General features: G+C 54.5%; 53 protein-coding genes. 42 read left to right on the top strand and 11 right to left on the bottom strand.

The features are described 5' to 3' along the window. The 3 genes from AC3Y2E_RS06130 to AC3Y2E_RS06140 form a co-directional block, all read left to right on the top strand. Positions 1–1809: putative phage tail protein (locus AC3Y2E_RS06130; protein ID WP_379208225.1), on the top strand; the 1809-nt coding region annotated here is incomplete at its 5' end. 78 nt (positions 1810–1887) lie between these two features. Then, complete coding sequence (locus tag AC3Y2E_RS06135; protein WP_379208227.1) at positions 1888–3168, top strand: ABC transporter substrate-binding protein; 1281 nt, start codon at positions 1888–1890, stop codon at positions 3166–3168. A 141-nt stretch (positions 3169–3309) separates the two neighbouring features. Then, positions 3310–5172, top strand: a complete 1863-nt coding sequence (locus tag AC3Y2E_RS06140; protein ID WP_379208229.1) for a DUF4838 domain-containing protein — start codon at positions 3310–3312, stop codon at positions 5170–5172. A gap of 154 nt (positions 5173–5326) precedes the next feature. Here the strand turns inward: AC3Y2E_RS06140 and AC3Y2E_RS06145 are convergent, their stop codons facing one another. Continuing rightward, complete coding sequence (locus AC3Y2E_RS06145; protein WP_379208232.1) at positions 5327–6373, bottom strand: LacI family DNA-binding transcriptional regulator; 1047 nt, start codon at positions 6371–6373, stop codon at positions 5327–5329. A 145-nt stretch (positions 6374–6518) separates the two neighbouring features. Between AC3Y2E_RS06145 and AC3Y2E_RS06150 the strand changes: the two genes are divergently transcribed. The 7 genes from AC3Y2E_RS06150 (at position 6519) to AC3Y2E_RS06180 (ending at position 14978) form a co-directional block, all read left to right on the top strand. Then, positions 6519–8072 (top strand): FAD-dependent oxidoreductase, encoded by a 1554-nt coding sequence (locus AC3Y2E_RS06150; RefSeq protein ID WP_379208234.1) that lies wholly within the window; start codon positions 6519–6521, stop codon positions 8070–8072. A 47-nt stretch (positions 8073–8119) separates the two neighbouring features. After that, positions 8120–9004, top strand: coding sequence for a helix-turn-helix domain-containing protein (locus AC3Y2E_RS06155; protein ID WP_379208236.1), 885 nt, complete (start codon positions 8120–8122; stop codon positions 9002–9004). A 384-nt stretch (positions 9005–9388) separates the two neighbouring features. Further along, entirely contained in the window at positions 9389–11398 is a 2010-nt protein-coding gene (gene metG, locus AC3Y2E_RS06160) for a methionine--tRNA ligase (protein ID WP_379208239.1), read from the top strand. Between the two features lie 208 nt (positions 11399–11606). Next, entirely contained in the window at positions 11607–12581 is a 975-nt protein-coding gene (locus AC3Y2E_RS06165; RefSeq protein WP_379208241.1) for a metal ABC transporter substrate-binding protein, read from the top strand. Positions 12582–12616: 35 nt separating this feature from the next. Continuing rightward, complete coding sequence (locus tag AC3Y2E_RS06170) at positions 12617–13426, top strand: metal ABC transporter ATP-binding protein (protein WP_379208243.1); 810 nt, start codon at positions 12617–12619, stop codon at positions 13424–13426. Positions 13427–13429: 3 nt separating this feature from the next. Further along, positions 13430–14236: a metal ABC transporter permease gene (locus AC3Y2E_RS06175; RefSeq protein WP_190930069.1), complete on the top strand. Its 807-nt coding sequence runs from the start codon at positions 13430–13432 to the stop codon at positions 14234–14236. Between the two features lie 28 nt (positions 14237–14264). After that, positions 14265–14978: a cytochrome c biogenesis CcdA family protein gene (locus tag AC3Y2E_RS06180; protein ID WP_190930070.1), complete on the top strand. Its 714-nt coding sequence runs from the start codon at positions 14265–14267 to the stop codon at positions 14976–14978. A gap of 89 nt (positions 14979–15067) precedes the next feature. Here the strand turns inward: AC3Y2E_RS06180 and AC3Y2E_RS06185 are convergent, their stop codons facing one another. From AC3Y2E_RS06185 to splB, 4 genes are all read right to left on the bottom strand, one after another. Beyond that, positions 15068–15679 carry a DedA family protein gene (locus tag AC3Y2E_RS06185; protein ID WP_379208246.1) on the bottom strand — a complete coding sequence of 204 codons (612 nt, stop codon included), beginning with the start codon at positions 15677–15679 and terminating at the stop codon, positions 15068–15070. Beyond that, positions 15676–16257, bottom strand: coding sequence for a class I SAM-dependent methyltransferase (locus tag AC3Y2E_RS06190; protein ID WP_379208248.1), 582 nt, complete (start codon positions 16255–16257; stop codon positions 15676–15678). The genes AC3Y2E_RS06185 and AC3Y2E_RS06190 overlap by 4 nt, the downstream gene beginning before the upstream one ends. Positions 16258–16285: 28 nt before the next feature. Beyond that, on the bottom strand, positions 16286–16939 hold the full coding sequence (locus AC3Y2E_RS06195) for a phosphatase PAP2 family protein (RefSeq protein WP_379208250.1): 654 nt from the start codon (positions 16937–16939) through the stop codon (positions 16286–16288). A 1363-nt stretch (positions 16940–18302) separates the two neighbouring features. After that, on the bottom strand, positions 18303–19370 hold the full coding sequence (gene splB / locus AC3Y2E_RS06200; protein WP_379208252.1) for a spore photoproduct lyase: 1068 nt from the start codon (positions 19368–19370) through the stop codon (positions 18303–18305). Positions 19371–19548: 178 nt separating this feature from the next. On the opposite strand from splB, the gene mntR reads away from it, so the two are divergent. Continuing rightward, the gene (gene mntR, locus AC3Y2E_RS06205) at positions 19549–19971 is read left to right on the top strand and encodes a transcriptional regulator MntR (protein WP_190930074.1); all 423 of its coding nucleotides are present in this window, start codon (positions 19549–19551) and stop codon (positions 19969–19971) included. 206 nt (positions 19972–20177) lie between these two features. After that, entirely contained in the window at positions 20178–21167 is a 990-nt protein-coding gene (locus AC3Y2E_RS06210) for a patatin-like phospholipase family protein (RefSeq protein WP_379208255.1), read from the top strand. 99 nt (positions 21168–21266) lie between these two features. On the opposite strand, the gene AC3Y2E_RS06215 is transcribed toward AC3Y2E_RS06210, so the two are convergent. Together AC3Y2E_RS06215 and AC3Y2E_RS06220 are read right to left on the bottom strand one after the other, a co-directional pair. Beyond that, the gene (locus AC3Y2E_RS06215; RefSeq protein WP_379208257.1) at positions 21267–21566 is read right to left on the bottom strand and encodes a hypothetical protein; all 300 of its coding nucleotides are present in this window, start codon (positions 21564–21566) and stop codon (positions 21267–21269) included. 31 nt (positions 21567–21597) lie between these two features. Then, positions 21598–22560 carry a DUF1385 domain-containing protein gene (locus AC3Y2E_RS06220; protein ID WP_379208259.1) on the bottom strand — a complete coding sequence of 321 codons (963 nt, stop codon included), beginning with the start codon at positions 22558–22560 and terminating at the stop codon, positions 21598–21600. A 223-nt stretch (positions 22561–22783) separates the two neighbouring features. On the opposite strand from AC3Y2E_RS06220, the gene AC3Y2E_RS06225 reads away from it, so the two are divergent. The 4 genes from AC3Y2E_RS06225 to efp all read left to right on the top strand — a co-directional run bounded on the left by AC3Y2E_RS06225 (position 22784) and on the right by efp (position 25517). Continuing rightward, positions 22784–23284, top strand: a complete 501-nt coding sequence (locus AC3Y2E_RS06225; RefSeq protein ID WP_379208261.1) for a YqhR family membrane protein — start codon at positions 22784–22786, stop codon at positions 23282–23284. Positions 23285–23377: 93 nt separating this feature from the next. After that, on the top strand, positions 23378–23827 hold the full coding sequence (aroQ, locus tag AC3Y2E_RS06230; protein ID WP_379208322.1) for a type II 3-dehydroquinate dehydratase: 450 nt from the start codon (positions 23378–23380) through the stop codon (positions 23825–23827). After that, positions 23821–24894, top strand: a complete 1074-nt coding sequence (locus tag AC3Y2E_RS06235) for a M24 family metallopeptidase (protein ID WP_379208324.1) — start codon at positions 23821–23823, stop codon at positions 24892–24894. The genes aroQ and AC3Y2E_RS06235 overlap by 7 nt, the downstream gene beginning before the upstream one ends. A 65-nt stretch (positions 24895–24959) precedes the next feature. Next, entirely contained in the window at positions 24960–25517 is a 558-nt protein-coding gene (gene efp / locus AC3Y2E_RS06240) for an elongation factor P (protein ID WP_190930080.1), read from the top strand. A 122-nt stretch (positions 25518–25639) separates the two neighbouring features. On the opposite strand, the gene AC3Y2E_RS06245 is transcribed toward efp, so the two are convergent. The 4 genes from AC3Y2E_RS06245 to comA form a co-directional block, all read right to left on the bottom strand. Beyond that, entirely contained in the window at positions 25640–26998 is a 1359-nt protein-coding gene (locus AC3Y2E_RS06245; protein WP_379208264.1) for an aspartate kinase, read from the bottom strand. A gap of 77 nt (positions 26999–27075) precedes the next feature. Further along, positions 27076–27540, bottom strand: a complete 465-nt coding sequence (locus AC3Y2E_RS06250) for a DUF441 domain-containing protein (protein WP_379208266.1) — start codon at positions 27538–27540, stop codon at positions 27076–27078. A gap of 56 nt (positions 27541–27596) precedes the next feature. Beyond that, entirely contained in the window at positions 27597–28304 is a 708-nt protein-coding gene (locus AC3Y2E_RS06255) for a 2-phosphosulfolactate phosphatase (RefSeq protein WP_379208268.1), read from the bottom strand. A 28-nt stretch (positions 28305–28332) separates the two neighbouring features. Further along, the gene (gene comA / locus AC3Y2E_RS06260; protein ID WP_379208270.1) at positions 28333–29139 is read right to left on the bottom strand and encodes a phosphosulfolactate synthase; all 807 of its coding nucleotides are present in this window, start codon (positions 29137–29139) and stop codon (positions 28333–28335) included. 231 nt (positions 29140–29370) lie between these two features. Here comA and AC3Y2E_RS06265 point away from each other — a divergent pair, with 231 nt between their 5' ends. From AC3Y2E_RS06265 to spo0A, 26 genes are all read left to right on the top strand, one after another. Further along, positions 29371–29637 carry a YqhV family protein gene (locus AC3Y2E_RS06265; protein WP_190930085.1) on the top strand — a complete coding sequence of 89 codons (267 nt, stop codon included), beginning with the start codon at positions 29371–29373 and terminating at the stop codon, positions 29635–29637. A 67-nt stretch (positions 29638–29704) separates the two neighbouring features. Further along, a complete protein-coding gene (spoIIIAA, locus tag AC3Y2E_RS06270) occupies positions 29705–30709 on the top strand; it encodes a stage III sporulation protein AA (protein WP_379208272.1) in 1005 nt (334 codons plus the stop codon). After that, positions 30703–31221 (top strand): stage III sporulation protein SpoIIIAB, encoded by a 519-nt coding sequence (spoIIIAB, locus tag AC3Y2E_RS06275; protein WP_379208274.1) that lies wholly within the window; start codon positions 30703–30705, stop codon positions 31219–31221. The genes spoIIIAA and spoIIIAB overlap by 7 nt, the downstream gene beginning before the upstream one ends. 14 nt (positions 31222–31235) lie before the next feature. After that, positions 31236–31439 (top strand): stage III sporulation protein AC, encoded by a 204-nt coding sequence (gene spoIIIAC, locus AC3Y2E_RS06280; RefSeq protein WP_110840056.1) that lies wholly within the window; start codon positions 31236–31238, stop codon positions 31437–31439. Between the two features lie 8 nt (positions 31440–31447). Beyond that, positions 31448–31837 (top strand): stage III sporulation protein AD, encoded by a 390-nt coding sequence (gene spoIIIAD, locus AC3Y2E_RS06285; protein WP_190930088.1) that lies wholly within the window; start codon positions 31448–31450, stop codon positions 31835–31837. 34 nt (positions 31838–31871) lie between these two features. After that, positions 31872–33053: a stage III sporulation protein AE gene (gene spoIIIAE, locus AC3Y2E_RS06290; RefSeq protein ID WP_379208277.1), complete on the top strand. Its 1182-nt coding sequence runs from the start codon at positions 31872–31874 to the stop codon at positions 33051–33053. Between the two features lie 36 nt (positions 33054–33089). Next, positions 33090–33803 (top strand): stage III sporulation protein AF, encoded by a 714-nt coding sequence (gene spoIIIAF, locus AC3Y2E_RS06295; protein WP_379208279.1) that lies wholly within the window; start codon positions 33090–33092, stop codon positions 33801–33803. A 4-nt stretch (positions 33804–33807) separates the two neighbouring features. Beyond that, positions 33808–34446 (top strand): stage III sporulation protein AG, encoded by a 639-nt coding sequence (gene spoIIIAG, locus AC3Y2E_RS06300; protein ID WP_379208281.1) that lies wholly within the window; start codon positions 33808–33810, stop codon positions 34444–34446. A 55-nt stretch (positions 34447–34501) separates the two neighbouring features. After that, complete coding sequence (locus AC3Y2E_RS06305) at positions 34502–35185, top strand: SpoIIIAH-like family protein (RefSeq protein WP_379208283.1); 684 nt, start codon at positions 34502–34504, stop codon at positions 35183–35185. Between the two features lie 202 nt (positions 35186–35387). Further along, a complete protein-coding gene (gene accB / locus AC3Y2E_RS06310; protein ID WP_332075645.1) occupies positions 35388–35885 on the top strand; it encodes an acetyl-CoA carboxylase biotin carboxyl carrier protein in 498 nt (165 codons plus the stop codon). A gap of 55 nt (positions 35886–35940) precedes the next feature. Then, positions 35941–37299 carry an acetyl-CoA carboxylase biotin carboxylase subunit gene (gene accC, locus AC3Y2E_RS06315; protein ID WP_190930093.1) on the top strand — a complete coding sequence of 453 codons (1359 nt, stop codon included), beginning with the start codon at positions 35941–35943 and terminating at the stop codon, positions 37297–37299. An 87-nt stretch (positions 37300–37386) separates the two neighbouring features. Next, the gene (locus tag AC3Y2E_RS06320; protein WP_190930108.1) at positions 37387–37803 is read left to right on the top strand and encodes an Asp23/Gls24 family envelope stress response protein; all 417 of its coding nucleotides are present in this window, start codon (positions 37387–37389) and stop codon (positions 37801–37803) included. A 94-nt stretch (positions 37804–37897) separates the two neighbouring features. Continuing rightward, positions 37898–38455, top strand: a complete 558-nt coding sequence (amaP, locus tag AC3Y2E_RS06325) for an alkaline shock response membrane anchor protein AmaP (RefSeq protein WP_379208287.1) — start codon at positions 37898–37900, stop codon at positions 38453–38455. A 14-nt stretch (positions 38456–38469) separates the two neighbouring features. Next, complete coding sequence (locus tag AC3Y2E_RS06330; protein WP_190930095.1) at positions 38470–38706, top strand: DUF2273 domain-containing protein; 237 nt, start codon at positions 38470–38472, stop codon at positions 38704–38706. Between the two features lie 112 nt (positions 38707–38818). After that, positions 38819–39292, top strand: a complete 474-nt coding sequence (nusB, locus tag AC3Y2E_RS06335) for a transcription antitermination factor NusB (protein ID WP_190930096.1) — start codon at positions 38819–38821, stop codon at positions 39290–39292. 29 nt (positions 39293–39321) lie between these two features. Continuing rightward, positions 39322–40173: a bifunctional methylenetetrahydrofolate dehydrogenase/methenyltetrahydrofolate cyclohydrolase FolD gene (folD, locus tag AC3Y2E_RS06340; protein WP_379208290.1), complete on the top strand. Its 852-nt coding sequence runs from the start codon at positions 39322–39324 to the stop codon at positions 40171–40173. A 22-nt stretch (positions 40174–40195) separates the two neighbouring features. Continuing rightward, a complete protein-coding gene (xseA, locus tag AC3Y2E_RS06345) occupies positions 40196–41566 on the top strand; it encodes an exodeoxyribonuclease VII large subunit (protein WP_379208293.1) in 1371 nt (456 codons plus the stop codon). After that, positions 41547–41801, top strand: coding sequence for an exodeoxyribonuclease VII small subunit (xseB, locus tag AC3Y2E_RS06350; RefSeq protein ID WP_332075649.1), 255 nt, complete (start codon positions 41547–41549; stop codon positions 41799–41801). The genes xseA and xseB overlap by 20 nt, the downstream gene beginning before the upstream one ends. 3 nt (positions 41802–41804) lie before the next feature. Further along, positions 41805–42707 carry a polyprenyl synthetase family protein gene (locus tag AC3Y2E_RS06355; RefSeq protein WP_379208296.1) on the top strand — a complete coding sequence of 301 codons (903 nt, stop codon included), beginning with the start codon at positions 41805–41807 and terminating at the stop codon, positions 42705–42707. A 157-nt stretch (positions 42708–42864) separates the two neighbouring features. Then, the gene (dxs, locus tag AC3Y2E_RS06360) at positions 42865–44787 is read left to right on the top strand and encodes a 1-deoxy-D-xylulose-5-phosphate synthase (RefSeq protein ID WP_379208327.1); all 1923 of its coding nucleotides are present in this window, start codon (positions 42865–42867) and stop codon (positions 44785–44787) included. An 86-nt stretch (positions 44788–44873) separates the two neighbouring features. Next, positions 44874–45698 carry a TlyA family RNA methyltransferase gene (locus AC3Y2E_RS06365; protein WP_379208299.1) on the top strand — a complete coding sequence of 275 codons (825 nt, stop codon included), beginning with the start codon at positions 44874–44876 and terminating at the stop codon, positions 45696–45698. Positions 45699–45842: 144 nt separating this feature from the next. After that, on the top strand, positions 45843–46301 hold the full coding sequence (locus tag AC3Y2E_RS06370; RefSeq protein ID WP_379208301.1) for a hypothetical protein: 459 nt from the start codon (positions 45843–45845) through the stop codon (positions 46299–46301). Between the two features lie 19 nt (positions 46302–46320). After that, the gene (ahrC, locus tag AC3Y2E_RS06375) at positions 46321–46770 is read left to right on the top strand and encodes a transcriptional regulator AhrC/ArgR (RefSeq protein WP_190925392.1); all 450 of its coding nucleotides are present in this window, start codon (positions 46321–46323) and stop codon (positions 46768–46770) included. A 28-nt stretch (positions 46771–46798) separates the two neighbouring features. After that, the gene (recN, locus tag AC3Y2E_RS06380; protein ID WP_379208304.1) at positions 46799–48517 is read left to right on the top strand and encodes a DNA repair protein RecN; all 1719 of its coding nucleotides are present in this window, start codon (positions 46799–46801) and stop codon (positions 48515–48517) included. A 144-nt stretch (positions 48518–48661) separates the two neighbouring features. After that, positions 48662–49963, top strand: a complete 1302-nt coding sequence (gene spoIVB / locus AC3Y2E_RS06385; RefSeq protein ID WP_379208329.1) for a SpoIVB peptidase — start codon at positions 48662–48664, stop codon at positions 49961–49963. 196 nt (positions 49964–50159) lie between these two features. After that, positions 50160–50954 (top strand): sporulation transcription factor Spo0A, encoded by a 795-nt coding sequence (spo0A, locus tag AC3Y2E_RS06390; protein ID WP_379208306.1) that lies wholly within the window; start codon positions 50160–50162, stop codon positions 50952–50954. Positions 50955–51766 lie beyond the last annotated feature (812 nt).

The following is a 51766-nucleotide window of genomic DNA, read 5'->3' on the forward strand; positions in this document are numbered from 1 at the left end:
AACCAGGTACACGATGACGAAGGTGGAGGGAACAAACTGGCGAAGTCGAAGGCGAAGGCGGAGACCGAAACCAAACCCGGTTGGAGCCGCAGAAGGCTGCTCGCCTCGATCGGGGCGGCGGGTGCAACTTTCGCTGCGGCGGGACTGCTTGGAAGGAGCGGTGTCGCATACGGCAATAGCCACAGCGTAACCGAAAGCGTATACGAAAATAGCGGCAGGCGGCGTGTACCCGACTTGTTGAGTATGAATCTCCTAGTTGCCGTCACGATAGCCGAGTTAAGAGCGATGACCTCCCCCGAACCGGACGTTGTGTACTACGTGAGCGATTCCGGGAAAGAGGGACACTTTCATTACGACCCAGCCGATTCCGCAACCCCGGATAATACGGGAACCGTGATCGTCTCCTCTAGCGGGGCAAGGTTGAAACGAATCCTGGAAGCAGGGACGGTGAATGTCGCCTGGTTCGGTGCCGCAGGGGACGGGATTACAGACGATGCGCCGGCGATTCAGGCCGCCCTCGATGCGATCCCGCCGGGAGGAGGCACGCTGCTGCTTCCTACAACCGGGTCGTTTTACGCGCTCGCAAGCCAAGGGCTGTCGATCGAAAACCGGAATCATCTGGCCATCTGCTCATCCGGAGCAACGCTCAAATTCAAGGACGGCACACCCGACATCAAAAACAGGGATATGAAGCAAAGCAACATTTTATTAAAAAATTGCCGCCATATTCGCTTGGAGGGGCTTACTCTGCACGGCAATGTATCCGGTAGGGTGGCCAATTCCGGATCGGAAAGCTTCCATTCCTGCTTAAGTATCATCAAGTGCGAAGATGTCCGAATCAGCCACTGCACCTTTACGGAAGGGATGACGGACGGGATCTACATCGGCGGCATTTATTCTGGCCCGGCATCTACTGGCACCGCTGCCGTCAGCAAACACATCTCCATCGATTTCTGCATCGTCAGCCTGTGCCGGAGAAACAACATCTCGATTGTGGCAGCGGACGGCGTAACGGTGTCGAACTGCCTGATCAGCGAAGCCGGGAAAATTCAAGGAACCGCTCCCCGAGCCGGCATCGACGTGGAGCCGAATAAAGGGTGGTACGGGACCAGCAAAAACATCGTGCTGCAAAATAATACGGTGGAGTACAGCGAAGGCACCTACGGCGTAACCGTCGGAGGAAGCGGCAACGAAAACGTAGTTATCGACGGCAACCGGATTACAGGCAACAAAACGGGATTGAATTTCAACAATAATGCCGATGCTCCAGACAATCGAAATGTGCAGGTCATCAACAATACGTTTACCCGGAATATGACGGGAATGCGGATGGTGAGCAAAAACGTGGATACGATTTGCGGCAACCTGTTTGCAGATAATGAAAGCGTCGGTCTGGTCTTGTTCCATAAAACCGACGGACTAAAAATCATCTCGAACAAATTTACCCGCAACGCCAGCTACGGAATTAGCGGAGGGTATCCTTCCGCCAACACCGAAAACAACGTGATTTCCGTTATTATTTCTGAGAACGAGTTCCAGGACAATACGTCCGAGGCGACAGCGGCGTCCGGCGGCGCATCGGTCAGGCTTTATATGCGCGATGCATCTTCCAAAGTAATCTTCAATAACAACGTTCAATTCAATTCCGAGGATGCCCTGTACAAAATGAAAGGGGTTTGGGTCGACCAGGATTGCATCGCCCGGGCGAACGGCAATACGGCCTGGAACTTGTACGATAATAATAAACCGCACGAACGCTTTGCCGGCGCCGGAAACTATTCTGCAGATGCCGCCATACCCGAGTTATAGGTAATCGATTGCTCATTGCCACGGTTCAAAATGAAACGTCTGAAAGGCAACATCAAAAAGGGGAGCTGAATTCTAAAGATGAGAAAAAAATGGATAGCGTCAACCGCCGCGCTTATACTGCTGTCGGCTTGCTCGGGCCCTCATGAGAGCGCTGTCAAAGATCCGGACACCCGACCTGCAGCCGAACCGCCTAAGCCGGTAACGCTAAACGTGTTCACCGACGCTTCGGCGGCCATCGATATCGAACAGGAGCTGGTGCAGAAAAAATTTCCTCATATTACGCTTAATGTGATCAAAAACGGCAAGGACTCGCGGATCGAAAACGTTGTCGGAAGTGGACGGCGTCTCGATCTGATCAACCACAGCATGGGTTCGATCTGGAAGCTGCTCGATCTTCAGCTGCTGTCCGACTTGACCCCATATATCGAGAAGTCCAAATTTGATCTGGGCCGGTACGTCCCCGGTGTCGTTGAATCGATGAGAAGTTACTCGACCAAAGGGGAGCTGATCGCGCTTCCATACGAGCTGAACAGCAGCGTGCTGTTTTACAACAAATCGATATTTAACAAGTTCGGCGTTCCGTATCCGAAAGACGGCATAACGTGGGACGAAGTGTACGATCTGGCCAAAAGGTTGACGAAACAGGACGGCGGGGTACAGTATAAAGGTTTTCAGTTCCAGCATCAGAACCTGACTTGGAAAAATCAGCTCGGCCTTCCGGTCGTTGATGCGGCGACGAACAAGGCGCTCGTCAACACCGACGGGTGGAAACGTTTTTTGGAGACGATGGGCCGGTTTTATATGATCCCCGGCAACGAATATACGGACTCGGACACCAACAATTTTTTAGTTAAACAAGTATTGGCGATGCGGGTAGGTCCGAACATTTTGTCCTCGATACCGGAAGCCGTTAAGACAGGACTGGACTGGGATGTCGCGGCGGTACCGTTGTTCGCGGGGAATACGAGCGGCGGTTCGCAGCTGATCGCGCCGTTTTATTCCATCCCGGTCGGCGGCGCGAACAGAGAAACGGCGTTTCAGGTGATGGAGTTTCTGCTGTCGCCTGAGGTGCAGCTCCTGAAATCCAGAAGCGGCAAAATGCCGATCGTCAACGATCCGGCCGCCATAGAGGCGTTCGCTGCGGACATCGACGGAATTCAAGGGAAAAACATGGGGGCGTTTTTCAAGGAAACGATCGGCAAGCCGATTAAAGCGACGAGGTTCGACGCGATCGCCAAGGACGAGATTTGGGGCAAAGCGCTAAAAGCTTATTATGAGCAAAGCAAAGACCTGAATACGGTGCTTCGCGAAGCGGAGGAATCGGTTAACAAAAAAATTGCGGAGCAGCTGCAAATGTAAGCTGGTCTCCCTATGATCCGCAAACGGGGCGTGAAGAAACGAGTGTTCGGAGTGCGGAGTAAAACGAGCAAACGGATGTCAACTAAAGGTTGGGGGATCGCGCTTGCGGTTTTTCTGGCTGCTGCGGCAGGAGTGGGTTGGATGGTAACAGAGCATTTGTCTGGAAAGGACAGCGATCTGTATTATTTGGTGAAGGAAGGGCAGGCCCAGGCAGTCGTCGTTCGGCCCGTCGACGGTTATGGGCAGGAGGCGCTCAAGGAATTTCAATCCGCTGTGCTTCGGGCGACAGGCATATCCTTGCCGATTGTCGGCGAGGAGGAGCTCCGGAATGTGCCCGAAGAGGTTGTACGCGTACAGATCGGTCCCGGGCCGCTACCAGATAATACCGGCAAGGAAGCGGAGATAACGGACCTGGAGACGTATCGGGTCATGGCGGAAGGGAATCGCCTATTGTTTACGGGCGGTTCCAATCATGCGATTTTGTGGGCGGTCGTTTATTACCTCGACCGGTACATGGGCGTCCGTTGGCTGTGGCCGGGCGACACGGGCACGTATGTGCCCCGCGTGGCTACCATCGCTCTCCCGAAGCTCGACATAACGGCTCGTCCGAGTCTGGAAATGCGCGAGCTGCGCGTCCGCAAATCGGCCCCCGCGGAAGGCCGGCTTTGGCTCCGCATTCATGGGATGGGGAGCCGGACGACGTACAAGTTCGGCCATGCGTTTACGAAATGGTGGGACAAATACGGGAAGGCGCATCCCGATTATTTCGCCGTTCCGCCCGAAGGGCAGCAGCAGGTCCGGCCGGACCGGATCAAGCTCGATATTTCCAACGAAGCGGTCGACGAAGCGATTATCCGGGAATGGATCGAAGCGGGCAAGCCCGCCAACTGGAATGTAGGGCCGAACGACGGAAGCGGCTTCTGCGTCAGCGAAGGCTGTCTCGCTATGGACGAACCGGCCGGTCAGCCGATCATGTCCATATGGAGAGCGGAAGGCAAACTGACGGCGCGTTACGTCAAGTTTTGGAACCGGCTGCTTCATAAAATGCGGGAGATTCGTCCCGACGTCACGTTGTCGACTTACGCGTACAGCTCCTACAAAGAGCCCCCTCCACCCGGCATCGCGCTTAAGGACGGCGTCATTTTGCAAATCGTCGGCTTCTACAATGACTTCGCACAGTGGCAAGGCTGGTACGACGCGGGGGCGAAGCTGTTTTTGCGGCCCAATTGGTGGCATTCCGGGGCGATCGCTCCGAATTTGCCGCTGCGCGCGCAGGGCGAGTTTTTCAAATTTGTACAGCAAAACGGCATGATGGGATTCGATTTCGATACGTTGTTCGGCTATTGGGCTACGCAGGGTCCGAACTATTACTTGATCGCGCGTCTTTCGGCGCGTCCGGATTTGTCCGTGGAGGACGTGCTCGCAGAATATACGTCTGCCTTCGGCAAAGCGGCGCCGGCCATTCGCGATTACCTCGATTATTGGGAAAGGTTCGCCGAAAAAACGGGCTACAACATTCAGCTGTATCGGAACGGCCGTTACGAAGAACTTGCTTCCCGCTACGACCTGCCTCGCTCGACGCTGAACGGAGGCTGGTATATTTTGCCCTACCTGATGACGGACGAGGTGATCGGAGAAGCGGAATCGATCCTGGATCGGGCCGAACGGCTCTTGGGCGGCGACGAGGAGGAGGTTCGTGTACGTATCGAATTTTTGCGCGACGGGCTCCGTCATATCGTACTGACCCGGGAAGTGGTGAGGCTCGGCTATGAGAAAAGCAGGCCGCCCGGTACGACGAAGGAAGCGTATATCCGTCTGCGTGAACAGCTGGATGCGATCCGGAAAGAGCTGTCCGCCCGTCATGTCATCTGGATCGGCACTTTAAACGAGATGGAGGAACTGCGAGGGATTCCGACCCATGAAGGCCGCACGACCGGCTGGGAAGCGGTCGGGGGGAAGGGACTGGGCGGCAAAGCGATGGACGAACAAGTGCTTGGCATGTAACGCACACACTCTGAATGCTAGTCGGCTCCAGATAAAAAAAGAGATTGCAAGCCGGATTGCCCGGATGCAGTCTCTTTTTTGTTGCGCCAGGCAACATATGCAGCTTTTTCCCGGTCGATAACATGACCTGTCGTCACTTACGGAGCATGGGACGCTAAGCTTTCAACGGCTTTACCGTATCTCCTTCGAAAAACGTCCCCTGCAGCATGATGTGTTCATACGGCAAATTCGGATTGGCCAAACGCCACAGCATTCGTTCCGCTCCGCGTACGCCGGTTTCCCGGATGGCCAGAGAGGGCCGCGAAAGCTGTGGCAAAAATTCATCGCGCTCGTGCTGCAAGCTGATCAGGGAGTAATCCTCAGGAATCCGTTTGCCGAGCGTGCTGCACGCATGGTAAATCCAGGCGAGGTTGTTATGTACCCCGTTCAGGATCGCTGTGGCGCGAAGCGAGACCAGACTGTCCTGCACGCTAGCGATCCAAGCCTCTTTTTCGGAGATAGCCTTTGTAATATGAAGTTCCGGATTCGCGTCCAGTCCCGCCTCCCGCATCGAGTCCACGAAAGACTGCCAGCGCAGCCGGAACCCCCGTTGATTGTGGATATTGCCTATATACAAAATGCTGCGGTGCCCGTTCGCGATCAGATGACGCACCGATAGGCGGACGGCGGTGCCGACATCCCAGATGATGCTGTCCACTTCGGCCGCAGGCGGCGGGAAGTTAAACAGAATGCGCGGAAGGGGCAGCTTCAGGAGCAGCTCCTCCTTGATCGGATCGGTCATCGGAGGAATGAAGATGCCGTCGGAGTACATCAGGCTGTTCTGGTCCGCCCAGCTGTCGAACGATTCACCCTTGTCGAAGGAGGAGGGGATCATCAACATGTCGATCGTGTGGCCGTATTCGGCCAGCTTGTCCTGCAGCCCTTCCAGCAAGATTTGATTCAAACGCGAATAAACCGAGTTTCCCGTAAACATCAGCTTGAATCGGCGCTTGCGGTTCGGAAACAGCGGGATATGCTCGACGGCGAGACTGTGCTCCTGGTCTTTAGTCCGGTACCCGAGCCTTCTTGCGGCCGACAGCACTTCGTGGCGGGTTTCCTCGGACATGCCCGGCATTCCCCGCAGCGCCTTGGACACCGTATGGATGGACAGGCCGAGCTCCGAGGCGAGGGTTTGCAGCGTCACACTTTTTCTTCTGGGCATTGGCGCCTCCGGTTATTAAGGTGAAAGTTACAATTACCTTATTTTAGCTGAAACAAAAATGCAACTAAATTTAAATTTAAAGTGGAAGTATAATGGAGTTGGTTGGAGCTGAAAGTTCACATCCAAATAAAGGAGATACGCATTTATGACCAAGTTTCATACCATAAGCTATTACAAACCGGCAGCGGTATCCGGCAACCCGCAAAACGTCCGGGCGGACGTATGCATCTACGGAGCGTCTTCCGCCGGAGTGGCGGCGGCGGTTCAAGCGTCCCGTATGGGCCTGAAGGCCGTTATCGTAGAATTCGGCTCGCACATCGGCGGCTTGACGACCGGAGGATTGGGAGCTACGGATATCGGCAACAAAGCGGCGATCGGCGGCATTTCACGCGAATTTTACCGGGCAGTAGGCGATTATTACGGGTCGGACGAAAACGGCGGCACCCACTGGCTGTTCGAACCGGGCTTAGCGTCCCGCATCTATAAGGAGTGGCTGGAAAACGCGCAAATCGACGTTTATACCGAGCGGCATCTGCAGCGTGTCGAGAAAAGCGGCGGGCGTATCACCCGGATCGTGATGGAGAATGGCGATACGTTCGAGGCCGGGATGTTCATCGACGCTACCTACGAAGGCGATCTGATGGCGATGGCGGGCGTATCGTATCATGTCGGCAGGGAGTCGAACTCCGTCTACAAGGAGACGCTGAACGGAATTCATTTCGGCCATCCGAACCATAACTTCAAAACCTGGGTCGATCCGTATGTCGTGCCGGGCAAACCGGACAGCGGGCTGCTGAACGGAGTAACCGACGCCGCCCCTGGGGCACAGGGCCAAGGCGACAGTTCCGTTCAGGCGTACAATTTCAGAATATGCCTGACGGACGATCCGGCGAACCGGCTGCCGTTCCCTAAGCCGCCGGCTTATAATCCGGACGACTACACACTGCTGGCGCGGTACATCGAGTCCGGGATCTGGGATGCGCTGAAGCTGCACAAACGGATGAGTCCGACCCGCAAAACCGATCTGAACAACTTCGGCGCCGTTTCCACCGATTTCATCGGCCGCAACTACGAATGGCCGGACGGCGATTACGCGACCCGGGAGCGGCTGTTCCAGGAGCATTACAACTATAATTTGGGATTGCTATACTTTTTGTGCAACGACGAGAGGGTGCCGCTTTCCGTCCGTCAGGAAGCGGGGACGTGGGGGCTTCCGGCCGACGAATACGTCCATACCGGACACTGGACTCCGCAGCTGTATATACGGGAAGCCCGGCGGATGGTAGCGGGTGTTGTCATGACGGAGAAACATTGCCGCGGTTATGAGGTTGTCCCGGACTCCGTCGGACTTGCCGCTTATACGATGGATTCCCATAATTGCCGCCGGCTGGTCATAGAAGGGCGATGCATCAACGAAGGCAATGTGGAAACCGCCCTGTCGACGCCGTATCCGATCTCTTACCGGTCTATCGTACCTTTGGGTGAACAATGCACCAATCTGCTCGTGCCGGTCTGTTTGTCCTCCTCGCATATTGCGTTCGGGTCGATCCGGATGGAACCGGTGTTTATGATTTTGGGACAGTCCGCCGCTACGGCCGCCGCCTTGGCGCTCGAAGCGCAGTGTGCGGTACAGGATGTCGATTACGGGAAGCTGAGCAGCCGGCTGCAGCAGGACGGACAAATTTTAAGCTGGACTTGACACCGGAACCGTGCCGGCGGCTGAAAACCGAAGAGAGGAGAAAGCGAATGGAATCGTCGATGATGAGGGTGGACCGTCTTATTGAAATCGGTACCATTGTTGCCTTCCATTACCGGGAGCTTCCGAAGCAGTTTTCGTGCAAGCGGCAGACGTACCCGTATTGGGAGATGGTGTATGTCGACAAGGGCGAGTATGCCGCCGTTTCGGATCGGGGTACGGTGCGGCTTACGCAGGGGGACCTTTTCTTTTATCCTCCCGGCGAACGGCAGGAAGGGACGGCGAACGTGCAAACCCCTCCCAATTTGTTAATCGTCGGCTTTGATTGTGCTTCGGATGCGATGTGCGATTTGCAGCAGGGACCGTTTCGTCTCGGAGACTCCGAACGGCGATTGCTGACCGATATCGTTCGGGAAGGCGCTTTCTCCCTCGATCCGGTCGTACCGTTTCGGCGGGAGGAGCGGGCCGCCCGGAGCAGCCTCTCGTCGATCGGACGGGAGCAGGTCGTCAAAAATCAGCTGGAGATTTTGTGCATTCAGCTGCTGCGCCAAACAACGTCACTGAAAGAAGGCGGCAAGCTTTCTTCTTTGCAGAAGGAGCATCAGGAAACCGGCATCGCTCAAAACATTATCGATTTTATTGAGCGATCGGACATATCCGAGCTTTGTCTGGACCGGATCTGCCGCAAGTTTGCGCTAAGCCGGACCCATCTGGGCGACATATTCAAACGTTCGACCGGCTGCAGCGTCATGGAATACGTCCGCAAACTGAAAATCGTCAAGGCGAAAGCGCTTATTCGTGAAGAAGCGTACAATTATACGGAAATCGCCGAGCTGCTTGGCTACGGCAGCATCCATTACTTTTCGAAGGACTTCAAAAAATGGACCGGAACGGCGCCGTCGGAATACGCCAAATCGGTAAAGGCGCGCATTTGAGACCGCGTTCGTACAGCCGGATGCCGCAAACTTGACACGAGGGATGCCGTTTTCGTATGATGGGGGTAACTTGATCGACTTCCATTGAACGGATGAGTACGAAGTGACGTCTATCGCAGAGAGCCGGGGCAGGTGGGAGCCGGCATAGACAGCTTCCGAACATGGTCCGGGAGGAATCGCAGTCGAGCCGGACGTACGCTCTGCCGGTAAGATTGAGACGCATGCCAGCGTTACGGGCAAGGTCCGGAAGAGGACCTGACTTAAGCCCCGCGTAAGAAGGCCAGCGGGGGAATTTGGGTGGTACCGCGTGAGCTTCGGCTCTCGTCCCATGTGGACGGGAGTCTTTTTGTTGTAAATCCATAATTCCACGGAGGATGTTAACCCATGAGCGACAGCAGAAAAACGTATTATTTAACGACGCCGATTTATTACCCGAGCGACAAGCTGCATATCGGACACGCCTATACGACGGTGGCCGGGGACGCGATGGCCCGCTACAAAAGGTTGCGGGGCTACGATGTGGTGTACTTGACAGGAACGGACGAGCACGGGCAAAAGATCGAACGCAAAGCCGAGGAGAAAGGGGTGTCCCCGCTAACGTTCGTCGACGGGATCGTCACGGGCATCAAGGCGCTGTGGAACAAGCTGGACATCTCCTACGACGATTTCATCCGCACGACGGAGGACCGCCATAAGACGGTCGTCCAGAAGATTTTCCAGCAGCTGCTCGAACAGGGGGACATTTACCTCGGCGAATACGAAGGCTGGTATTGTACGCCGTGCGAGTCGTACGTGCTGGAGCGCCAGCTGGTCGACGGCAATTGCCCGGACTGCGGACGCCCGGTCGAGAAGGTGAAGGAGCAAAACTACTTCTTGCGGTTAAGCAAATACGCGGACCGGCTCCTGGCCTATTATGAGGAGCATCCGGAATTTATCCAGCCGGAGACGCGCCGCAACGAAATGATCAATTTCGTGAAGATGGGGCTTGAAGATTTGGCCGTCTCGCGGAATACGTTCAAGTGGGGCATTCAAGTTCCGGGAACGCCGGAGCATGTCATCTACGTATGGATCGATGCGCTTTCCAACTATATTACCGCTCTTGGCTATAAATCGGATAACGGGAAATTCGAACGTTTCTGGCCGGCCGACGTGCATCTCGTAGGCAAAGATATCGTCCGTTTCCATACGATTTATTGGCCGATTATGCTGATGGCGCTTGATCTGCCGCTTCCGAAGCAAGTGTTTGCTCACGGCTGGTTTTTGACGAAAGAAGGCAAGATGTCCAAATCCAAAGGGAATGTCATCGATCCGGTCGTACTGATCGAGCGATACGGCCTCGATTCGCTGCGTTACTTCCTGCTTCGCGACGTGCCGTTCGGCCAGGACGGCGTATTCACTCCGGAAGGCTTTGTAGAACGGATCAATTTCGATCTCGCGAACGATCTTGGCAATCTGCTGAACCGTACGGTCGTGATGATCGATAAATACTTCGATGGAGAGATTCAGCCGTTGCTTGCGGATGCGACCGAGTTCGACGCGTCCCTGCAGGAGACAGTACGCCAGTCGGTGACGAAGACCGAGGAAGCGATGGAGAAGCTGGAGTTCTCGATCGCGCTCACGGCGATCTGGCAGCTGATCGGACGCACGAACAAATATATCGACGAGACGCAGCCGTGGGCGCTGGTCAAAAATGAAGCGGCCCGGCCGAAGCTGGGCTCGGTGCTGTACCATCTGGCGGAATCGCTGCGGATCGTCTCGGTGCTGCTGCAGCCGTTCATGACCCGCACTCCGCTCAAAATATGGGAGCAGCTCGGCATTGCCGGTGACGGCCAGTTGACCGGGTGGGACAGCGTCCATACGTTCGGGCTGCTGCCTGCCGGCACGAAGGTGAATAAAGGCGATACGTTGTTCCCGAGACTGGAAGTCGCACCGGAAATCGCTTATTTGATCGAATCGATGGGCGGAACGGTTCCGACCGCGGACGAGGCAAAAGCCGGTTCCGCCGAGAGCGCGAAGTCGAAGCCGGAAGCCGCGGCAGCTCCAACGTCAGCGCCTGCGCCGTCCGAAGCGGAAGAGATCGGCATCGACGACTTCCTTAAAGTGGAGCTGCGCGTAGCGCAAGTGCTCAGCGCTGAGCCGGTCAAGGGCGCCGACAAGCTGCTCAAGCTGCAGCTGGACCTCGGCTACGAGAAACGCCAGGTCGTATCAGGGATTGCCAAACATTACACGCCCGACGCCCTGATCGGACGTAAGGTCATCGTTGTAGCGAACCTGAAGCCGGTTAAGCTGCGGGGCGAGCTGTCCCAAGGGATGATCCTCGCCGCCTCCGAAGGCGACAAGCTGACACTTGCCACCGTAGCGGAAGATATTCCGGTCGGAGCTTTGGTGAAATAACACGATACGATGGAAAGCGAACGCCTCCGCGCCCTTTGACAAGGGAACGGAGGCGTTTTGTATGGATACGAAGCACAAGCGATGCTTAATCGGTAAAATTACGGTTGACACAGTCTGGGTCGGGAGCCTATAATCCTATTTGTAAATAGAAACATTTACGATTTACACCCAATCCATTTTTCCCGCAAGCGGAAGGAGCATGTATCGAATGAAAGTCCCTAAACGTATCCTCACAGCTCTAATAAGTATGCTTATTGTGGCAGCCGTCATGACAGGCTGCGGCACATCGAATGTAACTTTATCCGCGGATAAAGTCAATGTAGTGACAACTTTTTATACGCTGTATGATTTTGCCGGCCGGATCGGCGGCGATAAGGTGAACGTGATTAACCTCGTGCCGGCTGGGGTCGAACCTCACGACTGGTCGCCGAAGAGCCGCGATTTGAACCATATGAGCAAGTCGCAGCTGTTTATTTATAACGGCGCCGGTTTTGAAGGCTGGGTCGGCGATTTTCTCGGCAGTCTGAAGAAAGATTCCGGCCTGGCTGTCATCGAGGCGAGCAAAGGAATCGAGCTGCTGCAGGCAGGGCATGAAGACGATCATGGTCACGATGAAGGCAAGTCTAACGAAAAGGACGATCACGGTCATGAACACGATTCGGACGTCGATCCTCACGTATGGGTCAGCCCGAAGTCGGCGCTGAAGATGGCCGAGAACATTAAGGACGGCATCGTGCAGGCCGATCCGGCCAACAAAGCTTATTACGAATCCAACTACGAGACGCTGAAAAAGCAATTGACCGAACTGGATGACAAGTTCTCCCGCACGCTCTCCAAGACGGCGAAAAAGGAGATTGTCGTCTCTCACCAGGCTTTCGGGTATTTGGCCCGCGATTACGGGCTGACGCTGAAGCCGATCATGGGACTCTCGCCCGGCGCGGAGCCTACGGCGCAAGATTTGAAGGAAATTAACAAGTTCGTCCGGGATCATCAGGTGAAGTACATTTTCTTCGAGGAGCTCGTATCCGATAAGCTGGCGAAGACGCTGGCCAAGGACGCGGGAATCGAGACGCTGGTGCTGAATCCGCTGGAGGGGCTTACCCCAGAGCAGGTTAACGCCGGTGAACATTATGTGTCGGTGATGGAGAACAATTTGCAAAATTTATTGAAAGCATTACAATGAGAGTAAACGGCCAGTTCGCGAATGGGGAGCCATACATGCAGCAATCGACCCGACCGGCGGGAGAACGTTGTCACCTGCCGGTCGTTTCTATGGAGAACGTCTCGTTCCAATACGAGCAGCGCAATGTAATCGAAGGGCTGAATTTTCAAATTTTGCAGCGCGATTTCGTCGGCCTCATCGGCTCGAACGGAGCCGGCAAAACGACGCTGCTGCGGATGATCGTCGGGCTGCTGAAGCCGGACCAGGGCGAGGTGCGCCTGTTCGGAACGCCGCTCGGCCAATTCCGCGACTGGGAGCGGATCGGCTATGTACCGCAGAAAAATGCGTTTAATCCGCTGTTCCCCGCTACCGTCAGAGAGGTCGTGCTGTCCGGGCTGTACGGCCGCAAGAAGCTGTTCAAGCGGATGAACCGCGACGACTACAAGAAGTGCGAAGACGCGATGCATGCGCTGCGCATCGAAGAGCTGGCCGACCGCCGAATCGGGCGTCTGTCCGGCGGGCAGCAGCAGCGGGTATTTCTGGCCCGGGCGCTCGTGAACAATCCGGAGCTGCTCATTCTGGACGAACCGACGGTGGGCATCGATTCGGAGTCGCAGGAAAATTTTTTTCATATGATCCGACATATGCACCAGCGGCATAACATCACTTTTTTGATGGTATCTCACGATATCGAGATGATGCACGCTTACCTCGGGTATGAGCCGGCCCATACGAGCGGAAAGATCAAGTTTTTCGTCAAGCACACGCATGAGCTGGATAATTGTGCGGAAACGAATCTGGCCCACAGTCTTCGCGGCATTCGGCTGGCGGAAGAGTCGCTCGAAGCCGTGAATAGGGGAGAGTAACACGTGGATATTTTTGCCGAATACTTTTTTCAACGGGCTTTGATCGGAGGCGTTCTGATCGGGCTGATGGCGCCTCTGCTCGGCGTTTTTCTCGTTCTAAGACGTCTGTCGATGATCGGGGATACGCTGGCTCACGTCTCGATCGCCGGGGTGGCGCTCGGATTTCTGCTCGGGATATACCCGCTTGCCGTCGGACTCGTTTTTTCGATTCTTGCTTCTTTCGCCATCGAACGGCTGCGCAGAGCGTACAAGACGTACGCGGAGCTGTCCATCGCGATCATCATGTCGGGCGGAGTAGCGCTCGCGACTTTTCTGTTTACATTGGGCAAAGGCTTTAATATGGACGTAACGAGCTATTTGTTCGGAAGCATCTATACGCTCAGTTGGACCGATCTGTGGCTCGTGTTTGGCGTTACGCTTGTCGTGCTCGTCATGCTGTTCGTGTTCTTCAAAGAAATGTTTCTGATCATGTTCGATGAGGATGCGGCGGCCGTAAGCGGAATCCCGCTTCGTTTCCTGAACCTGCTGACCACGGTGCTGACGGCGCTCGTCATCGGAGTCGCGATCAAAATCGTCGGGGCGCTGCTCGTATCGGCTCTGCTGACGGTGCCGGTCGCTTGCAGCCTGGCCGTAGCCAAAAGTTTTCGTCATTCGGTCTGGATCGGCGTGCTTTATTCCGAAGTGGCGGTCGTAGGCGGCCTCGTCGCAGCGGGAGTATGGAACTGGGCGCCGGGAGCGACGGTTGTTCTTATGCTGATCACGCTGCTGATCGTCACCCTGCTTGCTCGGGGGCGCAGAGCGAGCGTATAGGTTTTGCCCCGGAAAGGAAGGTATCGCTTTGGATCAAGTGAATATTTGGATCGCGCTGTTCGCCGGTTTCGCCTCTTTTATTTCTCCGTGCTGCTTGCCCTTGTACCCTTCTTATTTGTCGTACATAACCGGTATTTCGGTGCAGCGACTGAAGGAGGAACGGACGAAAAAAGAAATCCGGCTTGCCACAACGATGCATACGCTGTTTTTCATTCTCGGGTTTTCGATTATTTTTTATTCGCTCGGCTTTGGCGTTGGTATGGTGGCCGATTGGTTTAACGAATACCGCAACCTGATCCGCCAATTGTCCGCCATCTTAATTTTTGTGATGGGACTGTTTCTGATCGGCGTGTTCCAGCCGCAATGGCTGATGCGCGAGCGGAAGCTGCAGATTAATTCGAAGCCGGCCGGTTATTTGGGCTCGGTCGTGGTCGGGATGGGCTTCGCGGCCGGATGGTCGCCTTGCGTCGGACCGATTCTGTCTTCGATTTTGCTGCTGGCCGCAACGGAGCCGGGCACCTGGTTCCAACTGACGACCGCTTATTCGGTCGGTTTCGCCGTTCCGTTTTTCATCCTCGCCTTTTTTATCGGCTCGACCAAGTGGATTGTCCGTTATTCCGGCATCCTGATGAAGGTGGGCGGCGGGCTGATGATCGTGATGGCGCTGCTGCTGTACTTCGACAAGATGATTCTGATTACGATCTGGCTGCAGGAGCGTACGCCCAGCTGGCTGATCTTCTAATCCCGGCGGCTGCCGGACGACCCAAAAACCTCCATTGCCGCTAACGGTAATGGAGGTTTCGTATGTTTGGAGCCGATTGTACGATTCGTTTATTCTACCCGCTTCGGCCGATTAGCCAGAACAAACCGGTAGAACAGCCATAATGCCAACGCCGCCAAAGGAATAAAAATCAGCAGCTTCACGCCGTAAGCGTAAATCATCGAGCCGACGAACTGGGCCTGATCCCCGACAAACCCTCCGAGTGCAAAAAAAGCGAGCGTCCATACGAAGCCGATCGAGTAGGAGATGAGACTGTAACGCCAGAACGGCATCTTGTTCATTCCGACCAGGTAAGGGACGACATGCCTGACGACCGGAAAAAAATAGCTGATCACCAGCGACATGCTGCCGTATTTGTTAATCAGCCTCTCGGAGACACCTATATAATAACCCATCTTTTTTTTGCGACGCAGCTTGCTTAACGCGGGAGTTCCCACATATCGCCCGATCACGTATCCGAGCGACAGTCCCGAGATCACGCCCAGATAGGTCAGGATAAAGGCGGGGACCGTTTGGAGAATGCCGCTGGCTGCGACGGCCCCACCGGTCATGACGATCACCTCGTCCGGAATCGGCATGCCGACGATCCCGAGCCAGAGGGCAAAGAATAAAGCGGCATAGCCGAAATGCTCGATCATGCCCATCAACGATTCGTAGTTCATCCCGCTCCGCCTTCCCCTTTACGGCATACATAGACGAATGCCGGCGGAATATTCAACGGTACGAAATCGATCCGTTCGATCACAAAGCGGCTCTCCAGCAATTTTTTCATTTGCAGCGAATATTGGAAGGCGATGAACAATCCGCCCGGCTTCAGCGTCTCGTAAGCCTGGTCGATAATCTCGTTCCTTAGCGACTGCGGAAAGTTGGCGAACGGGAGTCCGCTCAGAATGTAATCGAACTTCCGGCCGTCGCGGACCGCGTCGATCATATTCCGGGCTTCGGCGTAGTACGAAGCTTGCGCTTCGTATTTGAGCTGCAGCGATTCCCGGAGAGAATCGTCCTTTTCGAACAGGAACAGCTCGGAACTTTCGGGCATTGTTTTAAGAATATATTTTGTAATTGCCCCGGTCCCCGCACCCAGCTCGGCAATTTTCAAAGCCGGGCCGCCGGGTTTGGGGGGGAACATTTTTCGGGCGAGAAAAGAGGAGCTGGGAGCGATGCTGCCCACTTGCTGCGGAAATCGGATGAACTTGTTTATAAATACGAAGTGCTCGGCAATTGCTGAAAATAGTTTCATTTTCTCCACCCAAACGATTTATTTGAACTTACTCCGAGGACGCACCGAACGCTTTCCCCGGATTGCGGCTGCGGCTTCTGGCCCATGCCGGTACGAGGCCGATTACGAAATAAGTGATTTCGGCTACGGCAATTCCGCCTGCTATATCGAGCAGCACGTGCTGTTTGACGAATACGGTGGATAAGATGATCGACCAGGCCAACAGATGGATCGTCCATCGAAGTCCGACATGCGGGAACGCTTGCTTGGACGACTTGATCATAAGATACGTGGTCAGCACATGAATGCTCGGGAAGCAGTTGTAGGGCGCGTCGTTATGGTAGACGAACTGGACGAGACTGTACAGGAAGCCTTCCCCGAGCTGCGGCCGCGTAATGCCCGACTGATAAAAGTAAAAGAAAATATAGCTGATGACCAGGCCGAGACATAGCGCGAATAAAGTACGGTAGTACGTCGCCCGGTTGCGGTAAAACAACGTTACCAAACATGCGGCGATAAAAGGATACCAGATCAAGTAGGGGATGACAAATACGGGCAGAAAGGGCAGCATCTCGTCAACCCGGGTCGACAAATCGTAGGTTCTCATCCCGGGACGATTCAAAATCCCGTAAAAAATATTCAAAATCGGTATTGCCAGCATCCATAGCAATGGATAATATTGCCGCAGCTTGCCTTGGCTCATGTCAGTATATAACCCCTTTCATCCGGGTACGTCGTATGCCAAAGCGCGAATCCGATTGCCGAGTTTCCGGCTTGGCCGATCGTAGGTAATATTAGTATTATATTCATGTTGAAGTTGGGCGCACCCTCCCAAAAGTGGCGATGTTCTGATCATAACAGAAAAGTAAAAAGATCAAAGTATCTAAATTCTAAAGTTTTTCTGAAGTTGCATCAATATTTTTTTTACAATTGACGTTATTTTGTATGTAAGGGCTTTACATAACCTTCACATTTGCTGAACAAAGAAAGGGCTGCTTAACGCAGTCTGCACCACGGTTAAGCCCATAGGCATAGGTAACGACGATCGTCTGGAAGTCCGGAAGTCGAAGTCCGGAATTGAATCTCGGAAACTGAAATCTAGAAAATTGAATACCAGAAATTGAGTTCCATACAGCCCATTTGATGGCACATTTCGGCTGTTGGCTCGCAAAAAAAGGAGTATCGCACCGATTCCCGAAGATTAGGTTACCCAACCCGGAAACGAGAACGGAGTACTCCTAAGTGACATATTCGACAAGAGGAGCTGTTTTCCTTCGAGCCCATTACCTTAATTTGGCGGCGGGGATACTTAGGGGTTATCTTCTTGTCGTTAGAGCAAATGTCTCGAGTCGCCATCCTCGTGGGTGGCCGTTTGGACCCTTTGCCCTGCTTCAAGGGGTGAAGCACCGCACCGAATACGAAGGGATACGAGCGGTTTGTACACTTTATTTTCCCAAAAATCCGCTTGGAGGGTGAAATAGAAGCGGTTTGAGACTGCTAAAATCCGCGAATAGGGCGCATCCCCCACCAGTGGGTTGAAACAAGGGGTGCAAACCGCCTCTATTCGTTTCCGTTTTGGGAAAAGACCGAAAATAGGAGATACCAAAGAGGCTGTCGATTCATTGTGGACAACCAAGTGGAAAGGGAAAAGATTACCTTCTGGCGAGTTTTGTCTGGAATCCCCTACCTTACAATCTTTATTCAATCAAGGGATTCCGGACAACCTGTCTGAGCAGAAGAAGGTAACTTTTCACTTGGAACGGTCTGCTAACACTTCTACACAATGAATCGACAGTCTCACCAAAGGCTCCTATTTTGTTCAGAGCCCACGTGAATCATTGCATCAGCGAAGCTAAACATGACTCGCCCACTTTTAAGAGGAAGGGCGACGGGCTTCATTTATAGTAGGGCGGTTCCCAGCTCATCAATGAGCGGCAAAGCCAACCTGCTACTTATTCCCTTCCAAGCACAAACGTACGGGTTTGCACGCAAAAGGACCGTCCGGACGCCATTCCCGAACGGTTTCTTTAATAATATTCCACCTCATAAAACACTTCTACACGATACTAAGTAAAATATTCGATCTTGGCCGACGGGAACCGGAGGAAGATCTGTTCAGTAATAAACTCCCGGAGCGCGTTCGCCTGCTCGTCGGGGTATACGTATTTCCCTTGACCCCAGCGCCCCCACTTGTATTTGCGCTTCGCTTCATCCATCTCCAGCTTCGTTTTCGGATACCGCTGCCCGATTACGGTTTTGGCCGTCTTCGTAAACCGGTGCTGGATCAGCTCGAACGTAAGATCCGCAGCGGCTTCCGCCGGCACCGTCTCGCCCAGCTTGCGAAGCAATTCGGCGTAGCCGTCCTCCCATCCATCGTGCCAGATGATTGGGGCGATAATAAAGCCGAGCGGGTAGCCCGCCTTGGCAACCTTGCCGGCCGCTTCGATTCGTTCCGCAAATGTGGAGGTCGCCGGTTCGAAATTACGAATGACGTAGTCGGCGTTCACGCTGAACCGGAAGCGGGTATGGCCGTTATGCTGAGCATCGAGCAGCGAATCGACGTGATGGAATTTGGTAACGAATCGAAGCCGTCCGAGCGGTTGTCTGCCCATAAATTCGATGACTTCCTTCAGGGAGCCGGTAATCGGCTCGAGGCCAACCGGATCGGACGTACAGGCCGCTTCAAAACGGGTAATGTCGGGAGCTCTCTCGGCGATATAACCGGAGGCTGCCTCCAGGATGTCGTCCATATTGACATAAACGCGAATGTACGGCTTGGCGCCAAGCGTCGTCTGCAAGTAACAATAATGGCAGTGGCCCATACAGCCGGTTGCGATCGGAAGCGCATATTCGGCGGACGGTTTCGATGTATCGAACTTCAGCGTCTTGCGCACTCCGACGACAAGGGTGCGCTTGGCGATCTTGTACTTCTCCAGTTCAGTCTCCCCGGGAAACCCGGTTATCCGGTTATGCGAGCTCGTCATCCGGATCGGAAGCTGCTGCGATTCGGCCCATTCCATCAGACGCCGGCCTTTCGGATATTCCAGTGCGCCGGGTTCGAAATAGACGAGCTCCGGAACGAATTGCAGCGTATTTTTCCCTTTAGATTGACGCTCTAGCGTCGTTGTCGCCACTTGTACATCGGCTCCTTTCCGTCAGCGTTCCCCTAATATAGGTTCCCCGGATCGGGATGGTTTCAGCTTCGTTTGGAACCGACAGTTTTTGCCGTGCCGAGGGGGCAAACTTGCTTTGTGTCCGCGTACGGTGTATCATTAGTTAGGTTTGGGAATAACGAGAGCAGGGAGGGGTCTTATGGCGGCGACACCAAGCATGGAGGACTATCTGGAGAAAATTTATAAGCTGATCGACGAGAAAGGCTATGCCAGAGTGTCCGATATCGCCGAAGGGCTAGAAGTGCATCCCTCGTCCGTGACGAAAATGATTCAGAAGCTGGACAAGGACAATTATTTGATCTATGAGCGTTACCGCGGCCTCGTTTTGACCTCCAAAGGCAAAAAGATGGGGAAACGGCTTGTTGAACGGCACCACCTGCTGGAGAGCTTCTTGAAGCTGATCGGCGTGCAGGAAGAAAACATTTATAAGGATGTCGAAGGAATCGAGCACCATTTGAGTTGGGATTCGATTACGTGCATCGAAGTGCTGGTCCAATTTTTCGAGCGGCACCCGGAGCGCGTTACGGAATTAATGAACATCCGCGGCGAATTGGAATCGTAATGATCGATTGACCATAATAGACGCTTCGTAAGCCTTGCCGGAGGCTTGCGGGGCGTTTTCGCTATTTTCAGGGTGCTTCCCGGCGTGCATACGTACAAACTGCCGTCGCATACGTATTAACGGATACCGATGTGAGATCGAATACGGCCTATCGCCCGTAGTAGCGATAACGCGTGTCACTAGCCGCGGGAAGGTGTGACGGCAGCATGGAAGTGAACGGGGTATTTGAAGGAGGAGGAGTCAAGGCGATTGCGCTGGTAGGGGCGATCAAAGCCGCCGAGGAGCAAAATGTCCGGTTTCATCAAGTGGCCGGCACCTCCTCGGGAGCGATCGTAGCTTCGTTACTGGCAGCAGGGTATACCGCGGACGAGTTGAAGAAAATGATGCTGGAGACACCTTTTACCGACTTCCTGGTCAAATCGTGGTTTCATCAAATTCGTCTGGTCGGCCCCGCGATCCGTCTGTTCGTTAAAAAAGGGCTGTATTCCGGTCAAAAGCTGGAGCAATGGGTGTCGCAAAAGCTTGCCGCGAAAGGTATCAAAACGTTCGCGGACCTGCCGCGCGACAAACTGAGAATTATCGCTTCCGATATATCAAGGGGCAGACTGCTCGTGCTGCCGCATGATATCGGGCAGTACGGAATCGAGCCCGACCGGCTTCCGGTCTCCTACGCGATTCGGATGAGCACGAGCATCCCGTATTTTTTCGATCCCGTCGTCATTCGCAAGTCGGCGAAAGTGCGTCCCAAGAGCGAGACATTTTCCGATCAATTCATTTATATCGTCGACGGCGGGTTGCTCAGCAATTTTCCGCTCTGGATCTACGACCAGCAGAACAGTAAAATTCCGGAAAACGAGCAAATTCCGACGGTGGGCTTCCATCTCGTCGGCCGGCAGGCGAACACGGCGCGTTCCATCATAGGGCCGCTATCGATGTTTCAGGCATTGTTCGCCACGATGATGGAAGCGCACGACGAGCGGTACATCGAGGAATGGAACCGGTTCAGGACGATCAAAATCCCGACGCTGGGCGTGCGGGTAACGGACTTTGATATCAAACCGGACAAAAGCATGGAGCTGTATTATTCCGGCTATAGCGCCGCAAGCCAATATTTTCAAAAATGGTCGCATGAGCATTATGTCACTTGCTTCAAGCAATTTATCCGAGACCGGACCGACAACGGGCTGCTCGCGTAAGCCGAAGATGCAGCCATCGCCGGATTGGCCTGCGTGCGTAAAATGTACCAAAAAGCCCCCGCCTATTCTGGCAAGGGGCTTTTTTTGGCAGTTGTACCGTTAATGGTACGTATGCGGCTTGTCGGTATCGTCGTCATCCCGCTTATTGCCTTGAATAACGCGGAACGGGACATGTTTCCTTTTGGGTTTCGGTTTCGAGCGGGAAGAGGAGGGCGGCACAGGTTTCCGGGATTGTGATTTTCTCCAGCGGGCCGGCGGAAATTTATAGAGAAGAAATACGCCTCCGAAGATGACTGCCGCCACCACCAAATTAAACGGATTGTCCTTCAACGAATAGATGATGCCGACGCCCATCAAGACGATCAGGACGATGAAGAGCGGATCCATGCGCCTTTTCAAGGAAACTCCCCCTTTTCGGATAATGCTGCCCTTATACCGCTTTGCCGGAATCGCGTCCCGCGCTTGCCAGCAAAGCCTGATCCAGTTCCAGCATACGGTTGAACGAAGCGATCGATACTTCGACCTGCGAATCGTCGGGTTCCTTGGTAGTCAGCTTCTGAAGCCACAACCCCGGATACCCGAGCACGCGCAGCACCGGTATATCCCGCATCGAATTCGTAATGCGAAGCACTTCATAAGACAGCCCGATGACGAGCGGTAGCAGAGCGATCCGCAGCCACAGCCGTTCCCATAAGCTATCGTATTCGAAAAACGAATAAACGATCACACCGACAATAACGGTAAATACGATAAAACTGCTGCCGCACCGGTAATGAAGCGTGTTGAACTTCTGAACGTTGGCTACAGTCAATTCCTTGCCGGCTTCGTAAGCGCTGATTACTTTATGTTCGGCGCCGTGATACTGGAACAACCGTTTGATGAGCGGGGTAAGCGAAATGAAATAAATGTAACCGATCAGCAACATAATTTTGATGACGCCTTCCAGCAAGTTGTGCAAAATTTGGTTCTCAAACAAGTTCTGAAACAGCAGCTGCTCGATAAAGGCCGGCACTAGCGTAAAGACGAATTTGCCGAATAAGAACGAAAGTACGCCCACAACAGCTACGCCAAGGATCAACGTAAGATTGCCCATACCGCCGGACTTCTTCTCTTCCGTCGCTTCTTCCCCTGTTTCATCCTCCGCGTATTTCTCGGCCGAGAAGTTCAGGTGCTGCGCTCCTTTGGCGCTGGACTCGATAATGCCGACGATGCCGCGCAGCAGCGGGATTTTTTTGAGTTTGTTGACCCATGCGATTTCTTGACGGGGCACCTCATAAAAATCGATTTGCTTGTCTTTTCTTCGGACGGCCGTAACGTTAACCGTTTTGCCGGCGAACATGACGCCTTCCATGACCGCTTGGCCGCCGTAGATAGCTCTCTGATTTTGTGACAATGAAGCCGCCCTCCTTTCTGGGAATACCTGATCGGTTCATAGGATCGCCAATCCGCCGTTCGATGGAAGAATAGGAACGGCGGACCGGCCGCTTTTTCCCTCTGCGTTTGTTGTGAATCCTTTCTCTATATTGTAACGAATTCCGGCGTCGAACGCCACCCGGTTACTTTGCTTCCTCCTGTGCATAATAAGGATAGATTGTGCCGGAAAGGAACGGGATGACATGTTGCATCGTCCGCATATCGAGGAACAGACGAATGTATGGTCGTTCGCTCTGCAGATCGGCTTCTTCGCCGGACTGATCTGGGGCGGCGTTAAAGCTGTCGAATATTATTTCAAATTTACGAAAATACCTCCCTGGTTTCTGGCCAAGCCGTTTTTTGCCGCTTCCTTCATGAATACGACGGCGGGCTTCTGGATGGGATGGCTGACGTTTATCGTATTCTCCTTGCTGGCCTCGCTGCTGTATGCCGCGCTGCTGCGCAAAGTCAGAGGGCCGTGGGCGGGGATCGGATACGGGGCGGCATGGTGGGCGCTTCTCTATTTATTGGTCGGACCTTCTACGGGGATGATGAGATGGATATACCGGTACGACTGGAATACGATCTTGACGGACATTAGCCTATTTCTGGTATGGGGGCTGTTCATCGGGTTTTCGATCGCCTTCGAATTTACGGACGAGAGGGAGAGAGAGCCGACGCTGCCGGGCAAATCAAGCGGCTGACAGGCGAATCGCGGCCAAAAAAAAGTTCTCAAAGCGGGGAAACTTATGGTAAAATGGCTTCGGTTCGATTCTTCCGATCGGGTGGTGAATAGCTTGTACAACATATTGGTTCTGCACGGCCCGAACTTGAATATGCTGGGCATACGCGAGCCGGGCGTATACGGGACGTCGACACTGGCCTCGATCGAGGAGAGATTGTCCAATCTGGCGCAGACGCTCGGCATCCGGCTCGAATTCCTTCAGTCCAACCATGAAGGGGTGCTGATTGACCGGATCCACGAGGCGTTCGGGTCGAAGGACGGCATATTGATGAATCCGGGTGCCTTTACCCACTACAGCTATGCGCTGCGCGACGCCATTTCTTCGGTTCAACTGCCGGTCGTGGAAGTTCACTTATCGAATATTCATAAACGGGAGCCGTTTCGGCATACGTCGGTAATCGCGCCCGTCGCGGTTGGCCAGATCGCCGGATTCGGCACACAGAGTTATGAGCTCGGGCTGCTGGCGCTTCATCGTTTTCTTGAGGAAAGGGGCGAATCTTGATGGATCGTCTGGCCCGTCTGCGAGCGTTGATGCAGGAGCGCAGGCTGGAAGCGCTGTTCGTGACCGGATCGCATAACCGTCACTATTTATCGGGATTTACCGGATCGTCCGGTTATTTGCTTATTACGGCCGACAAAGCCTACTTGCTTACCGACTTCCGCTATATGACACAGGCGGCCGATCAGTCCAAAGGGTTTGAAATCGTCGAGCATGCGCCGAAGGTGGGAGAGACGGTCCGTCAACTGCTCGACAGCCTGCGCATTCAGGAGGTCGGGTTCGAGCAGCAGCATGTGACTTTTGCTTCCTATACCGTGTATGCGACGGATCTCGGGCCGATCAAGCTGGTGCCCGCCGAGCCGCTCGTCGAACTGCTGCGGATGGTGAAGGATGAGTCGGAGCTGGCGGTGATGCAGGAAGCCGCCGAACTTGCGGACAAGACGTTCGAGCACGTGCTGACGACTTTGAAGCCGGACATTACGGAAAACGACGTTGCACTGACGATCGAGTTTTATATGCGCCAGCACGGTGCGGCATCCGTTTCGTTCGAGACGATCGTCGCTTCGGGCGAACGCTCCGCCCTGCCTCACGGCAAAGCAAGCGGCCGGGTTCTTCGTTCCGGCGAATTCGTGAAGCTGGACTTCGGCGCTTATTATAAAGGGTACTGCTCCGATATTACGCGTACCGTGATGCTTGGCAAACCGTCCGACAAGCACCGGGAGCTGTACGATATCGTGCTGGAAGCCCAGATGCATACGCTGGAGCACATCCGTCCCGGGATGACCGGGAAAGCGGCGGACGCTCTGGCACGCGACGTCATCCGTAGGTACGGGTACGGCGACCATTTCGGACACGGCACCGGGCATGGCCTCGGGATGGAAGTCCACGAAGCGCCCCGCCTGTCCATGCTAAGCGATACCGTACTTAGACCGGGAATGACCGTCACCGTCGAGCCCGGCATCTACTTGCCCGGATTCGGCGGAGTACGCATCGAGGATGACGTTGTCGTCACCGATAGCGGGGTGCGCAGATTGACACAGTCGACAAAAGACTTTATTATCATCGATTAGTGAACCTTTTTTTGCAGATGGACACGCAGAAGACACGACTATCCACATTTTAGGAGGAACCGATTTTGATTTCTGTTAACGATTTTCGCACAGGCTTGACGATCGAAGTAGACGGCGACATTTTTACCGTACTTGATTTCCAGCACGTTAAACCGGGTAAAGGCGCAGCCTTCGTTCGCTCGAAGCTGAAAAACTTGCGCAACGGCAACACGGTGGAGCGGACGTTCCGCGCCGGCGAAGACGTAGGCCGCGCGCACGTCGAAAACCGTGCGATGCAATATTTGTATGCGAGCGGTCAGGAACATACGTTCATGGATAACGAGACCTACGACCAGATTACGCTTCCTGCTTCGCAGCTCGAATGGGAGTTGAACTTCCTCAAAGAAAATATGACGATCAGCATCGTCAGCTACCACGGCGAGATTCTCGGCATTAACCTGCCGAACAGCGTCGAGCTGAAGGTGGTGGAGTCGGAGCCTGGAATCAAAGGCAATACCGCTCAAGGCGCCACCAAAAATGCGAAGATGGAAACCGGCCTGAACGTTCAAGTGCCGCTGTTCATTAACGAAGGCGACGTTCTTCTGATCGGCACGGGCGACGGCAAATATATTTCCCGTGCTTAGCAGTATACTCTCAACGTGTCCCAAAGCAGCATCCTGTCACGAATTATCGTGGGGATGCTTTTTTGGTTAGGAGAGCAAAAGAAAAAGAGGGGCTTGATGGCCCCTCCGGAATAAGTTCAATATCAGGAATTAAAAAATGCGCCGTGCAAAGCGACAATCGCCTTGTTCATATCGCTGTTCTGAATGCCGAACATAATGCTGCTTTCGGATGCGCCTTGGTTGATCATCTCCAGGTTTACCCGGGCGTCGGCCAGTGCTCCGGTAGCGCGCTTGGCCACGCCGATCTGCTTGCTCATCCCGTCGCCGACGATCATAATCAGCGCAATCCCGCGCTGGACGATCAGCTTGTCCGGCTGCAGCTCCGCACGAATTCTCTCCAGTACTTGCTGTTCGACTTCGTTCGTAAACGTAGATTCCTTAATAATGACCGAGATGTGATCGATGCCCGACGGCGTATGCTCGTAGGACAGGTCGGCATCCTCGATAATTTGCAGCAGGCGCCGGCCGAATCCTTTCTCGCGGTTCATCAAATATTTGCTTAAGAAGATGGAGCAGAAGTCCGACGATCCGGCTACGCCGACAACCGGCAGCTCGTGATTGTGACGCTCCAGCGAAATAAGCGTGCCGCGCGACTCGGGATTGTTCGTGTTCCGGATATGAACCGGTATTTTGGCGTTGAAGGCCGGCTGCAGCGCTTCGTCGTGAAGGACCGAGAACCCGGCGTAGGACAATTCCCGCATCTCCGCATACGTCATCTCGTGGATGGCCGCCGGATTGTCCACGATCCGCGGGTCTGCAGCAAAAACGTTGTCGACGTCGGTGAAGTTCTCATAAACATCCGCCTGAACGGCCGCTGCGAGAATCGCACCCGTAATGTCCGAGCCTCCGCGGGGGAAGGCGACGAGGTTGCCGTTCTTGGCGTATCCGTAAAATCCGGGGAAAATGATGCGGTGCGCGTTGTCCCGCAGCGAACGAAGCAGCTCGTACGATTCCGGCAGCACTTGAGCGTTACCCGGCTCGTCGCTGAGTACAAGACCGGCTTCCTTCGGATCTACATATATAAAATCATGCCCCTCCTTGCGCAGGAAAGCGGCAAGCAATCTGGCACTGAATTCTTCACCCAATGCTTTGATCGAATCGGTATAGCGCGCACGATGGCTGCGGTCGCCTTCACCTCTGGACTTCAGCAGCCCGGCGATCTGCTCGAACTCTTCCCGGGGCAGCTCCAATCCTTCGATAATGCCGGCGAACCGGTCGAGAATCGTCTGCTCTACCTGTTCCGCTCCCGTACCACTCAGCTTGGCTTCGGCATAGGCGATCAGCAAATCGGTCACCTTCGTGTCCGGTTTATCTCTCTTTCCGGGTGCGGATACTACTACAATTTTTCTGTCAGCGTCGGCCAGCGCAATAGCGGCCACTTTGCGGAACTGATCGGCGGAAGCTAGCGATGTGCCGCCGAACTTGCACACTTTTAAAGCCATGACGTCTCCTCCTATACGGACTCTTCTGATACACTACCACAAAGAGTGCAGTGGATTCAACGGCAATTCACGCCGGCTTACTGAATTTTTCCGAACAGAAAGCTGGCAATTTTAAGCAGCAGAGCGGTAATTCCTGCCGCCATCAGCGGCCCGACCGGTATCCCTCTCATAAAGATGATCCCGAAGATCGAACCGATGACAAGCCCGACGATCAACTGCGGGTCCACCTTGAGCAGATCGAGTCCTTTGCCGTTCATATAAGTGGCGATGGCGCCGCCGAGCAGCGCGATTACACCCGGCCAGGACGTGAAGACGGCCATAATGTCCTTGGTCGAGATCCGATCGCTGGCAAACGGCACCAGCACCCCCATGGTCAAAAACAAGAGGCCCAATTCCAGGCCTCTTCGTTCGATCGACGGCAGAAAACGTTCCAGATGAATCAGCTTCACGATAAGCAGGATGCAGGCAGCGGTCGTAATGATCGGCGAGCGGCCGATCATTCCTACGATAATTAACAGCAATAGCAGCAATTCGCCGTTCATAGAATGGCCCCTTGTCCTTCTGGATTCTCGTACTAGTGTATGAGAGGAAGGAGGGATTAGAACACAATCATCTTCTGATCCTGGAAGACGGGGACCAGATCGAACCGGTTCATTTGCGCGCAATACAACACATCGTCCTTTTGCCCGAGCTTGATCAGTTTTTTGCCGCTGGCGCAGCCAAGCAGAATCTGCTCGATTTGCCCGCTTGCCGATTCGAAAGCCAGCTTCATCGCCAGGCCCAGATCGTTCATCCCGGTGCGGTCGCCGAGCCGCTCCAGATGATGAAGGAGCAGGCCGGCGCACAAGCCGTCCTCCAGACAGAAGTCGTCCTGCGTTCCGGCGCAAAGAATCGCGATATCGCGGTTTAGAGCGAATGCGGTTTTGGCGCAGGCTTCGGCGTTCAGCATACTTCCCGCCAGCACCCGGCTTGCTTTCTGTGATTTCTGGATCGCCCTGGTGCCGTTCGTCGTCGTCAGGATGACGCGCCTCCCCGAACATTCGGAGCCCGTATATTCAAATGGAGAATTGCCGTAATCGAAGCCTGCGATTTTTTTGCAGTACCGTTCGCCGCCGAGCAGATCGCCGGGCTCCTGCAGCTGCTTCGCCTGATGGACCGTCTCGACGGGAACGACGGCGGAACAGCCATGGGCCAGCGCGGTTACGATCGTGCTGGTTGCCCGCAGCACGTCGACGACGATAACCGTCTTATGAATGAAGTCATCCGAACGGGCTTCGTTCACACTCGCGATGACGTCCACAAACATGTTCGATCCCTCGCTTCTTCCATTAATCTTATCTTTCCGGCTGTGGATGCAGAAACGTATCGGAACGCAGCCCTCTGCGCAGCGATTCCAGCGAATAGACGTCTTGCGGCGCGATATTGCCGAGATTGACCGAGCATCCCGCGATTTTCAGCAGGTGAATCTGCTGCTGCTTCTGCGGAGCTTCCCATAAAATCCGTCCGGGGTCCGGCAACTGCCCCAGGATGCTTCGCAATTCCTCGTCCCGGCACTCTCCGTCCGCGTCGAAGATGCCGACCCCCTCGCCGGATTCCCTTGCTTCAATCGTAACGAGCTCCGCTCCGTGCTGAAGGTCGAGCAGAACGGTTTCCAGCAGCTGTTCGGTGTTGATGACGGAGCCCCACAGCTTTTTTCCGTACTCCGTATATACAGTAAGCCCCGCCTCGCGGGCGCGCCGAATGAGCGAGTTGCGGACCGAACGATCCATCTCGATGGTGCCGTCGGACACTTCCACGGCGGTAAAGCCGAGGCGGCCGATCGTATCGAAAAAGTCGGTTAATGTATGTTGGGCGACGGCTACTTCGAGGAACGTGCCTCCGGGCATCGTGGCAACCTGATATTCCCGGGCGAGCTCGATTTTCCGCTTCAACAGGCCGACCGGATATAGAGGCGTCGTGCCGAACCCGATTTTCAGCAGGTCGATGTAAGGCGCCGACGTTTCGAGCAAATCTTCGAAAGCATGGAGGCCGAGACCTTTGTCGATGACCATCGTTATGCCGCAAGACCGCGGCTTGAACGTTCGACATCCGGTCGGGTCCCGCAATTGCGGATGCCACTCCAGCTGTGAAGTTACGTCCATAAAACAAGTCTCCTCGCTGTAAAAGGATTGGTTAATTGTCTGCAAGCAATATATGCAGCCGCCCGGAGCGTGGTGCCCGGTATGCCTAAACTGGGACGCGCCTGCATAGGATGGGGAGAGGGGCGTCTCGGACGAGTTGGCACAGCACAATCGGAGTGCGGCGGAAATGAAAGGCATCCGCATCGGAGCTTCCGCGGGGCGTACGGCATCGCCAAGGAAGGAGGGAGAAGGATGATCAATAAAATCGTCATGAGTATGGCCGGTCTTAGGCTGTTTTCCGGTAGTTTGGAAATAGTGGCCGCGCTTATCATGCTCCGGCTGAACCAGGTGGACAAGGCGCTGCTGGTCAATTCGGGGCTGGCGATCGTCGGACCGCTGACTCTTCTAGCGACCACCACGATCGGATTGGTAGGATTGGCCGATAAACTGTCGTTTACGAAGATGCTGTGGGTCGGCGTCGGCGTTACTTTCATTTTCATAGGCATTTTAAAAAAATAGGGAATAAACGCCTTGTCCGGGCATATAGATGAGAGTAAACGACTGGACAACCCGGGGAGGAACCGCGATGCAATCGATTCTACTGTTTTTGCCGGCAACGATCCGCAAAATGATAGACAAGCTGCCTGCGATAATGCGAGACAGCCTCGAGGAGATCCGAATCCGCGAAGCAAGGCCGCTGGAGCTCGTCGTGGACGGCGAATCCCGGTTCGTGGCTCCGGACGGAAGCTGGGCGGAAGGACCGGAGCAAAGCTATAAGCCTACGAAGGAAGACGGGTTGAAGCTGCTCGATCTGCTGACCAATCATTCGTTGTATACGTTCGAAGAAGAGCTGCGGCGGGGATATATCACGATAGCGGGAGGGCATCGGGTCGGCCTGGCCGGCAAGACGGTGCTCGAACGCGGCGAGGTCAAACATATCCGCGACGTGGGAAGCTTCAACATCCGGGTGGCCAAGGCGATCCCCGGCATAGGACGCACCTTGCTGTCCGCGATCTGGGACGATTCGGCACGCACCGTGCACCAGACGCTGATCATCTCCCCTCCGCGCCAAGGTAAGACGACGCTGATCCGGGATTTGGCGAGAATGATCAGCAGCGGCGAAGGCTTCGGCGATCCCCGGACGCAGGCAGGACTCCGGGTAGGCATTGTCGACGAGCGATCGGAGATTGCGGCCTGCGTCAAAGGGGTGCCGGCTTTCGACGTCGGCCCGCGTACAGACGTGCTGGATGGATGTCCGAAAGCGGAAGGCATGATGATGATGATCCGGTCGATGTCGCCCGAGGTGCTGATCGTCGACGAGATCGGACGCTCCGAAGATGCCGCGGCTCTGCAGGAAGCGCTGCATGCCGGGGTGCGGGTCATCGCCACGGCGCACGGACGCCACGCCGCAGATGTCCGCGACCGGCCGGTTATGAAGCGGATGCTGGAGGACCGGATGTTCGCCCGCCTCGTCGAGCTGTCGAGGTGCCGCCGTACGGGAGCGAGGTTCACCGTCTGGGACGCCGCCGGCCGCAAGCTGGCCGAGCTGTCCGCCGGCCGCGCGGAAGCCTCCGGAGGCAGGTCATGGTGAAGCTGCTGGGCGCGGTGCTGATTTTGGCGGCGGCTACGCTGTACGGCTTCGCCAGAGCTTCGGTGTACGCACGCCGGCCGCGGCAGATCCGTCAACTGATCCACGCGCTGCAGCGGCTTGAGACGGAGATGACGTACGGCTTCACGCCGCTGCCGGAGGCGCTGCTGCGAATCGCCGACCAGCTCGAGCCGCAGATCGCCGCCCTGTTCCGGTCGGCTGCCGAGCCGCTCTCCACCCAATCCGGCATAACCGCCGGAGAAAGCTTCCGCGATGCGCTGAACGTCTGCTGGAAGCAAACGGCCCTGTCATCGAATGAACGGGAAATCTTGAGCCAGATGAGCTATACACTTGGCATCAGCGACCGCACCGATCAGGCGAAACATTTGCGGCTGGCCGTAACTTTGCTGCAGGCCGAAGAGCAGAACGCCTGGGACGAACAGCGGCGCTACGAGAAGATGTGGAAAAGCCTCGGAGTGCTGGCCGGAGCATTTGTCGTCATTTTGATGTACTAGAAGGGGTGCCGCAAATGAACGTGGATGTGAATGCGATCTTCCAAATCGCCGGCATCGGCATCATCATCGCGATGATCCATACCGTCCTGAAACAGATGGGCAAGGAAGATATGGCGCATTGGGTAACGGTGATCGGCTTCGTCGTCGTCCTGTTCATGGTGGTGAGCCTGCTGGACGATTTGTTCAAGGAAATCAAAACGATCTTTTTGTTCCAGTAGGTGATCGAGTGGAGATTATCCAAATCGTCGGACTCGGGTTCATCGTAGCCATTCTCACGCTTGTGCTGAAGGAACAAAAGCCGCTGTTCGCCTTTTTGCTGGCCGCGATTACGGGAATCTACATTTTCCTGTTTCTGCTCGGCAAAATCTCGTCGGTCATCCGGGTGCTGGAAGATTTGGCGGCGCAAACGAACATCAACATCATGTTTCTGAAAACGATTCTGAAAATTATCGGCATCGCTTATATCGCCGAATTCGGCGCTCAAATCGTGCGGGATTCCGGCCTCGAGTCGGTCGCCTCCAAAATCGAGCTTGCGGGCAAAGTGCTCATTATGGTGATGGCGATCCCGATCATCAGCGTCATTATCGAAACGGTGGTCAAGTTGCTGCCCGCCTGACCGGAAGCGAATCGCCCGACGGGGGAGGAAGCCATTGATCAAGCTAAGCGTTTACCGGGCGGCCGCCGTCTTGCTCCTGGTCTTGATGATGTTCGCAGGAGAGAGCGCCCATGCATCCACCCCGGCCGAGACGATCGTGAAGGAACAGGCGGAGCGTCTGCCGACGGATAAGGTGGAGAGCTACTGGAACCGGCTGATCAGCGAGTATGGCGGCTATTTTCCGGACAACCGGGCCCCGAGCTTTATGGAGCTGCTGACGGGCGGGGATGAGAAGTTCAGTCTGAAGGCGATCTTCGCCGCCATCGGAAAGTACATGCTTCACGAAGTGCTGGTTAACGGCAAGCTGCTCGCCTCGATCGTCATCCTGACCGTATTCAGCATGATTCTGGAGTCACTGCAGAGCGCATTCGAGAAAAACAACGTCAGCAAGGTCGCTTACGCGATCTCTTACATGGTTCTGCTCCTGATCGCGATAAACAGCTTCAGCGTGGCGATCCAGTATGCGAAGTCGGCGATTACGAGCATGATTCAGTTCATGATAGCAGTAATCCCGCTCATGCTTACGCTGCTCGGTTCGATGGGCAACGTAGCATCGGTGACGGTGCTTCATCCGATTATCGTTTTTATGATTCACGCGGTCGGCACACTCATCTATACGATTGTGTTTCCGCTCATGTTTTTCTCCGCCGTGCTGCACATTGTCAGCTCGATCAGCGACAAATACAAGGTAACCCAGCTTGCCAATCTGCTTCGCAACATCAGCGTTGCCGCGCTCGGTATTACGGTTACCGTATTTCTGGGCGTCATCTCCGTCAAGGGAGGAACTGGCGCTATAACGGACGGCGTCACGATCCGGACGGCCAAATACATAACCGGCAACTTCGTTCCGGTCGTCGGCCGGTTGTTCACGGACGCTTCGGACACCGTGATCGGCGCCTCGCTGCTCGTGAAAAACGCAGTCGGTCTCGCGGGTGTTATCATCATCGTATTTCTGTGCGCATTCCCGGCGATCAAGATTATGGCGCTCGCCCTGATCTACAACGTATCGGCGGCGGTCATGCAGCCGCTCGGCTCGAATCCGATCATCAGCTGCCTGCAGACGATCGGCAAAAGCCTGATCTACGTATTCGCGGCGCTTGCCGCAGTCGGACTGATGTTTTTCCTGGCGATCACGATCATTATTACGGCAGGCAACGTATCCGTAATGATGAGATAACGTCCGCATCAAAGCGATTCAGGAGGGTATGGCGCCATGATAGCCTGGCTGCACGGCTGGTTGAAAGAGATCATTCTAATCGTTCTGCTCGCCGCATTTGTCGACCTGCTGCTGCCGAACAACGCGTTTCAGCGGTATGTGAAAACCGTGCTTGGCCTGTTCATCCTCTTGACGCTGCTGTCTCCGCTGCTGGCCTTGTTCCGGGAAAACTGGGATTCGCAAAAGCTGCTCGCTTCCATCGAGCAGATCGGAACGGAGAAAACCGGAGCCGGCACGTTCGATACGATGAAATCGCTGCAGGCGATTATGGACGACGCGGAGCGCTGGCGTCAGGACGACCGGGCGGAGGCGCAGCGGCTGATGGAGAGGCAGCTGGCCGCCGAGCTTCAGCAAAGCGTGGCCCTTCCGGCGCAGGTGGCGGTCAAGCAGGTGCAGCTTCAGATGAATTACGACAATAACGGAACGCCAAGCATCAAACATATGCAGGTGGTCCTTGATCTTATAGATGAAGTTCCGGCTGCGGGAAATCCGCCGGGCGAAACCGGAGACCGCAAGCCGATCGGCGCCGTCCGGCCCGTTCATATCGAAGTTCAAATCGGCAAGACGGAGCCGAAACGGACGGACGCCGGGCTGACCCCGGAGCAGTTGAACGCGAAGAAAATCATCTATGAGCAGTTGAACAGGCAATGGCGATTGAACCGGGATGAAGTGACGCTGCTGTTCGAGACGGAACTTGGGGAAGAGAGGTGAGCTCATGGCCAAATGGCTGCAATGGCTGGAAAACCGGGTCGGCGGGGGTCCGGGAGGACCGAAGCGGATTCATACGTTCCGGTGGCTTTTACTGCTCGGTCTGCTGGGCTTCGCCCTGATGATCCTGAGCTCGTTTCTGAACATCAAGCCGCTCGGACAACCGGAGGAACAGGGAGGAATCCCGTCTGATCCGGAAACCCGCCAAACATTTATCGGGAAGGAAGCGAACGACAAAGCCGGTTTTCGGGACTACGAAGAATCTTATCAAGCCGCAATCCGGGACGTTTTGCAAAAAGTGGTGGGCGTCGGTGAAGTGGAGGTGCTCGTCACGATCGAATCGACCGAGGAGACCATGGTTCATTCCAATACGAAGGAAACGCAGCAAATTACGAACGAAAAAGACGTGAACGGATCGACCCGTCACATAACCGAAATAACACGAAGCGGAGAAGTCGTCTTATACGAAGCATCCGGCAGCGAGACTCCGATCGTGATTAAAAAAATAAAGCCGCGTATAAGGGGGGTCGTCGTCGTTGCCAAGGGCGCTGAAAATTTGACGATTAAACAAATGATCGCAGAAGCGGTCGGCCGGGGGCTGGACGTACCCGCGCACCGAATCTCCGTCCTGCCCCGCAAGCAGTAAGAGGGTTGCCGGCAGGCAAACATCCATTTTCGATCGATAAGGAGGAAACGAAACGATGAATACGAAAAGACAAACGGTATGGCTCGTCTCGATGCTCAGCTTGATGGTGGTATTGTCCGCTTATTACCTGTTCACCGAAGATGTGAATGAGCTGGATCTGACGGCCCAGCAGGCGGCAGGCAGCGAAATTAAAGTGGACGCGGTCACGACGGGCACGGCTCCGAAGACGGACACCGTAGACGGCAAGGCGGCAGCCGACAAAGCAGCTGCGGATCAAGCAAATGCTTCCGCAACCCCTCCTGCCGACAAAGCGACAACCGCTCCGGTAGCGGCCGGCGCCAAAAAAACGGATGAAGAAGTGATCAAGCAGGTGTCGACGGTCGCGACTTCGGGCAACGATTATTTCGCGGGTCTTCATATGAAACGTACGGAGGAGTTCTCCAAGCAGATGGAAAAGTGGCTGACGATTCAAACCGACTCGAAGAAAACGAACGACGAAGTGACGCTGGCGATGAATGAAATTCAAAAGCTCCAGGATATCGACGAGAAAGTGACGAGCATTGAGGACTACCTCGCGAAAGACTTCAAAAATGCGATCGTTCTCCAAGAAAGCGGCAAATGGAAGGTCGTCGTGCAAACGGCTAAGCTGGAGAAAAGCCAAGGTGTGAGCATCGTCGATTACGTAATGAACGAACTGGACGTCACTCCGGACAAAGTAACGATTCAATATGTGCAGTAACTGGACGCTTCTGTCGGGATGCCCGGCGGACGCGGACGGGAAGGCGGCTGCCGGGTGAACCCCGGGGCCGCTTTTCCTGTCCGCAGGCAGCGGAAAAGGAGCTCCCGCGATAAACTTGTTTATGTGCGAATGACGGTTGTGATATAATACTAACGTTGCTCGTCCAAGCAAGCGCTTCACAACCGTTGAAGGAGTGGAAACGATGTTTAAATTAAGCGAAATCAAAGAGTTGATCAAGCTGGTTGACTCGACTACCGTGCAGGAGCTGGAAATCGAAAACGAAGGCTCGCGCCTTTTAATCCGTAAACCGAATAAAACCGAATCCGTCGTAGTTGCGCATCCTGCCCCGCCTACATATAATCCTTATGTCCAGCAGGTCGCTCCTCCGGCAGTCGTTCCCGCCGCGCCGGGCGCTGCGGCAGCAGAGCCGGAACAGCCGAAGGCCGAGCCGGAAGCCAACTTGCACAAGATTACGTCTCCGATGGTCGGGACGTTCTACAGCGCATCCTCGCCGGGGGCCGCTCCGTATGTCAATATCGGCGACAGGGTTAACGAGAAGACGACGGTTTGCATTTTGGAAGCGATGAAGCTGATGAATCCGATCGAAGCCGAAGTGAAAGGCGAGATCGTCGAGATTCTCGTGGAGAACGGTCAGCTGGTCGAATACGGACAAACCTTGTTCCTCGTTAAACCGGAATAACGAGCCGATTTCATAGCATGGATGAAATGGACTCGAATTGGAGGAAAATGCCGACATGAAGTTTCATAAAGTATTGGTGGCCAACCGCGGCGAGATCGCGGTACGTATTATCCGCGCCTGCCGGGAGCTGGGCATCTATACGGTGGCCGTCTATTCGGAGGCGGACCGGGACTCGCTTCACGTCCGGCTCGCCGACGAAGCCTACTGCATAGGGCCTACCCTGTCAAAGGACAGCTACTTGAATTTCACCAACCTGATGAGCGTGGCGACGTTGACCGAATCGGACGCCATCCATCCGGGTTACGGATTTTTGGCGGAGAATGCCGACTTCGCCGAGCTGTGCGAGCAGTGCAACATTACGTTTATCGGCCCGTCTCCGCTCGCCATCAGCAAGATGGGCGACAAGGCGGTCGCGAAGCAAACGATGAAGGATGCAAACGTGCCGGTCATCCCCGGTTCGGACGGCCTGATCGAAGATCTCGGGGAAGCGGTACGGATCGCCCGGGAGATCGGCTATCCGGTTATTATCAAAGCGACGGCCGGCGGCGGCGGCAAAGGAATCCGCATCGCCGACGACGAAGAAATGCTCATCCAGCAAATTACGACCGCCCAGCAGGAAGCCCAGAAAGCTTTCGGCAACTCGGGCGTATACCTCGAAAAATATTTGACGGGCATGAAGCACGTCGAAATTCAAATATTGGCCGACAAACACGGCAACGCCGTCCATCTGGGCGAGCGCGATTGTTCGGTACAGCGGCGCAGGCAGAAGCTGGTGGAAGAGGCCCCTTGTCCGGTGCTCACGCCGGAAGTTCGGGAAGCGATGGGCCAGGCTGCGGTCCGGGCCGCGCTCGCGGTTAACTATTCGGGCGCCGGGACGCTGGAGTTTCTGCTTGGTCCGGACGGACAATTTTATTTCATGGAAATGAATACGCGGATTCAGGTCGAGCATCCGGTAACCGAGATGATTACGAATATCGACATCATCAAGGAAATGATTCAGGTTGCGCAGGGCGATCCGCTGTCGTTTCAGCAGGAAGACGTGCAAATCAACGGCTGGTCGATCGAATGCCGGATTAATGCGGAAGATCCGGAGCGCAATTTTATGCCTTCGCCGGGACAGATTCATTTTTATCTCCCTCCGGGCGGCCCTGGAGTCCGCGTAGACAGCGGAGCGTATCCGGGGTACACGATCTCGCCGCACTACGACTCGATGATCGCCAAGCTGATCGTCTGGGCCCCCACCCGCGACGAAGCGATTGCCCGCATGCGCAGGGCGCTGGGCGAATTCGCCGTAGAAGGCATTCATACGACGATCGGTTTCCACCTCAAGCTGATGGATCACAAAATGTTCCAGGCCGGGACGTTCGACATCAAGTTTCTCGAGGAACATGATGTAAACGATCCGAACTCTTGACGGCTTTGCCGCATCCGTATCGTTTGTCATAAAAATGGCAAAATGGTATAGTAATAGTATAGACAAGTCGTCTGGGAGGTGTTACCCATTAGCACTCTAACTACGGAATTTGAGAAAACGGATATCGGAACGATTCAGATTGCTCCGGAAGTGATCGAAGTGATTGCGGGACTGGCCACTGTGGAAGTTCCCGGCGTTGCCGGAATGAGCGGCGGATTTGCCGGAGGCATCGCTGAACTGCTCGGACGCAAAAATTTATCCAAAGGCGTGAAGGTCGAGGTCGGACAACGCGAGGCGGCGATCGACGTATCGATCGTCATCGAGTTCGGTCATCGTATTCCGGAGGTGGCGGGCGCCATCCAACGGAACGTGAAGCAGACGATCGAATCGATGACCGGTCTGACGGTCGTTGAAGTGAACGTACACATTCACGACGTCCAGTTCAAGCCGGCGGACAAAAACCCGCAGGAAGAGGAAGAAACGACGGCGCACCGCGTTAAGTAACGGGCGTGCCCGTCGACCGGGGAAGAAGGTTGCCGGGAGAAACGAAACGGGCAACCTTCCGAACCTTGCCAATCGCGGAAGGGGACGGACCAGCGTGATCAAAGTAATGGACCGGTTGCTGCTATTCCTGTATACGCTGATTATTGGAATCAGCGTCATCTTTTTTTTGGTCGTTTCGTTCGGCTGGGTGCCGTTCGCCACGTCGGAAAACTTTTTGAACAACCTGTATTATGAAGGGACGGTCGCTTATCCGGCCATCGCGGTCGGGGTATTCGTGCTGCTGGTCACTTTCCGGTTTTTCTACGTATCCGTCCGCCGCGGACGCGGACAAGTTCCTTCGATCGATCAGCGTACCGATTTCGGAGATATCCGCATCTCGCTGGAGACCGTCGAAAATTTATCTTTGAAGTCGGCAGGGCGCGTACGGGGAGTTAAAGATTTGCGGGCCCGGGTATCGGTAACCGATGCGGGGCTGGATGTGGTCATCCGCGCCGTCGTAGACGGGGAGAACTCGATTCCCGATTTGTCGGAGGAGATCCAGCGTTCCGTCAAGACGCATGTCGAGGACGTTACAGGCATTCCGGTTGCGAAAGTGTCCGTCTTTATCGCTAATGTCGTGCAGTCCCAGACATTTAAAAGCAGAGTCGAATAGAGGTGGCTGGCGCCATGTGGAACGAGCTGTGGGAACGGCATAAAGGCCGCCTGATCGGCGTCGCCTCGGGATTGTTTCTGGGAATCATCTATTTAATAAGCGGATTTTGGGATATGCTCATTGTCGCTTTTCTCATCGCGGTGTGTACATATGCCGGCAACAGGTACGACGCGGGAAAGCTGAAGCTGAACCCGGAAGAATGGACGGATAGGCTGAGCAGGCTTGCGGATCGTTGGAAATGGTTTCGGTAACGACGGAAGGCGGTTCCCCCTTGGAAACGGCCTTCTTCTGTTTTGTTTGCAGGTTTTTGTGGTATATTGAACGCATGGACGTTTGGACATCAGGCAGGAGGATGATTCGCGGGTGAAGCGAAGACTGGCCAGGGAAATCGCAATGCAAAGCTTGTATCAAATCGATATGAACGAGGTGACTCCTCAGGCGGCTATCGAGATAGCGCTGGAGGAAGCGCGGAGCGACAATGAAGCGGAACTAGCAATCGGGGAAGACGTTATTGCCAATACCCCGTATTTGACCGATCTGGTGGAAGGGACTATCCGGCAAAAGCAGCGGATCGACGAGACGCTGGCGGTATATTTGACCGGCTGGAAAGTGGACCGGCTGTCCAAAGTGGACCGGCAAATACTGCGTCTTGCCGCTTATGAGATGCTGCACGGAAGCGACGCTCCGCCGAAAGTCGTCGTCAACGAGGCGATCGAGCTGGCGAAGCGGTTCGGCTCGGACGAATCCGGCAAGTTCGTCAACGGCGTGCTTGGCAAAATGATCAAGGAGCTTGACGCGATCAAGAGCAACTATGAAGCTACGAGCGGTAACCAGTAAAACGGTCAACCGGAAGGGGAGGACGAACCATGTCGGAGAACGTAATTAACGGTAAACAAATTGTCGCCGATATTCGCGGCAAACTGAAAGAAGAAATCGACTTGCTGGCGGCGGAAGGATTCCGTCCGGGGCTTGCTGTCGTACTTGTAGGGGAAGATCCGGCGTCAGCGGTTTATGTCCGGAACAAAGCGAAGGCGTGCGAGCAGGTAGGGATTTATTCCGAGGTTCATCGGTTGCCAGCCGAGACGTCGCAGACCGAGCTGCTCGAGCTGGTGGACAAGCTGAACCGGGATACCAAGATTCACGGCATTCTCGTACAGCTTCCGCTCCCTAACCATATATCGGAAGATGCGGTGATCGATGCGATCGCGGTTGAAAAAGACGTGGACGGGTTCCATCCGATCAATGTGGGCAATCTGTCGATCGGCAAGCCGAGCCTGCTTCCATGTACGCCGGCAGGCGTTATCGAGATTATTAAGCGTACTGGTATAACGATATCCGGCAAGCGGGCCGTCGTCATCGGCCGCAGCAATATCGTCGGCAAGCCGGTATCGATGCTGCTGCTGCGCGAAAACGCAACCGTAACGGTATGTCATTCGCGTACCGAGAATATGAAAGAGCTGTGCCGCGAGGCCGACATTCTCGTCGTGGCGATCGGCAAGCCGAAGTTCGTCACGAAGGAGTTCGTCAAACCTGGCGCGGTCGTCATCGATGTGGGCATCAACCGGCTGGAGGACGGAACGCTTGCGGGTGACGTCGATTTTGGCGATGTCGTGGATACGGCGGGACCGATCACCCCTGTGCCGGGCGTCGTAGGTCCGATGACGATCACGATGCTGCTGCACAATACACTGCAAGCGGCTAAGGCGCTGCGCGCGTAAGCGCGCGAGTGCGGTGATACCGATGCATAACCGGGATAAAGTGCTGTCCGTCAAAGATTTGACGCGATATATCAAGATGAAGCTCGAAGGCGACTCCGTGCTTAAGGACGTCTGGGTAAGAGGGGAATTGTCCAACTTCACCCACCATTCGAGCGGACATATGTATTTTACGCTGAAGGATGCGGACAGCCGGATCAAAAGCATTATGTTCGCATCGAACAATCAGCGGCTCGGCTTTATTCCGCGGGACGGCGCGAAAGTAATTGCCCGCGGCAATATTTCCGTGTTCGAGCGGGACGGGCAATACCAGATGTACGTCACGCATATGCAGCCGGACGGGATCGGAAGTTTGTATCTGGCGTTCGAGCAGCTCAAAAAGAAGCTCGGCGACGAAGGTTTGTTCGCCGCTCCGCGCAAAAGACCGATACCGAAGTTTCCGCGTACGGTCGGCGTTATTACGTCGCCTACGGGAGCGGCGGTGCGCGATATTATGACTACGCTTCAGCGGCGTTATCCGGCGGCGCAAATATTGTTGTATCCGGTTCTCGTGCAGGGCGCCCAGGCGGCTCCTTCGATCGTTCGCGCGATTGAAGTGATGAACCGGCACGGCGAAGCGGATGTGCTTATCGTCGGACGCGGAGGCGGATCGCTGGAGGAGCTGTGGGCATTTAATGAAGAGATCGTAGCCCGCAGCATATACGCCTCGGCGATTCCGGTCATATCGGCTGTAGGACACGAGACCGACTTTACGATCGCCGACTTTGTGGCCGATCTTCGTGCTGCCACGCCAACGGCGGCGGCCGAGCTGGCGGTTCCGCATATCATGGAGCTGAAGCAGCATATCGCCCATTTGTCGCAGCGGCTGGTGAAAGGAGTATCTTCGCAGTTGTCGGTTAGACGCGAACGGTTACATCGTCTGCAAAAGTCTCCGGCCCTTACCCAACCGCAAAGACAGCTTCAGGAGCCGGCTCAGCGGCTCGACCGGATGAAGGAGCAACTCGTATTTCGGCTGCAGCAGCGTCTGTCTGCGGCGAGGGAAAGCTCGATGCGGCTCGACCGGAAGCTGGCATCGCACAATCCGAAGCAGCAGCTCGTATATGCCAGGAAGCGCGTCGAAGTAACCCGCCATCAGCTGCTTCAATCGATGCAGGCCGTCTTCAAGGAAACGCGTCACCGGTACGTCTCACAGCTTCGCCAATTGGATGCGCTGAGCCCGCTGAAGGTGATGCAGCGCGGTTACAGTCTCGTCTACGACGATCAGGAGAAGCGGATTATCAAATCAGTCAGCCAGATTCAGCCGGGAGATATGGTGAAGATCCGGTTAACCGACGGCAAGCTGAATTGCCACGTATGGGGAATGGAGGAGAACCTGGATGAGCAGCGTGAAGGATGAACCGGTCAGCTTCGAGCAGGCGATGGACAAGCTGGAGCAGATCGTAGCCAAGCTGGAAAGCGGGGACGTTCCGCTTGAGAAAGCGATTGAGCTTTTTCAGGAAGGCATGTCGCTGTCCCACTTGTGCGGACAAAAGCTGGAGCAGGTGGAACGCAAGATCGAAACACTGCTGGAGGATAACGGGAACTTCGTAAAGAAGCCGTTCCAGCCGGTGTCCGATGAAAGGGAGAACTGATTCATGTCTCATCCGTCCATAATGGACTACATCAAAGAACGCGCATCATTAATCGAACGCGAGCTGGCCGCTTACGCACCCGAGGATTGGCATATTCCTGCGGTTCTGAAGGAGGCCATGACGTATTCGCTGATGGCAGGCGGCAAGCGGCTCCGGCCGGTAATGGTGCTCGCCGCCGCCGAAGCGTGCGGCGGCTCCGTCGAAGCGGCACTGCCCGTCGCGGCCGCCGTCGAGATGGTACATACGTACTCGCTCGTCCATGACGATTTGCCCGCGCTGGATAACGACGATTATCGCCGGGGACGGCTGACGAACCATAAAGTGTACGGCGAGGCGATCGCGATCCTCGCCGGCGACGCGCTGCTTACCCATGCTTTTTATTCGGCATCCCGCGCCTCCCGGCTGTACGGCGTTCCGGCGGAACGCGTGCTCGATATCATCGAGGAGCTGGCGATTCTGGCCGGTCCGCGCGGCATGGTCGGAGGCCAGGTCGCCGATATGCAGGGCGAACAGGGACTGACCCAGCTTGCGGAGCTGGAATATATTCATCTGCACAAAACGAGTGACTTGATCGTATTCTCGCTCAAAGCGGGCGGCCGGATCGGGGGAGCGACCGAGCGACAGCTGAATGCGCTGGAGACGTACGGAAGGAATATCGGTCTGGCTTTCCAGATCCAGGACGATATTCTCGATGTGGTCGGCGACGAGCAGAAGCTCGGCAAGGCGGTTCGTAGCGACGAGAAAATGCAAAAGGTGACGTATCCGTATTTTATCGGACTGGAAGCTTCCCGGCGTAAGGTGACGGAACTGACCGATCTCGGCAAGCAAGCGGTACGGGATGCGGGGTTCCAGTCGCCGGAGCGGCTGCTGGAGCTGGCCGATTTCCTGACGGAGCGGGATCATTAACGAATCGAATGGACGGGTTGTTTCCTAGGCTGCCCGTCTTTTTCGCGTTCGCGCAGCGTTATTAGGCAATCATTGAGTGAGATTTCGCGAATATGGTATAATGGTGTCGGATGCAGGCTGTGATTCGTTAAAATACGGGCAATACTACTCCTATACAATGGTTAAGTCGAACGGAAAGCGAGGGCATAACGTGCTCCTTAATCAAATTGACAGCCCGGCCGACCTCAAAAAGCTGAGCGTTTTCCAACTGGAGACGCTGGCTGAGGAAATCCGCGGCTTTCTGATCGAAAAGTTATCCAAAACCGGCGGACATCTGGCTCCCAATCTGGGTGTCGTCGAGTTGACGATCGCGCTTCATTATTTGTTCGACAGTCCGAACGATAAATTTATTTTCGATGTCGGCCATCAGTCGTATGTGCACAAAATTTTAACCGGACGTAAAGACCGCTTCGATACGCTGCGCAAGTACAAAGGCTTGTGCGGATTCGTCAAAATGTCCGAAAGCGAGCACGACGTCTGGGAAGCCGGTCATAGCAGCACGTCGTTGTCCGCCGCGATGGGGATGGCGATCGCCCGCGATCTGAAGGGTGAGCAGAATAAGATTGTCGCCGTAATCGGCGATGGCGCTTTAACCGGCGGTATGGCGCTTGAGGCGATGAACCATATCGGCCACGAACGCAAAAACTTGATGGTCGTCCTGAACGACAATGAGATGTCCATAGCGCCGAATGTCGGTGCGCTGCACAATTACTTAAGCAAGATTCGTACCGACAAGCATTATGCGAAAGCGAAAGAAGAAGTCGAGCATCTGCTCAAAAAAATTCCCGCGATCGGCGGGACGCTTGCGAAGACGGCGGAACGTCTCAAGGACAGCCTGAAATATCTGGTCGTCTCCGGCGTATGGTTCGAGGAGCTGGGCTTCAAATATTTCGGTCCGGTCGACGGGCACAATCTGCCACAGCTGTTCGAGACGTTCAAGCAAGCGGAGAAAGTGAACGGTCCTGTCCTCATCCACGTTATTACCGTAAAAGGTAAAGGCTACTCTCCGGCCGAGGAAGATTCGCATACGTGGCATGGCGGAGGGCCTTACAAAATCGAATCCGGCCAATTTATTAAAGCGGTCGGGCCTCCGATGTACACGGAAGTGTTCAGCAATTCCCTGATCGAGCTGGCGGAGCAGGATGAGCGGATCGTTGCGGTTACGCCCGCGATGCCCGGCGGATCGGGACTTCTGAAATTTGCCGAGCTGTATCCGGACCGGATGATCGATGTCGGGATCGCCGAGCAGCATGCCGCTACGCTGTGCGCAGCGCTTGCCCTGGAAGGAATGAAGCCGGTGTATGCCGTCTATTCAACCTTTATGCAGCGGGCGTACGATCAGATCGTTCACGATATTTGCCGGCAAAATACGAACGTTATTTTTGCCATCGACCGGGCAGGGTTTGTCGGCGCTGACGGTGAGACGCATCAGGGTGTGTATGACATTGCCTTTATGCGCAGCATTCCGAATATGGTCATGATGATGCCTAAGGACGAAAACGAGCTGAGGCATATGATGAAGACAGCCGTCGATTACAATGAAGGGCCGATTGCGGTCCGTTACCCGCGGATGAACGGCGTAGGCGTGAAGATGGACGAGGAAGCGAAGCCGATTCCGATCGGATCGTGGGAAACGGTGCGCGACGGCGAAGGTTTCGCCATTTTGGCCGCGGGGCCGCAAATGCTGGAGCTTGCGTTCGGCGCAGCCGAGCTGCTCAAGAGCGAGGGCATCCAGCCGCGGATCGTGAACGCGAGATTTTTGAAGCCGCTTGACGAGCAGATGCTGATGAATCTGTACGAGGACGGCTACAATATTTTAACTCTCGAGGAAGGGACCGTGAAGGGCGGCTTCGGCAGCGCGGTTCTGGAGTTTTATGCGGAGCGGGATATTTACGGCGTTCGCGTGAAGCCGGTCGGCATTCCCGACTATTTCGTCGAGCATGGCAGTCCGAAGGAGCAGCGTCAGGAAGTCGGGCTGACGCCGGAGAGAGTCGTCACGGAACTGAAAACGATGCTGCCCAGGAAAAGGCAGCGCGCTTAAAGTGCGAGTTCAAAAAGTCCGGTTTTCAGCACCGATCAAAAGTGGATTTTTTGAACAACCTCTTAAACAACGGTAGGAGCGTTGGCATGTCTTCTAATAAAGAAAGGCTCGACGTGCTTCTGGTCGAACAAGGATTTTACGACAGCAGGGAAAAAGCGAAATCGGCGATTATGGCCGGTCTCGTATTGGTAGATAACGACAAGATTGACAAAGCCGGGACGAAAATCCCCCGGGAGGCGTCCATTACAGTCAAAGGCGCGGTGCACCCGTATGTGAGCCGCGGCGGCCTGAAGCTGGAGAAAGCGATCCGTTCGTTCGGACTCGATCTGAACGGAGCGATTATGATCGATATCGGGGCTTCGACCGGCGGATTTACCGACTGCGCCCTCCAGCACGGAGCTTCCTATGTGCATGCGGTTGACGTAGGTTATAACCAGCTGGACTGGAGTTTGCGCAACGATCCCCGCGTTCATGTAATGGAGCGGACGAATTTCCGGCATATGCAGCCCGGCGACTTGCCGGGAGAGCCGCCTGTATTTGCGTCGATTGACGTATCGTTCATTTCTCTGAAGCTCATCTTGCCTCCTCTGCGGCAGCTGCTGGCTCCGGAAGGGCTGGTAGCCGCATTGATTAAGCCCCAGTTCGAGGCGGGGCGGGAGAAAGTAGGGAAGTCGGGCGTCGTTCGCGATCCGCATGTTCACCGGGAAGTGCTGGAAGGCGTGCTGCAGTTTGCGCAGGAGATCGGGTTCGGTGTGAAAGGATTGACTTATTCCCCGATAACCGGCGGAGAAGGTAACATCGAATTTCTCGTCTTGTTGACGATGAACGCCGGTACGCCCGGCGTCATGTCCAAGGCGGCGCTGGAGTCGTCCATTCAGGAGACGGTGGAGACGGCGAACCGGTCGTTTTAAGCACATGCAAAAAACTCATCCGCGAGATGAGTTTTTTGTATATGAGAGAGGATTTTCCCGGTACGTGCTAGAATGTGTTCTCCATGGCCGGAAATCCGGACGAATGCGGAAGCTGGAGCTGCTCCAGGATGGAGGGGACGCTAGATGCGAACCGGTGACTCTTTCGTAATTCTGTTACTTATCGCCGTTCTTGTCATCTGGTTTTACGCGCGGGGACGCAAATGGTACGATAAGCCGAGAGCGGCGCTTGCGATTCCCCGGCAGGACGAGCTGTATTTGCCTTCCGAAGAAGCAGTGATGCTGCTGAATGCGAGGGGATATGAGATTGTGGCGGGCAAGCACAAACTTCCCGTTACGATGACGATGGACGATCAGCTGCTGGAGAGCCGTATATTTGTCGATGCGTATGTAATGGACGACGAAGACCGGTTTTATGTCGTGAAGCTGGCCCGGGAGCGGATGCCTCTGGAGATGACAGGCAGCGCGATCCGGGAGAGGCTGCTGGTGTATAGCTTGCTGTACCCAGAAGCGGCCGGGGTGCTTTATGTCGATCCGGCTATCGGCTCGATCCGGAAAATTACGTTCGAAGTTGAACGGGACTAAATAGGAGGATTACATTTGCATGAAAGCCCAACGGCATTTCAAAATTAGGGAAATTATTACCGGCAAAGAAATTGAAACCCAGGACGACCTGGTGAAGGAAATGGGACTCGCCGGCTACCAAGTGACGCAAGCCACAGTTTCCCGGGATATTAAAGAAATGCAGCTGATCAAAGTACCGCTGGAGGACGGCCGCTACAAATATTCGATGCCTGCGGAGCAAAAAATCAATCCGCTGCCCAGGCTGAAGCGCGCCTTGCACGATCATTTCGTACATATCGACTACGCGGAAAATTTGGTCGTTATGAAATGTATGCCGGGTACGGCGAATACGCTCGGGGCGTTAATTGACAGTTTGGAATGGAGTGAAATCATGGGGACGATATGCGGTGACGATACGATATTGATCATATGCCGCACCAAAAGTCAGAGCGGGAAAGTGGTAAACCAGTTTAAAGGAATGCTCGGATAACCGATTTTTTCCGGCGGGAGGAAAGCGTATGCTTACAGTATTGACCATTCGCAACTTGGCTGTTATCGAACAAGTCACCGTTTCGTTCCGGAACGGTTTTTCGGTGTTGACCGGAGAGACGGGCGCGGGGAAATCGATCATCATCGATGCGCTCGGACTTATTGCGGGAGGGCGCGGCTCCGCGGAACTCGTCCGTTACGGATGCGAGAAGGCGGAGATTGAAGCGGGGTTCGAGTTGGCGCACGGACACCCGGTCTGGGACGTGCTGGCGCGGATCGGCATCGACGCCAACAGGGACGAACCGCTGATTATCCGCAGGGAAATATCGGCGCAAGGGAAAAGTTCGAGCCGGATCAACGGCCAGCTCGTCAATTTAACGATGCTGCGCGAAGCGGGCGAATGTCTCGTCAATATTCACGGGCAGCACGAGCATCAGTCGCTGATGAAGGCGGAGGCGCATATTCACTGGCTCGATATGTTCGATGCCGAAACGATCGTACCGGCTCGCACCCATTATGAGGAAGTGTATGACCGGTATACGGAACTTCGCAAAGAGCTTCGGCAGCTGGAGGAATCGACGAAGCAGGCGTTGCAGATGGCCGATCTGTACCGGTTCCAAATCGAGGAAATCTCGGCGGCATCGTTAAAAATCGGCGAGGATGCATCGTTATCGGAAGAAAAGCGCAAACTAGCGAATGCGGAGAAGCTGTTTCAGAACGTGGCGGACTCATACGACGCTTTATACGGCTCCAAAGGGTTATCGGCGATTTCGAAAGCGATTCAACGCATATCCGATGTGTCGGCGGTGGACACGGCCAAGCTGAATCCGCTGCTGGAGCAGATGCAGTCGGCTTTTTATCAACTCGAAGATGCGGCCTTTCAGTTAAGGGATTACCGTGACGGGATTGAATTCAACCCGGCCCGGCTGGAGCATGTCGAGCAGCGGCTCGATATGATCGGAATGCTCCGCCGCAAGTACGGGGACAATGTAGCCGAGATTATCGAGCACGGCAAACGGATCTCGCAGCAGCTGGAGCTGATCGAAAACAAGGACGAAGCGGTGAAACGGATAACGAGACAAACCGAGCAAGTCCAAGATCAGCTGCTCACGGCCGGCGACAAATTGTCCAAGCTTCGGCAGCATGCGGCCAAGCGGTTAAGCCACAGCATCGAAGCCGAGTTGAAGGCGCTTCATATGGAACGGACCCGGTTCGAAGTACAGTTTCTGCGGAGCGGACATTCGGAGGATCTGGAATCGCCGAGCTTCACGCGAAACGGCCTGGATCAGGTCGAATTTCTAATTTCGGCCAATCCCGGAGAACCGCTGCGCCCTCTCGCGAAGATCGCATCCGGTGGGGAGATGTCGCGAATTATGCTGGCGATGAAATCGATTTTTGCGCGGGTAGACCGTATTCCTGTGCTTGTTTTCGATGAGGTCGATACCGGAGTCAGCGGACGGGCCGCTCAGGCGATCGCCGAGAAAATGTCTGAGCTGTCGCAATATTGCCAGGTGTTCTCGATTACACACTTGCCGCAAGTGGCCTGCATGGCGGATTCGCACTATTTAATACTTAAGACAATTCAGGCGGACCGGACCTTCACCTCGGTGGACGACGTGCGCGATTCGGAACGGGTAAGGGAGCTGGCCCGTATGCTCGGCGGTGTGGAGGTAACGGAAAAAACGCTTGATCATGCCCGTGAAATGATTTCCCTGGCGAATGAAAAGAAAATGAACGCCAATGTGTGAAAATAGCCACAAAACGTGGCATCATTTGCAGTTATAAAACGATCGGGGCACGGTTACCTTATAGGTACGCAATCGGCGAATCGCCTAGTCAGGCAGCATGGAAAAGGGAGCGTGATCGATTTGGGTACCGGCAGAAAAAGACTGATGGGACTTATTCTCGTCTTCTTCGTTTGTTTGGGTTGCATTTCCACTCCTTTTCAAAGCTTCGCTTCGTTCCCCGACGAATTAAGGATGTTTACCGGTCAGGGCAGACAGCTACACCTGTCGATGCCTGTCCACGCGCAGGTTACGGTTAATCCGGAAATTGTAAAAGTAAACGGAGTAGCCGAGCATTCGTTTCAAGTGGATTTAAACCGTCCGATTTCGCTTGAATCAGCCGGCAGCGGTCAAACCGATCTGCAGCTTCGCTTATTCGGGAAAATTCCGCTAAAAACCGTCAAAGTGAATGTGATGCCGGATCTGAAAGTCATTCCCGGCGGTCAAACGATTGGTGTGAAGATGAAGTCGGACGGCATCATGGTCGTCGGTCATCACCTTATCCAGGTGGCGGAGAATAAAAAAGTGTCCCCTGGCGAGGAAGCGAAAATTATGGTGGGCGATCTGATTCGGGAAATCGACGGGACGTACATCAACGATGTCTCCAAAGTGGCCGATATCGTCAAAAAGGCGGGTGAGCAAAAAAAGCCGCTCGCGCTGAAAATCCGCCGCAACAATCAAGAAATTACCACGAGCATTACACCGGCTTACGATATGTTTGATAAAACGTACCGCCTCGGGTTGTATATCCGGGATTCGGCGGCCGGCGTCGGCACATTGACCTTTTACGCACCGGATCAAGGCGTGTATGGCGCGCTGGGCCACGTCATTACCGATATGGACACGCAAACTCCGATTCCCGTCGGGGACGGTCATATCGTCCATTCCAACGTAACGTCCATCTCCAAAAGCCAAAACGGCGAACCCGGCGAGAAACGGGCCAATTTCTTCAACGAAAGCAAAGAGCTGGGCAATATCGAAAAAAATACGGCATTCGGCATTTTCGGTAAAATGTATAACGCTCCGGATCATGCTTTAGCGAAAGAAGCGATTCCAGTCGCCTTCGCGGAGGAAGTCAAGGAAGGGCCGGCTCATATCTACACCGTCATCTCCGGTCAGAAAGTGGAGAAGTTCGATATCGAGATCGTTCATGTGTCCAAGCAGGAGTTCCCGGCGACGAAAGGCATGGTTATTAAAATAACCGACCCGCGTCTGCTGGAGAAAACCGGCGGGATTGTCCAGGGCATGAGCGGAAGTCCGATTATTCAGAACGGAAAAATGATCGGAGCCGTCACACACGTATTCGTGAACGACCCGACGTCGGGATACGGCTGCTTTATCGAGTGGATGCTGCAGGATGCAGGGGTTGTGATCGGTTCGAACGAACAAAAAAATCTTAAGGCTGGGTAAAATCCGCCTTAAGATTTTTCGCTTTTTGTCGAACGATCGCGTATCGGGAAGAAAAATATTATTATAGATGATTTGTTGAAAAAAAGAAAGAAAAAAATTTTTCGACAGAAGGAAAAACGATCGCCGTGTCGAAAATCTTTAGTAGTGGAGCAATCTACCAACACTTTCTGCGTTACAATCGAAGGAGGATATGAAGTTGCAAAAGATCGAATTGCTATTGGCCGACGACAACCGAGAATTCACAAATTTATTATCGGAATTCATCTCCGAGCAAGACGATATGGTGGTGGCGGGCGTCGCCTATAACGGCAACGAGGTGCTGTCTTACATCGAACAAAACAAGAAAGTGCCCGACGTCCTCATTTTGGATATTATTATGCCGCATCTGGACGGTCTCGGCGTGTTGGAGAAGCTTCGCGAGATGAACCTCAACCCGCAGCCGAAAATTATAATGCTTACTGCGTTCGGTCAAGAGAATATTACTCAAAAAGCGGTTCAATTGGGAGCTTCTTATTATATATTGAAGCCTTTCGATATGGAAATATTGACGAACCGGATTCGTCAGCTCGTCTCCAATTCGAGCTCGATGACGTCTTCCGTCGCATCCAAGCCCAATGTCGTGCCGATTACAAAAGGAAAAAACCTGGATGCCAATATTACGAGCATCATCCATGAAATCGGCGTACCCGCACATATTAAAGGGTATCAATATTTGCGCGAAGCGATCACGATGGTGTACAACAACATCGAAATTCTCGGTGCCATTACGAAAACGCTCTATCCGGCCATTGCCGAAAAATACAAAACGACCCCGAGCCGTGTTGAACGGGCGATCCGCCATGCGATCGAAGTCGCTTGGACGCGCGGCAATATCGACAGCATCAGCCACTTGTTCGGTTACACCATCAACATCAGCAAGTCGAAGCCGACGAATTCCGAGTTCATCGCGATGGTGGCGGACAAGCTGCGGATCGAGCATAAAGTTTCTTAATAAGTTCTGCTGCTGTACTGTTCATGCGCTGCCGGGAAATTAAGCCAGAATGCCAGTATAAATAAAGTCAGGGTCTTACCGGTGAACCAGCGCGAAATTATCGGCTTCCGACGGCCATCGTTCCGATAAGCTTCAGCGCGGCTCTCCACGAAATCAACTAAATACGCGAATTCACCCCCGGTTCTCTTCGATGGAATTGGCAGCTGGTGCATACTTTAAGTGTATACGAAATGGGGGAAAATTACAAACGTTTGTTCGCATATAAAACAATAAACATTCATTTTTGGATTAAACGCTCTTTGTCCTATGGGAAAGGGCGTTTTATTTTTTTATTTTAACTTCAACGAAGGTTTGACCTTGCTAAAGGCTAGAGCGTGGATAGCGAGAAGTCAAAAGCCCAAAAGCGAAAGGCCAAAAGCGAAAGGCCAAAAGTGAAAACCCCAACCCCAACCCCAACCCCAACCCCAACCCCAACCCCAACCCCCAAAACCAATAGCTCATAGTTAAACACCGAAAACGATACCAAAACCCAAAACCTAAAGGTGAAAATACATTTCCTTATCGATCAGTTGTTGCCGCAAGTCGTTTTTCGCTGACCTTTCAGCTTTCTCCTCAACCTATAGACAGGGGAAAAATGGAATAAGAGCGGTTTGTACCTTCTATTTTGTCCAAAACCCGCTTGAATGGGAAGGGCGTCGAAAGACAATACCCCACTTTGTTCACGGAAATCGAGGAGGTACGAGCAAGTGAATGCCGATCAAAGGCTAACTACACCCAAAAACAAAGTTCAAGAACTCCAGCGAGTCCTCTAC

The sequence above is a fragment of the Paenibacillus sp. MAH-35 genome, assembly GCF_058135425.1.

Bases quoted from the DNA above. Each gene is read 5' to 3' on its own strand.
- AC3Y2E_RS06135 (WP_379208227.1), top strand. From the start codon at position 1,888: ATGAGAAAAAAATGGATAGCGTCAACCGCCGCGCTTATACTGCTGTCG.
- AC3Y2E_RS06140 (WP_379208229.1), top strand. From the start codon at position 3,310: ATGGTAACAGAGCATTTGTCTGGAAAGGACAGCGATCTGTATTATTTG.
- AC3Y2E_RS06145 (WP_379208232.1), bottom strand. From the start codon at position 6,373: ATGCCCAGAAGAAAAAGTGTGACGCTGCAAACCCTCGCCTCGGAGCTC.
- AC3Y2E_RS06150 (WP_379208234.1), top strand. From the start codon at position 6,519: ATGACCAAGTTTCATACCATAAGCTATTACAAACCGGCAGCGGTATCC.
- AC3Y2E_RS06155 (WP_379208236.1), top strand. From the start codon at position 8,120: ATGGAATCGTCGATGATGAGGGTGGACCGTCTTATTGAAATCGGTACC.
- metG (WP_379208239.1), top strand. From the start codon at position 9,389: ATGAGCGACAGCAGAAAAACGTATTATTTAACGACGCCGATTTATTAC.
- AC3Y2E_RS06165 (WP_379208241.1), top strand. From the start codon at position 11,607: ATGAAAGTCCCTAAACGTATCCTCACAGCTCTAATAAGTATGCTTATT.
- AC3Y2E_RS06170 (WP_379208243.1), top strand. From the start codon at position 12,617: ATGCAGCAATCGACCCGACCGGCGGGAGAACGTTGTCACCTGCCGGTC.
- AC3Y2E_RS06185 (WP_379208246.1), bottom strand. From the start codon at position 15,679: ATGAACTACGAATCGTTGATGGGCATGATCGAGCATTTCGGCTATGCC.
- AC3Y2E_RS06190 (WP_379208248.1), bottom strand. From the start codon at position 16,257: ATGAAACTATTTTCAGCAATTGCCGAGCACTTCGTATTTATAAACAAG.
- AC3Y2E_RS06195 (WP_379208250.1), bottom strand. From the start codon at position 16,939: ATGAGCCAAGGCAAGCTGCGGCAATATTATCCATTGCTATGGATGCTG.
- mntR (WP_190930074.1), top strand. From the start codon at position 19,549: ATGGCGGCGACACCAAGCATGGAGGACTATCTGGAGAAAATTTATAAG.
- AC3Y2E_RS06210 (WP_379208255.1), top strand. From the start codon at position 20,178: ATGGAAGTGAACGGGGTATTTGAAGGAGGAGGAGTCAAGGCGATTGCG.
- AC3Y2E_RS06225 (WP_379208261.1), top strand. From the start codon at position 22,784: ATGTTGCATCGTCCGCATATCGAGGAACAGACGAATGTATGGTCGTTC.
- AC3Y2E_RS06245 (WP_379208264.1), bottom strand. From the start codon at position 26,998: ATGGCTTTAAAAGTGTGCAAGTTCGGCGGCACATCGCTAGCTTCCGCC.
- AC3Y2E_RS06250 (WP_379208266.1), bottom strand. From the start codon at position 27,540: ATGAACGGCGAATTGCTGCTATTGCTGTTAATTATCGTAGGAATGATC.
- AC3Y2E_RS06255 (WP_379208268.1), bottom strand. From the start codon at position 28,304: ATGTTTGTGGACGTCATCGCGAGTGTGAACGAAGCCCGTTCGGATGAC.
- comA (WP_379208270.1), bottom strand. From the start codon at position 29,139: ATGGACGTAACTTCACAGCTGGAGTGGCATCCGCAATTGCGGGACCCG.
- AC3Y2E_RS06265 (WP_190930085.1), top strand. From the start codon at position 29,371: ATGATCAATAAAATCGTCATGAGTATGGCCGGTCTTAGGCTGTTTTCC.
- spoIIIAA (WP_379208272.1), top strand. From the start codon at position 29,705: ATGCAATCGATTCTACTGTTTTTGCCGGCAACGATCCGCAAAATGATA.
- spoIIIAB (WP_379208274.1), top strand. From the start codon at position 30,703: ATGGTGAAGCTGCTGGGCGCGGTGCTGATTTTGGCGGCGGCTACGCTG.
- spoIIIAC (WP_110840056.1), top strand. From the start codon at position 31,236: ATGAACGTGGATGTGAATGCGATCTTCCAAATCGCCGGCATCGGCATC.
- spoIIIAF (WP_379208279.1), top strand. From the start codon at position 33,090: ATGATAGCCTGGCTGCACGGCTGGTTGAAAGAGATCATTCTAATCGTT.
- spoIIIAG (WP_379208281.1), top strand. From the start codon at position 33,808: ATGGCCAAATGGCTGCAATGGCTGGAAAACCGGGTCGGCGGGGGTCCG.
- AC3Y2E_RS06305 (WP_379208283.1), top strand. From the start codon at position 34,502: ATGAATACGAAAAGACAAACGGTATGGCTCGTCTCGATGCTCAGCTTG.
- accB (WP_332075645.1), top strand. From the start codon at position 35,388: ATGTTTAAATTAAGCGAAATCAAAGAGTTGATCAAGCTGGTTGACTCG.
- accC (WP_190930093.1), top strand. From the start codon at position 35,941: ATGAAGTTTCATAAAGTATTGGTGGCCAACCGCGGCGAGATCGCGGTA.
- AC3Y2E_RS06330 (WP_190930095.1), top strand. From the start codon at position 38,470: ATGTGGAACGAGCTGTGGGAACGGCATAAAGGCCGCCTGATCGGCGTC.
- folD (WP_379208290.1), top strand. From the start codon at position 39,322: ATGTCGGAGAACGTAATTAACGGTAAACAAATTGTCGCCGATATTCGC.
- xseA (WP_379208293.1), top strand. From the start codon at position 40,196: ATGCATAACCGGGATAAAGTGCTGTCCGTCAAAGATTTGACGCGATAT.
- xseB (WP_332075649.1), top strand. From the start codon at position 41,547: ATGAGCAGCGTGAAGGATGAACCGGTCAGCTTCGAGCAGGCGATGGAC.
- AC3Y2E_RS06355 (WP_379208296.1), top strand. From the start codon at position 41,805: ATGTCTCATCCGTCCATAATGGACTACATCAAAGAACGCGCATCATTA.
- dxs (WP_379208327.1), top strand. From the start codon at position 42,865: ATGGTTAAGTCGAACGGAAAGCGAGGGCATAACGTGCTCCTTAATCAA.
- AC3Y2E_RS06365 (WP_379208299.1), top strand. From the start codon at position 44,874: ATGTCTTCTAATAAAGAAAGGCTCGACGTGCTTCTGGTCGAACAAGGA.
- AC3Y2E_RS06370 (WP_379208301.1), top strand. From the start codon at position 45,843: ATGCGAACCGGTGACTCTTTCGTAATTCTGTTACTTATCGCCGTTCTT.
- ahrC (WP_190925392.1), top strand. From the start codon at position 46,321: ATGAAAGCCCAACGGCATTTCAAAATTAGGGAAATTATTACCGGCAAA.
- recN (WP_379208304.1), top strand. From the start codon at position 46,799: ATGCTTACAGTATTGACCATTCGCAACTTGGCTGTTATCGAACAAGTC.
- spoIVB (WP_379208329.1), top strand. From the start codon at position 48,662: ATGGGACTTATTCTCGTCTTCTTCGTTTGTTTGGGTTGCATTTCCACT.